Source organism: Mucilaginibacter sp. (assembly GCF_039207105.1).
GTDB lineage: Bacteria > Bacteroidota > Bacteroidia > Sphingobacteriales > Sphingobacteriaceae > Mucilaginibacter.
In genome coordinates this window covers 1-46,188 of sequence record NZ_JBCECK010000007.1, presented here as the reverse complement: position 1 = coordinate 46,188, position 46,188 = coordinate 1, and the positions used below count along the sequence as shown (strand labels likewise).

Annotated in this window: 34 protein-coding genes and 1 pseudogene; 16 read left to right on the top strand and 19 right to left on the bottom strand. The window is 41.1% G+C overall.

Translation table 11 applies throughout. The annotated features are described in order from the left end of the window. The 5 genes and pseudogenes from AAGC65_RS02715 to AAGC65_RS02695 form a co-directional block, all read left to right on the top strand. Window positions 1-620, top strand: a pseudogene (locus tag AAGC65_RS02715) (gfo/Idh/MocA family oxidoreductase); the annotation flags it as partial. 100 nt (window positions 621-720) lie between these two features. Then, window positions 721-1,758, top strand: coding sequence for a FecR domain-containing protein (locus tag AAGC65_RS02710; RefSeq protein ID WP_343110866.1), 1,038 nt, complete (start codon window positions 721-723; stop codon window positions 1,756-1,758). Window positions 1,759-2,156: 398 nt separating this feature from the next. Next, the gene (locus AAGC65_RS02705; protein WP_343110865.1) at window positions 2,157-5,510 is read left to right on the top strand and encodes a TonB-dependent receptor; all 3,354 of its coding nucleotides are present in this window, start codon (window positions 2,157-2,159) and stop codon (window positions 5,508-5,510) included. 17 nt (window positions 5,511-5,527) lie between these two features. After that, window positions 5,528-7,153 carry a RagB/SusD family nutrient uptake outer membrane protein gene (locus AAGC65_RS02700; protein ID WP_343110864.1) on the top strand — a complete coding sequence of 542 codons (1,626 nt, stop codon included), beginning with the start codon at window positions 5,528-5,530 and terminating at the stop codon, window positions 7,151-7,153. Window positions 7,154-7,221: 68 nt separating this feature from the next. Further along, complete coding sequence (locus AAGC65_RS02695) at window positions 7,222-8,181, top strand: glycerophosphodiester phosphodiesterase family protein (RefSeq protein WP_343110863.1); 960 nt, start codon at window positions 7,222-7,224, stop codon at window positions 8,179-8,181. Window positions 8,182-8,224: 43 nt separating this feature from the next. Here AAGC65_RS02695 and AAGC65_RS02690 read toward each other — a convergent pair whose 3' ends face one another. The 6 genes from AAGC65_RS02690 to AAGC65_RS02665 all read right to left on the bottom strand — a co-directional run bounded on the left by AAGC65_RS02690 (window position 8,225) and on the right by AAGC65_RS02665 (window position 20,267). After that, entirely contained in the window at window positions 8,225-10,237 is a 2,013-nt protein-coding gene (locus AAGC65_RS02690; RefSeq protein WP_343110862.1) for an HRDC domain-containing protein, read from the bottom strand. A gap of 97 nt (window positions 10,238-10,334) precedes the next feature. After that, complete coding sequence (locus AAGC65_RS02685) at window positions 10,335-11,234, bottom strand: patatin-like phospholipase family protein (protein ID WP_343110861.1); 900 nt, start codon at window positions 11,232-11,234, stop codon at window positions 10,335-10,337. A 180-nt stretch (window positions 11,235-11,414) separates the two neighbouring features. Further along, window positions 11,415-13,799 carry an ABC transporter permease gene (locus tag AAGC65_RS02680; protein ID WP_343110860.1) on the bottom strand — a complete coding sequence of 795 codons (2,385 nt, stop codon included), beginning with the start codon at window positions 13,797-13,799 and terminating at the stop codon, window positions 11,415-11,417. 219 nt (window positions 13,800-14,018) lie between these two features. Continuing rightward, entirely contained in the window at window positions 14,019-15,884 is a 1,866-nt protein-coding gene (locus AAGC65_RS02675) for a RagB/SusD family nutrient uptake outer membrane protein (RefSeq protein ID WP_343110859.1), read from the bottom strand. Window positions 15,885-15,896: 12 nt separating this feature from the next. Beyond that, complete coding sequence (locus tag AAGC65_RS02670; protein WP_343110858.1) at window positions 15,897-19,154, bottom strand: TonB-dependent receptor; 3,258 nt, start codon at window positions 19,152-19,154, stop codon at window positions 15,897-15,899. A gap of 621 nt (window positions 19,155-19,775) precedes the next feature. Beyond that, on the bottom strand, window positions 19,776-20,267 hold the full coding sequence (locus AAGC65_RS02665) for a hypothetical protein (RefSeq protein WP_343110857.1): 492 nt from the start codon (window positions 20,265-20,267) through the stop codon (window positions 19,776-19,778). Window positions 20,268-20,537: 270 nt separating this feature from the next. On the opposite strand from AAGC65_RS02665, the gene AAGC65_RS02660 reads away from it, so the two are divergent. From AAGC65_RS02660 to AAGC65_RS02640, 5 genes are all read left to right on the top strand, one after another. Continuing rightward, window positions 20,538-20,987, top strand: coding sequence for a sugar transporter (locus tag AAGC65_RS02660; RefSeq protein WP_343110856.1), 450 nt, complete (start codon window positions 20,538-20,540; stop codon window positions 20,985-20,987). Between the two features lie 148 nt (window positions 20,988-21,135). Beyond that, complete coding sequence (locus AAGC65_RS02655) at window positions 21,136-23,565, top strand: outer membrane beta-barrel family protein (RefSeq protein WP_343110855.1); 2,430 nt, start codon at window positions 21,136-21,138, stop codon at window positions 23,563-23,565. Window positions 23,566-23,595: 30 nt separating this feature from the next. Beyond that, window positions 23,596-24,129, top strand: coding sequence for a sigma-70 family RNA polymerase sigma factor (locus AAGC65_RS02650; protein ID WP_343110854.1), 534 nt, complete (start codon window positions 23,596-23,598; stop codon window positions 24,127-24,129). Window positions 24,130-24,195: 66 nt separating this feature from the next. After that, on the top strand, window positions 24,196-24,975 hold the full coding sequence (locus AAGC65_RS02645) for an SDR family NAD(P)-dependent oxidoreductase (RefSeq protein ID WP_343110853.1): 780 nt from the start codon (window positions 24,196-24,198) through the stop codon (window positions 24,973-24,975). A 59-nt stretch (window positions 24,976-25,034) separates the two neighbouring features. After that, complete coding sequence (locus AAGC65_RS02640; protein WP_343110852.1) at window positions 25,035-25,910, top strand: RNA polymerase sigma factor; 876 nt, start codon at window positions 25,035-25,037, stop codon at window positions 25,908-25,910. A gap of 50 nt (window positions 25,911-25,960) precedes the next feature. On the opposite strand, the gene AAGC65_RS02635 is transcribed toward AAGC65_RS02640, so the two are convergent. The 8 genes from AAGC65_RS02635 to AAGC65_RS02600 form a co-directional block, all read right to left on the bottom strand. Beyond that, window positions 25,961-26,653, bottom strand: a complete 693-nt coding sequence (locus AAGC65_RS02635; RefSeq protein ID WP_343110851.1) for a type 1 glutamine amidotransferase domain-containing protein — start codon at window positions 26,651-26,653, stop codon at window positions 25,961-25,963. Between the two features lie 52 nt (window positions 26,654-26,705). Beyond that, window positions 26,706-27,161: an organic hydroperoxide resistance protein gene (locus tag AAGC65_RS02630; protein WP_343110850.1), complete on the bottom strand. Its 456-nt coding sequence runs from the start codon at window positions 27,159-27,161 to the stop codon at window positions 26,706-26,708. Between the two features lie 65 nt (window positions 27,162-27,226). Further along, on the bottom strand, window positions 27,227-28,066 hold the full coding sequence (locus AAGC65_RS02625) for an SDR family NAD(P)-dependent oxidoreductase (RefSeq protein WP_343110849.1): 840 nt from the start codon (window positions 28,064-28,066) through the stop codon (window positions 27,227-27,229). Between the two features lie 24 nt (window positions 28,067-28,090). Further along, a complete protein-coding gene (locus AAGC65_RS02620; protein ID WP_343110848.1) occupies window positions 28,091-28,546 on the bottom strand; it encodes a nuclear transport factor 2 family protein in 456 nt (151 codons plus the stop codon). 1 nt (window position 28,547) lies between these two features. After that, window positions 28,548-29,282 (bottom strand): SDR family oxidoreductase, encoded by a 735-nt coding sequence (locus AAGC65_RS02615; RefSeq protein ID WP_343110847.1) that lies wholly within the window; start codon window positions 29,280-29,282, stop codon window positions 28,548-28,550. 4 nt (window positions 29,283-29,286) lie between these two features. Continuing rightward, a complete protein-coding gene (locus AAGC65_RS02610; RefSeq protein ID WP_343110846.1) occupies window positions 29,287-29,505 on the bottom strand; it encodes a 4-oxalocrotonate tautomerase family protein in 219 nt (72 codons plus the stop codon). Window positions 29,506-29,533: 28 nt separating this feature from the next. Continuing rightward, on the bottom strand, window positions 29,534-30,052 hold the full coding sequence (locus tag AAGC65_RS02605) for a YceI family protein (protein ID WP_343110845.1): 519 nt from the start codon (window positions 30,050-30,052) through the stop codon (window positions 29,534-29,536). A gap of 195 nt (window positions 30,053-30,247) precedes the next feature. Beyond that, the gene (locus AAGC65_RS02600) at window positions 30,248-31,525 is read right to left on the bottom strand and encodes an epoxide hydrolase family protein (RefSeq protein ID WP_343110844.1); all 1,278 of its coding nucleotides are present in this window, start codon (window positions 31,523-31,525) and stop codon (window positions 30,248-30,250) included. A 526-nt stretch (window positions 31,526-32,051) separates the two neighbouring features. Here AAGC65_RS02600 and AAGC65_RS02595 point away from each other — a divergent pair. Further along, the gene (locus AAGC65_RS02595) at window positions 32,052-33,068 is read left to right on the top strand and encodes a sigma-54 dependent transcriptional regulator (RefSeq protein WP_343110843.1); all 1,017 of its coding nucleotides are present in this window, start codon (window positions 32,052-32,054) and stop codon (window positions 33,066-33,068) included. A gap of 20 nt (window positions 33,069-33,088) precedes the next feature. On the opposite strand, the gene AAGC65_RS02590 is transcribed toward AAGC65_RS02595, so the two are convergent. From AAGC65_RS02590 to AAGC65_RS02570, 5 genes are all read right to left on the bottom strand, one after another. Then, window positions 33,089-33,526 (bottom strand): MarR family transcriptional regulator, encoded by a 438-nt coding sequence (locus AAGC65_RS02590; protein WP_343110842.1) that lies wholly within the window; start codon window positions 33,524-33,526, stop codon window positions 33,089-33,091. A gap of 9 nt (window positions 33,527-33,535) precedes the next feature. Further along, window positions 33,536-34,048: a GNAT family N-acetyltransferase gene (locus AAGC65_RS02585; protein ID WP_343110841.1), complete on the bottom strand. Its 513-nt coding sequence runs from the start codon at window positions 34,046-34,048 to the stop codon at window positions 33,536-33,538. A 405-nt stretch (window positions 34,049-34,453) separates the two neighbouring features. Beyond that, window positions 34,454-35,950 carry an FAD-dependent monooxygenase gene (locus tag AAGC65_RS02580; protein ID WP_343110840.1) on the bottom strand — a complete coding sequence of 499 codons (1,497 nt, stop codon included), beginning with the start codon at window positions 35,948-35,950 and terminating at the stop codon, window positions 34,454-34,456. A 66-nt stretch (window positions 35,951-36,016) separates the two neighbouring features. Further along, a complete protein-coding gene (locus AAGC65_RS02575; protein WP_343110839.1) occupies window positions 36,017-37,195 on the bottom strand; it encodes an FAD-dependent monooxygenase in 1,179 nt (392 codons plus the stop codon). A gap of 96 nt (window positions 37,196-37,291) precedes the next feature. After that, window positions 37,292-37,882 (bottom strand): winged helix DNA-binding protein, encoded by a 591-nt coding sequence (locus AAGC65_RS02570; RefSeq protein WP_343110838.1) that lies wholly within the window; start codon window positions 37,880-37,882, stop codon window positions 37,292-37,294. Window positions 37,883-37,952: 70 nt separating this feature from the next. On the opposite strand from AAGC65_RS02570, the gene AAGC65_RS02565 reads away from it, so the two are divergent. From AAGC65_RS02565 to AAGC65_RS02545, 5 genes are all read left to right on the top strand, one after another. Further along, window positions 37,953-38,294, top strand: a complete 342-nt coding sequence (locus AAGC65_RS02565; RefSeq protein WP_343110837.1) for a hypothetical protein — start codon at window positions 37,953-37,955, stop codon at window positions 38,292-38,294. Between the two features lie 277 nt (window positions 38,295-38,571). Next, window positions 38,572-40,104, top strand: a complete 1,533-nt coding sequence (locus tag AAGC65_RS02560) for a tetratricopeptide repeat protein (RefSeq protein WP_343110836.1) — start codon at window positions 38,572-38,574, stop codon at window positions 40,102-40,104. Between the two features lie 302 nt (window positions 40,105-40,406). Beyond that, complete coding sequence (locus AAGC65_RS02555; protein ID WP_343110835.1) at window positions 40,407-43,502, top strand: TonB-dependent receptor; 3,096 nt, start codon at window positions 40,407-40,409, stop codon at window positions 43,500-43,502. Between the two features lie 53 nt (window positions 43,503-43,555). After that, on the top strand, window positions 43,556-45,370 hold the full coding sequence (locus tag AAGC65_RS02550) for a cytochrome c peroxidase (RefSeq protein ID WP_343110834.1): 1,815 nt from the start codon (window positions 43,556-43,558) through the stop codon (window positions 45,368-45,370). Between the two features lie 27 nt (window positions 45,371-45,397). Next, on the top strand, window positions 45,398-46,188 hold a 791-nt coding region (locus AAGC65_RS02545), incomplete at its 3' end, for a metallophosphoesterase family protein (protein ID WP_343110833.1).

Below are 46,188 nucleotides of genomic sequence, written 5' to 3'. Positions count from 1 at the left end.
GTACCTGGTTAGGCCCCAACGAGTACCATTTTTATAATCATGAGTTAGATCCTGCTCCTGGTGAGAATATGTGGGCCAGGTGGCGCGATTTTAAAGGTTTTGGCGGCGGAGGTATGACCGATTGGGGTGCCCACATGTTTGATATTGCTCAATGGGCAATGGATATGGATGAAAGCGGTCCCTTAGAGGTTATTCCCCCTGATGGTAAAGAACATGCTTTCCTGACCTATATTTATGATAGTGGCGTAAAAATGTATCACGAAAATTTTGGTAAACAAAATGCCATGCGTTTTATTGGTACAGATGCCACTATTGATGTACAAAGGCATAAACTGGTAGTGCCGGAAAACTTGCAAAATAAGCAAATTGGTGAAAGTGAAAAGCATGTTTATTTGAGCACCAACCATTATAATGATTGGCTAACTGCTATAAAACAGCGCAGCAAGCCAATTTGCGATGTAGAGACCGGTCATCGTACGGCTACAGTTTGTAATATTGGTAACATAGCCTATGAAGTTAAAAAGCCATTGAAATGGGATCCCAAGAAAGAACAATTTAATGATGCCGGTGCTAACCAGTTGCTTAGCCGCAAAATGAAGGCCGGGTTTAATATTTTATAATTACAGATTAGTAGCCTTTTTAGCTATTTAAAATAAAAAGGAATTAAAATACTTATTTGTAAAAGTGTTTAGCCGTTTTACATAAAACTGCTGTAGAGATATGGGTGTTAAAAACAGAGTGTGGATTTTGATGGGTAAAAAGCTTTCGGGCTCGTTAACGCATGACGAAGAACAGGAGCTGGAGGAGCTTTTTCAAGCCTATCCGGATGTTTGGTACACCTATGAAATATTAAATAGCCTTGACGAAAAAGAGGATATTCCGCAGGGCTTTATTAATGAAATTGAAACACTGTTAAAATACGATGAGATCCATATAGCAGATAAGGTTGAACAGGTAGTTGTTCACAAACCTAAAATACTGCCTATGTGGTTAAGGGTGGGCGCAGCCGCGGCTGTATTGGTTTCTTTTTCATGGATAGCGATATTGGGTTATAAATACTTCAATAATACCTCAAAGTCAGTAAGCGATAACAACGAAATTGTTGTACAGAAAGGTACTAAGACCGATGTTACCCTACCAGACGGCAGCAGGATCATTTTAAACTCAGGCAGTAAGCTGACTTATGCTAAAAATTATGCCTCGGCCGATGTGAGGGAAGTTACCTTATCAGGTGAGGCTTACTTTAAAATTGTACATGATCAGCAACATCCCTTTATTATCCATACTGCTCATTTCGATATCAGGGATATCGGGACAACCTTTAATGTACATGCTTATCCCGGCGAAAAAAACTCAGAAACAGCACTAATTGAAGGCGCAATTGAAATAGCGCTGAAAAATAATGCCGCTCAAAAAATTCTGCTTAAACCTCATCAAAAAGCCACACTTAATAATAGTAACCATAATTATAAGATCATATCCCTGAATGCGGTTAACGGCAGCAAAAGTGAATTTGCCGAAACAGCCTGGATCAATGATGAGCTGATATTTAAAAATGAAGCGTTTGAAGATCTGGCCAAACAAATGGAAAGACGGTATAATGTTGAAATTACCTTCGTCGATGAAAAAATAAAAAAAGCATATCTCACCGGTACGTTTAAAAATGAGAGCATTGACCAGGTTTTAAAAGTACTGCAATTGCTTACCCCCTTTAAATACCAGATCAATCGCGATAAAATAACTATCCAGTCCATATAAATTCACACCCTCTTTCGTAATAATCAACCAGCCATTTGGCCGGTTTCTTTCCTATGCTCAAAACGCATTGCTTTTGAATAAGACTCTTTTTGCTGTAACTGTAATAAGTATGGATCAATAGCCTGTGTGCGGGGATTTACAAATAGTTATAAAATAAATATTTCTGCTTAGTAGAATTATGAAAGTTCACAGTCTTCTCACATATATAGGCAATAGTTGCAGAGTTTGTTCACCTTTTTTAAAAATTATGAAATAAAATTTACATCGCACCACACCAAAGTTTGCTAAACGAAAAAAGGGAAATGCGGCAACATTCCCCTTTAAAATTTTAAGCAAGAACTAAAAACGAGCGTACTTGAATTACCCCATTTATTATTGATTACTTAAAACACAAATGTATGAAAAAAAAAATGCTGCATGCGGTTAAATGCCATATGCGGAAGCTTCAACTAACTATGCGGTTTACCATATTATTCGTATTTCTGTTTTGCATGCAGCTATCTGCAAAAGTGTATTCTCAGAAAGAGGTTACTGTAAAAACAGAAAAAAAAGAAGTTAAATTGATCAAGGTATTTGAAATGATTGAAAGTCAGAGTAAATACCGTTTTTTTTATAACAACAATGAAGTGCCTGTTAATGAAACGGTACAGATAAAAACCAATGGCGAAGTAGCAGTGGAAGACCTGCTGCAGTCCACCTTGAAGAAATTCGATCTTATTTACAATATCCTTCAAAACAATCTGATCATTATTGGGCCAAAAAACAGTAAAATGGCCCCGATCAAAATAAAGGGCGTTGTTAAGGATAGTAAGGGAGCACCATTACCCGGTGTTTCTATCCGAATCAAAAATCTGAATAAAGGGACTATAAGCGATGTGCGCGGTCGTTTTGAGATAGACGCACCTGACGATGCTGTATTGGTATTTTCATACATCAGTTTCCAGACACAGGAAGTAACTGTAAACAGCAAGAAACCAGTGATGGAAGTAACCCTGCTTGATGACAGTAAAAACCTTGACGCTGTGGTAATAGTAGGTTACGGAACGCAAAAAAAATCGTCGGTTACGGCAGCTATTTCTACCTTAAAAGGTGCGGATATCGTGAATAACCCCGTAGCAAACATCAGCAATAGTTTAGCAGGTCGCATACCAGGCATATTGGCTTTTCAGGCCAGTGGTGAGCCGGGTGCCGATGATGCAAACATTAGCGTGCGCGGAGTTGGTACAACGCAAACATCAAATAACACCCCGCTTACTATTGTTGATGGTATCCCGAGACCGTTTTCGCAGATCAACCCTAATGAAATTGAGAGCGTAACTGTGTTAAAAGATGCTGCCGCGGTAGCTCCATACGGTTTAGCCGGTGCCAACGGTGTAATTTTGGTTACTACCAAACGTGGTAAAGCAGGTAAAATTTCTTTAGCTTACAATAGCTGGTATGGTATTCAGCGCCCTACAAATTATCCCGACTTTTTAAACGCTTATGACTATGGCGTGGCTTTAAATCAGGCTAATAAAAATGCCGGTTTACCTGCAGCATATACAGATGACCAGCTGCAAAAATATAAAGACCATTCAGACCCTAACCATTATCCTGATAATGATTGGCTGCGTGATGTATTGAATTTTAGCGCGCCTATGACATCGCATAACTTAACCTTTAGTGGTGGTTCAGATAAAGTTCGTTTCTTTAGTTCTTTAGGCTATTTATACCAGGAAGGTTCTGTGCATGTTATCAATTATTCTAAATACAATATTGCTACCAACGTTGATGTAAACGCTACCCCAACTACTACGGTATCATTGGATATAAAAGGCACTTACGCCAAAACTAAAAACCCCGCAGGCACGTCAGGAACGGGTATTTATACCTCTGTTACCAAAAACTCGCCCTTGTTAAAAACACCTTTGCAGTTTACCAATGGTATGCCGGGTAATACTTTATTGCCATCAATATATGATAGCGGTTATAATAATAGTGATAACAACACGCTGTTTACCCAGTTATCTATCGAGCAAAAGCTGCCTTTTGTACCGGGTTTGGCTATTAAAGGTGTAATTGCATACGATAAGAACTATTTATTCGGAAAGGCTTTTCAAACACCTTATACCTACTATAGTTTAAACGCCTCAAATGAATACGTACCGGTTAAAGCGGGCGTAGCGGCACCCAGCCTAACCGAAAAGTTTAATCAGGGTATAAATACCACGCTGCAAGGTTACATTACTTATCAGCGTTCGTTTGGTAAAAATAATGTGAACCTATTGGCCGTTGCCGAAAAAAGAGATGGTAACAATAACGCTTTTGGTGCTTCGCGCCAAAACTACCAGGTTTATCTGGATGAGCTTTCATTAGGTAGCTCCAATAAAAACGATTACGATAACAGTGGGTCGTCAAGCAGTTATAAACAAATGGGCTACGTATACCGCGCCGGTTATGACTATGATCAGAAATATTTTGCCGAGTTTTCGGGCAGGTATGATGGCGACTATTATTTTGCTCCCGGTAAACGATACGCCTTTTTTCCAGCTTTTTCGGTAGGATGGCGGTTATCGCAGGAGAGCTTTATCCGGGATAATTTTACCTGGATTGATAATCTGAAGCTGAAAGGCTCAATTGGTAAATCGGGTAACCTGGCTGGTACGCCGTTTCAATACCTAAGTTCGTACGGAGTTAAAAATAGTTATGTATTTGGTGGTACTTCATATACCCAGGTGCAAGGAGTTCAGGAAAGTGCCGAAGCTAACCCTAATATAACCTGGGAAACTTCAAACAAGGTAAATATTGGCTTAGAGGGCGATTTATTTAAAGGCCAGCTGAACTTTGAGGTTGATGTGTTTAAAGAACGCCGCTCAAACATGCTGGTAAGTCCTAATGCTGTAGTTCCTGTTGAATATGGTATTGGCATTGCCCAGGTAAATGAGGGTATCATGGATAACAAAGGACTTGATTTTTCCATATCTCACTCGCACAGATTTTCAAATGGCTTAACCTATAATTTAGGTTTTAACTTTAGCTATGCCCAAAATAAATTAATACAAACTTTTGAAAGTCAGGATACTTACAGTAATCCGAACAGGAGAAAAACAGGCAGGCCTTTAAATACCCAGTTTGGTTTGCAGGCTATAGGCTTTTTCCAGTCGCAGGCCGATATAGATGCTTCACCAACCCAGTTTGGTACATTAATTCCGGGCGATATCAAGTATAAGGATGTTAACGGCGACCATAAAATAGATCAGAACGATTATGTGCCGATAGGTAAGCCATCTTTCCCCGGAATTATTTTTGGTTTCACCGGCAACGTAGCCTGGAAAGGGATTGATCTAAGCATGCTTTGGCAGGGAGCCGGTAATGATAATTATATGCTTACCGACGAAGCGGCGACCGCGTTTTTTAACGGCGCCAAAATATTTAAAGAACAATTAAATACCTGGTCGCCAAGTAATCCTAATGCCAAGCTACCTATATTGCTGCCTTCGCCGGATACCAATACCTCGCAGCCATCCTCACTGTTTGTACAAAACGGAGCTTATTTGAGGCTTAAAACCGCGCAGTTGGGCTATACTTTCCCGCTGTTGTTTACCAACAAAATCGGACTGAAATCTTTAAGGGTTTTTGCTTCCGGACAAAACCTGTTAACATTTTCAGCTAATAAATTCATTGATCCTGAAATATCCAGCTCAGGAAGTACAAGGGCAAGGTATTACTTCCAGCAAAAGGTTTTTTCAATGGGGATAAATGTGAATTTCTAATTTCTTAGGATACAAAAATGAAAGCAATAAAATCAATTATTTTAGCAATAGTTTGTATATCGGCAGTATCGTGTAATGACAAATCGTTAGATGTTACCCCAACAGATCAGTTAACGGATGCTACCGTTTTTACATCGGCAGCCAACGCTACGCTGTTTTTAAATGATATATATAATAGTTTAAACCCGGGGCCGTGGTCGTCAGTATTTACTTTACAACCAACTGAGGTTAGTAATGACCCCCTTGATAATTATTCAGATAACTCTATAAGCGGGCCAATAGCGGGTATCCCGTCATACCAGGCGTTTACCAATGATTCATATGGCCCAACAGTTCCAATATTTGATAAGCAATGGGCAAATATGTACGCCAATATCAGGAAATGCAATTTGTTCATCACCAAAACTACAACCGCTACTTTTGATGATGCTTCAAAAAAATCCCTGATAGCGCAAGCACGGTTTTTAAGGGCTTATTATTTTAAATCATTGATGGATCTGTACGGCGGTGTGCCGCTGGTACTTAAAGTGCTTGATCAGGCTACCGATGGGGATGCAATTTTTTATCCGAGAAACACTTACGATGAGTGTGTAACCTTTATTGAAACAGAATGTGAAGCCATTCAGGCCGATCTGCCGCTTACCGTTACCGGAAACAACATTGGCAGGGCAACCAAAGGTGCAGCACTGGCCTTAGAAGGTGAGGAGCAGTTATACGCAGGAAAATGGGCAAATGCTGCCGCAACCAACCTGAAGATCATGAACCTGGGTGCAGGTTATGATCTGTTCAGTGATTACGCAGGTACATTTTATTCGGCCAATGACGATAATAAAGAGGTGATATTTGATATCCAATATGCACCCATCATTAAAGGACATGCCCGGGATACCTATTGGGGCCCGCCGGTGGTAACAGATGGTACAGGTTATGGCGCGGTAAACCCAACCCAGGACCTGGTTGATACCTATGAGTTTTTGGATGGCAAAACTGAGGCCGAAGGCTCTGCGTTGTTTGATCCTAATAATCCATATACCAACAGGGATAAACGTTTTGCAGCTTCTATTTTATACGATGGATGTACCTGGCGCAATGGTATTATATCTACCAAGTCGGGCGGTAGCGCCGGTGGACGTACCGGCTATTCGCTCCGTAAAATATTAGATCCAACTGTAGTGCCTGGCAGCGCCAACATCGGTCAGTTAACCGGTGGCTCCAATGCTATTATATGGCGTTATGCAGAGGTTTTGTTAAACTATGCTGAGGCTAAAAACGAAGCTTCGGGCCCGGATCAAAGCATATATGATGCGATTAATAAAATACGTGCCCGGGGCGGTTTACCGAATTTACCAACCGGATTATCACAGGATGGTATGCGCCAGCGCATAAGAAGAGAACGCCGCATTGAGCTGGCCTTCGAGGGTAAACGCCTATTTGACCTATGGCGCTGGAAAATAGCTGAGCAAGTTTTCAGTCAGCCATTAAGAGGTATGAAAATTACTCCGTCGGGCAACACACTAACGTATCAGAAGGTAGCCATCGCAAGTGCGAAAATTACATTTAATCCGGCTAAAAACTACCGGATGCCTATACCGCAAACGGTGATTGCTCAAAATTCAAAAATTACTCAAAACCCGGGTTATTAATGATATGGGGCTCGGTACTTACAAAGTACCGAGCCTTGTTTTATTGTTCACATATAAATCAAATCTTTATGAAAAACTCTATAAAGCATTTTGCGGGCATCCTGGCCTTATCGGCTATTGTTTTTATAACCGCAATTAGTTTTAAGCAGGAAAATAAACTCTTTACGTTTAAGCTTCATAATGCCAATGATGTAAAGGAATTTTTTAGATATACACCTGATGCCGTTCCGTTCATCAGCGCGCACCGGGGCGGTGCCCGAAAAGGGTATCCTGAAAACTGCATTGCTACGTTTGAAAACACACTCAGCCACGTGCATTCCCTTTTAGAGATGGATCCGCATTATACTAAAGACAGCGCCATAGTGGTAATGCACGACCCAACGTTAGATAGAACCAGCAATGGTACCGGTAAAATTGCCGACCATACCCTGCAGGAAATTAAAAGCTACCGCTTAAAGGATGTTGATGGAAACCTGACCAGCTACCAAATACCAACGTTAGATGAAGTTTTAGAATGGGCTAAAGGGAAAACCATGTTAGTAATGGATATGAAAGAATTATCAATAGAGGCCCGTGTAAAAAAAATACAGGAACATAAAGCCTATGCCAGCACCATCATCATGGCTTACACCATTGCCGATGCGCAAAAATGCTATAAGTTGGATAAAAACATAGTGATGGAAGTAATGCTGAATAGTGTTGAAAAGATAAAGGAGTTTGATAACTCTGGTGTGCCCTGGCAAAATGTGTTTGTTTTTGTAAGCCAAAAACCGGTAACAGACCCTACCGTATTTAATGAAATTCATAAAAGAGGTGCCATGTGTATGGAAGGTGTTGCCTTTAGCTACGATGCCGCCTACACCAAAGGCGAGATCAAAAGCGTAGATGAATTGAACAAAGATTATAAAAGCGTAATAGCTGCCGGTGCCGATATTATTGAAGCAAACCTGGCTATTGAGGTAGGGGCTGCCATCCATGATCTGCAACAGGCTAAACTTGCTTCATCATCAAAGGCTAAGTTTTTTTAATATAAAGGTGGTTGGATAGATCAGTTGAAAGCAAGTAGTTAACTTAAAACAGACTTACCTGTTCTGTTCCCGGTCCTTGTAATTCCTGCTGGTAGGAGCGTATCATATTGATAAGCTCCTGCCCGTATTGTAGGGCTTTTTGCTGACCTACGCCTTTTATTCCACTAAGTGCTTTGAGGGTAGCGGGGAGTTTTTCGGCAATAGCTGCCATCGTGTTTTCAGAAAGCACCATATTGGGCATTATCCCGCTTTTGTCAGCTTCGGCAATTCGCCAGCTCATGAATTGGTTGTAAAGTTCTTCATTGGGCTTGGCGTTTAAGGCTTTAACATATGATCTGGATTGGTCGGCTAAGGATTCAGCACGTGATTTTTGTTTAAGTTCAAGATAATTTGCAGTGGTAAAATTTTTTTTGGAAAAATATTCCATCAGGCTTATCCTCATCATGATCCATTGCAGCAGCTGGTCGGCTTTTACGGCTTTTTCTTTTGACTGGCCAATGGTAGTGGGTAATTGCCGGTGAAGGTTTTCGGCAGCTGTTTTTAATTTATCATAAAAATATGAGGCGGCCTTTTGAATGCGTTCAGTACTAAACGTATTGAGTTGTCTTGTAAATTTATCGGCAACATCCAGTACCTCTGTTGCGAGGTCAGGAACTAACTCTTTGAATGGGGTGTTTTTTTTCTTCAGACCGTTAAAGTTAAATAACTCTGTGAGCAAAAATTGCCGGTAAAGTTCCTGATCGCGAAACAATTGTTCCAGATCAGGCTTGCGCTTTTTTGTCGCTTCGTTAAAATGGGTAATGGCTGGGTCGCCAATGATATTATGTGCCGCTATAGGATTACGCAGCACCATACCCGATAAGCTACGGCAGCGGCTTAGGGCTACGTAGGCCTGGCCATGCGTAAAGGCTTCGCTCACATCAATAATGGCTTTGTCAAAACTCAGGCCCTGGCTTTTGTGTATGGTGATTGACCATGCCAGTTTCAAGGGTATCTGGGCAAAACTTCCGGCATTAGTTTCGTTGATCTCCTCCTCGGCCATCTGGTATTTAATGTTGGTCCACTCCATTGCTTCTACGGCAATTTCTTTACCCTCATCGCCCGACCGAACAAATACTGTATCGCCTTCCACGCAGGTGACCGTACCTATCTTTCCATTATAAAAAAGCTTTTCGGCAGAGCTGTCGTTTTTAACAAACATCACCTGTGCGCCAATTTTTAATTTGAGCTTAGTTTCGGTAGGGTAGGCATCTTTCGGAAAATCTCCGCGTATGGTTGCGTTAAATTCAAATTCCTCGCCTGGCAGCGCTTCAACAAATTCATTATTAATTTGCTGGGCAATGCTATTGTGGGTGGTGAGGGTAATATAAGGGTCATGAGCAGCAGGTCTGAAACCGGGTTGATAGCGGGCGTTCAACAACTCCAGGTTTTCGGGGCTGATAGTTTGATTGCGCACTTCGTTCAATATGTCAACAAAGGCCTGTTCTTTTTGCCTGAAAACATGGTCGAGCTCAATGCGTACATAAGGGCTCTTTTGCATCACCAAACTGCTGAAAAAGTAAGGGGTAGCATAGTAGCGGCTCAAGAGCATCCATTCTTCGTCTCTGATAATCGGGCTTAATTGCGATAGATCGCCGATGAGCAATACCTGCACACCGCCAAAGGGATAGCTGTTTTCCTTTACATTGCGCAGTATCAGGTCAATTTGGTCAAGCACATCAGGGCGCACCATGCTCACTTCATCAATGATCAATAATTCCAGATTGGCCAACAGATCCTTTTTTTCGGGACTGTAATGTAACTCAGGTTTTGAATCACCGGTCGGAATAAGCGGGCCAAAAGAGATCTGGAAGAACGAATGGATAGTCATTCCCCCGGCATTGATGGCAGCCACACCGGTAGGGGCAACTACAGCCATTTTCTTAGTTGAATTTTTCCGGATGCGCTGCAGTAAAGTGGTTTTACCGGTACCAGCTTTACCCGTCAGGAAAACTGCGGTATTGGTAGACTCAACATAATCTAATGCCAGCGACATTACCGGGTTTACTATCTCCATTTTAGCTGCAATAATAAACGCGAAAATAACACTAAAAATATTAGTATTTCATAGATTTCTGCCAAATACTTTCCACAAATTATTGCAGAATATAGTTTTAGCCGGGTAAGGGGCTTTTGCCTTTAGTTTTAAACGCATCAATGCTTTTGCCGGCCGCGTATCTGCCTAACTTTACCATTTCCTGGGCCTTGTAAAAATCGTAGGCGCTGCAACATTCGCGGGAGATATTGATCAGGATATCAGGTGAATATTTTTCAAGAGATAACTGGGTTGTACGATAGGTTATTAAGCCTATGGTTTTATTGATCACATCAAAATAGCCAAACCTTTCCTTATGGCTGGTGGGTTTTATTTTATATAGGTGCCTGTAAAAGTTTCTGATCTTTTGTTGGTAAACAGAACGTTTTGCAGCTTTCCGGTTATCTGGAACCGATGGCTTATCAACCGCGGTGAGCGCGTTAACATTCACTACTACCAATATATCATCGGGATTTCTTTTTACATGCTCAATAGGTAGGTTATTAATAATACCGCCGTCAACCAATAAGCCATCGCCAGATTTTACCGGCGAGAAAAAGGTTGGGATAGCGATTGACGCTCTTACGGCCTCATACATACTTCCGCTGGTAAAAACCACTTCCTTTTTATTAATGATATCCGCTGCTACCGCTGCATAGGGTATACGAAGATCTTCAATGTTGGCATCTGAGATAAAGGATTGTAAGGAATTAAATAGCTTATCGCCCTTGATCAATCCATGCGACCGGAAAGTGAAATCAATAAGGCTGAAAACCTTTAGCTTATCCAGTTTATAGAGCCAGTTTTTATAGGCCTGTAGTTGCCCTAAAGTATATACCCCACCAACAACGGCCCCCATAGAAGTACCTGCTATAGAAGTTATGTTAAAGCCCTGTTTTTCTAATTCTTCAATTACACCAATATGTGCTATACCCCTGGCTCCCCCTCCTGATAATACTAAGGCTATATTTTGCTTCATTAATTAAACTCCTGCTTATTAATTTAATAGCAAAAGGTACATAAAATTATAGTACTACTTGAGTCATTCTACCCTAAAATCGCAAAATTAGATCACTGAAGTATTCTAACCAGGTTTTAAAACAAGGATGATTTGGTTTACTTAAAGTAAAATAACGGACAAAATCTTACATGAGTTTGGTTATTCTGCTTTCAAACTTTTCACCGGATTCGCTAATGCCGCTCTTATTGCCTGAAAACTTATGGTAAGTATAGTAATAAGCAATATGGCAACGGCTGAAATAACAAAAACGCCAAAGTTTATATTGACATGATATTCATAGTGTTGAAGCCAATTTTGTAAAAAATATAAAGCAACAGGTGATGCGATCAAACAACTGATTATTACTAAAATAATAAAATCTGAAGATAACAAAAACCATACGCTGGCTACGCTTGCACCCAGTACTTTCCTGATACCAATCTCTTTGCTGCGCTGCTCGGCTATATATGCGGCAAGGCCAAATAACCCCAAGCACGATATAAAAATTGCCAGGCATGCAAAAATGCCGGCAAGCTTGCCAGCAAGCATTTCAAGCTTGAATTTATGGTTATATTCTTCATCGGCAAAGTGATAACTGTATGGATATGCCGGATTATAAGTATTGAAAATTTTTCCTGTTGTTTGTATAGCCTCGTGAGGTGTGACAGTAGCTGATAGCCGGTATATCAAAAAATTCCCTTCTTTGGCACGATTAAAAACAGTAGGTTCCGCCTGTGCAAAAGGTGAGCCCATTAAGGCATCCTGAACTACACCTATTATTCGGGCTGGCCCGTTAACGCCGTTAAATGAAATTGTCTGGTTTATAGGGTTTTTAAGTCCCATTCGTTTGACCGCCGCTTCGTTTATTATAATATTCAAAGAATCGTCTCGATAATTGTTAGAAAAATTACGTCCCATGATAAATTTCATCCCAACTGTTTGGAAGTAATTGTCGGATACAGAAATGCCTCCGGAATTTATGGCCTGATCTGGTGCGGTTTTTCCGGGCCATCTTTCAATGCTCTGATGATTTGATATAGCTGTTAATGAACTTGAAGTTGTTGCAAGGCTTTCAACCGCCCCCGATTGTAAAAGGTTGTTTTTTAATGCATCGTAATTTTTTACCAGATCGCTGCTCATTTCTGTAGTTACCAGCCTTTCCGAACTGTAGCCAACAGGCCTGTTTTTAACATGTTGTATTTGCTGATAAATAACAATAGTGCTTATAATTAAAACAATTGAGCATGAAAATTGAATTACTACCAATGCTTTTCGGGGAATGGCTGCGTATTTACCAACAGGAGTTCCACCTTTTAATACTTTAACCGGGTTAAAAGATGATAAATAAAATGCGGGTCTGCTACCAGCCAATAAGCCTGTAATTAATACATAAGCAATCATTACTGACCAAAATATACAGCTTTTGTAAGGTATATTAATTGAACTGCCTGTTAGGGCATTAAATGAAGGTAAGGCAAGTTGAACCAATAAAATGCTCAGCAACGAGGCTATAAAAGTAATAATAACTGATTCTGTTAAAAATTGGATTATCAGGTCAATTCGTCGCGATCCTATAGCTTTTCTTATGCCTACCTCCCTGGCCCGTTTTTCGGAACGGGCTGTTGCTAAATTCATGAAGTTTATACAGGCAATAAGTAGCACCAATATTCCGGTAACACTAAACATTCGTGTATATTCAATAAATCCACCCACAGCTTTGCCCTCTCTGAATTCTGAATACAAGTGCCAGTCACTTAATGGATGAAGAATAATTTCAGGCTTAATGTCCCGCATTTGTGGCGAATTATCATACAGGATGTTTTTTATTTTGGGTGCCAACTGTGCATAACTTGCGTTTGCTTGCAGTTCAACAAATATTTGTAGCGGGTTATTATTCCATTGTGTACTTGCATTTTTTATCCATTCTTCGGTTTGTAAACTGTAACTGAACGGAAGTATGTAGTTAAATTGAAGGGTTGAATTTAAAGGCACATTTTTCATGATGCCTGTTACCTTAACATAGTGCTTGTTATCTATTTTTATAGTTTTATTCATCGGATCGGTTTGGCCAAATAGTGCCTTCGCTGTCGATTCGGTTAACACTATTGAATACGGATCCTGCAGGACTGAATTGGCATCGCCTTTAATCAAAGGGTACCTGAACATTTTTAAAAAATCTGATTCTACGCTTGCACCCTTTATATACAGTTTTTTATCCCCCACTAAAAGCGCGTGCGGACCCATCCAATCAGATACAGCTACATGCTTAATTTCCGGGTAATTTTTTCTGAGAACTTCGGCTACAGGTATTGATATGGCATTCTGTGTGCCTTTACCACTTTTTTGAAGGGTATAATTTAGTTCAACCTGGTATAATTGTTTATATCCTGGTAAAAAACGGTCATACGAGTATTCGTTCACCACCCAAAGACCTATTAACAAAGCTACACCCATACCTATTGCCAGGCCAATTATATTCAGGGCACTATATGCTTTATGGTTTAACATATTGCGCCAAACAATTTTACAATAGTTCTTTATCATAATGGTAATGCTTTAATTAGGGGTTTTGGTATAACTGAAGCATTTATTTACTATGCAATAATTATTCTATTATTTTAAAGTGTTGATTTTTAGATTTTTGTAGTTGTTTGTTTTTGTGTTTATGTATCAAAACCGAACAATGAATGTTTAATACCGTTACAAAAAAATGCCGGATAGCAGATCTACCCGGCATTTTTTATTAAAGACATTTTGAAAAAATTAATAGCCTGGGTTTTGAATTAGTTTATTGTTTTTACTGGTTTCAACCTGGCTAAGTGGTAGAAAGTACATTTTATCCAGCCATTGGCGGTTTTCTATACCATTGTCAATGGTTGGGGTGTAGGTATAGGTATAAACGCTTTCGTCATGCTTGTAAGGCGATGGTGCGGTTTTACCCGGTTTCAAGGTACCGGTAACGGTCATGAATATCAATTTACGCCCTAAGGTGGTTGGGGCTATCATCCAGCGGCGCGCATCATGATAGCGTTGTTCTTCATAAACCATCTCTACACGGCGCTCGTTGCGATAACGTTGCCTCAAAGCATCGCCAGATTCGGTAATAGCGGGCATCCCGGCACGGAAACGGATCTTATTAAGCCAGGTACGAGCCTCGGCATCCTGACCTAATTCAATGCAGGCTTCGGCGTAATTTAGTACAGCTTCGGTATACCTGAAAAATGGCCAGGGGATAAATTGCTTGGTATTGTTATCTACCACGTTAGGATCAGGGTCGGTAAACTTACGCATGTAATAACCTGTCCAACTGCCGTTCCAGTTTTCGATGCTGCTTTGCCTGGTATCTAAACCCGCTAAAGTACCTGAACCAACCTGGTAGCTGCCGGTTTGAATTTGATTGGCAGGGTCAACGTTACCAGAAATTTTATCGCGTGGTTTCCATCCCGCGCCGTCAAACAAAATGCTGGCATACAGGCGTGGGTCGCGGTTGGTATAAGGGGCAGCCTTATCTGCCGGGTTATTCCAGTCAAACTTTCTGCCGTCAATGGTCTCATAGTCGCTCACCAGGTTTTCAACCGGGGTGTTACCAGCCCAGTTGTGGTAGCCGTTAGGGCCGTTATACAAACCTATGCTTTCGCCATTGGTTACCTGATTGGCTATAAAAAATCTTGCTAAGATAAGCTCGCTTGAAGCGGTTGCATCCACATCGGCACTTTTACTGCCACCGCCCATAGCCATAGAAATGTAGTTTTTCCTGCCCTCTTCAGGTGATACAGGCGCCGTTAAATTCAATTTATAACCTGTGCCGGCAGCATCTAACACAGCTTTGGCTGCATCCTTAGCTGCCTGCCAGCGGGCGGTTCTATCGCCACTGAGGTATCCCAAAAGTTCAGGATGTGCATAGCCGCTCATTACGCTTGATTTGGCTTTGGCTGTGGGGATGTCATGCAGGTCACTCGCAGCGTATAATAACACCCGCGATTTTAACGCCAGCGATGCTGCTACCGATGTACGGCCTTTATCAAGGGTCTGGCCTTTTAATAAAGTCGCGGCGCTGTCGCAATCATTGATAATAAATTTAACACAATCATCATAAGAGTTCCTGGCTACAGTATAGTCAGCTTCGCCCAGTTGGTATATTTTAGTTATTAAAGGCACACCTCCATAATAACGGAGCAACTGCTGATAGTAGTAAGCCCGTAAAAAGTGTGCTTCGCCTTGTAAACGACCTTTAAGTGATTGATCGATAGATGCAGCGGGAAGACTTTGCAAGGCAACATTGCATGACCTTATCTTGTTATACATGGCCCCCCAAACATAAGTACTGTCTGACCATCCTGTGTTGGTTGGTCCCAGGGTTCCTTCGTTAATGATATTGATGCTTCTGCCGGGGTGGGTAAACACGGTTTCATCAGATAATGAAGCCAGCATTTGCTCTTCAAAGCCACCGTTTCTTAAACCGGTATAAATATTATTTACAAAGGCTGTGGCAAGCGCCCCGTCTTTCCAGGTGTCTTCTGATGGCACCTCGGTTTGGGGCTTGGTATTCAGAAAATCCTTTTTACACGATGTAAACAATACACCCGTAACAGCTAATACGATTAAAATATGTTTAATTAAATTTTTCATGGTTTTTGACTATTAAAAGGTTACTCTAACACCTGTGTTCAAAATTCTCGATTGCGGATAATACTGTCCGTCGCCGGCCAGTGATTCCGGATCCCAGATGGATAGTTTATCCCAGGTGATAAGGTTTAACCCGCTTACATAAACCCGCAGGTTGCCGATACCTATTTTTTGAGCTATTGAAGGCGACAGGTTGTAACCTAACTCTACGTTTTTTAAACGGAGATAATTGGTGCTTCTGAAAAAGTAGGTGTTTGCGTTGTTACCGTTGGAGTACCAGGTATCGCCGCGATTGGCAATTCGTGGGTCAACGCTGCTTGGTTTGTCAACCGTCCACCGGTGGTCATAAGTGTATTGCAGATAGTTACCAATATCGCCAGATTCAGTGCTGATAGGCAGGTAACCACCGGTAGCGCCCTGGAACAGGATAGACAGATCAAAGTTTTTATATTGAAAGTTAAGCGCGAAACCGCCTGTAAAAGTTGGGGTTATGCCCTTATCTAACCTTGCCCGGTCGTCGCCGTTTATTTTTCCGTCGCCATTAATATCCTTAAACCTTAGATCGCCTGGTTTAAGCGCCGGGGTTACGCCGCTATAGTCCAGTTTGTTGGCATCAATTTCTGCCTGGTCTTTAAACACGCCATCGGCAGTATACAATAGCGGGGCACCAATGGGATGGCCTGTAGCAAACTGATAGGGTGGGGCACCGGGAGCTTCATCCTGAAAGATGATCTTATTTTTAGCATAGCCGCCATTTACACTTATATTGTATTTCAGTTCGCCTATTTTTCCTTTATAACCAATTTTAAATTCGTAGCCCTTATTATCAACTTTGCCAATGTTTTCTGGCGGTAATATGTTGCTTATACCTGTACTGGCCGGTGTTGAACCCTGCCTTGCCCAGAGTATATTGGTGCGTTTGTTGTAAAAATAATCAAACTCAAAGTTGATTCTGCCTTCCAGTAATTCGCCTTCCAGACCGATATCATAGTTGTTGGCCACCTCCCAGGTAAAGTTGGGGTTGGGTACACGAATTTCATACAGGGTTTTGTTAAGCTGGTCATTAAATACATAATTTCCAAAGCCGTAAGTTGAGCGATACTGATTTTCCTGTAATATATTATTGTAATAAGGTTCGGCACCCATTTGTCCGTATGAGCCTCTGATCTTCAGGTAATTGATAGCTTTGAAGTTGCTTTTCCAAAAATCTTCCTGCGATATGTTGTAGCCCAGCAATACACCCGGGAAAAAACCAAAACGGTGTGCCTCCGGAAAAATATAGGAGCCATCATAACGCCATAAAAATTCGGCCAGGTACTTTTGTTTGTAGTTATAAGCCGCGCGACCGAAATAACTTAAACGTGCCCGGTTGTACGCGCCGCCTGAGTTATCTTTTTCGGCATCACCACCTGCAAATAATTCATCGATGTTAGGCGAGATAAAATAACGGCGATAGGCGCTAAAGTTATCATCACTGATAGTCTCTCTTGAAACAGCAGCCATTAAGTTGATGGTATGGTCGCCAAAGCTGCGGTCGTAATTAATAAAGCCGCCAAGCAGAATGTTTACCTTGTTTTCATCACTCTGGTTCAAACGAGGGTCGGTAAAAGTTGAGCGAACACTGGGAGTAAGTACCGGGGTTTTACCATCAGCCTCAAAGCTTTTATGATCCCAGTAGTACAGTGTCCAGGGAGTTTGCCAAACCTTGTTACGCTGTATAAATTTATCCAGAGATGCCGTACCGGTTATTTTTAAACCCTCAACTCCCGGAACTTGTATCTCTAATTTTCCGTTTGTTTGAAAGTAATCGCGCCTGTCCCTATTGTAACCTGTTTTATTGGTTGTTATTACAATAGGGTTTTGGCCGTTTTCAATATCGGGGCCTGGTAAGCCGTTGGGCCAAACTTCCTGTTCTGTTGGTTTACCACGCATCAGCATCCTGAATATATCATGAGCGGCCTGGGTTGGGAAATCTCTGGCTTCTTCACGGGCGGTCATACCAATGCTGGCGTTAACATATTTGTTAACCTTGGCATCAAGGTTTATACGAAGATCGTACTGCTTGTATCCTGTTGCCGAGTTTTTATAATAACCATCTTGAGTGGTATAGCCCAATGAGGTCAGGAATTTTACATTTTCTGAGCCTCCGGTTAATTGGATATTATGGCGGCTTTGTGGTGCCCACGTTTTTAGTGTGGTGCCAAACCAGTCGGTATTGGGGTGGCCAAGCGGGTCGGAACCGTCACGGTATTTCTGAACATCAGCAGGCTGGAAAGCGGCTGTAATCACTTTGCCTCCTTGTTGTGTATAGCTACCTTTTGTAGTTAAAGCGTTCCAGGCGGCACCCCACTCAGAAACCGGAGTATCGCTATTATACAGGGTAAGTTCGTTGTTCATGGTAGCGTACTCAAAAGCATTGGCCATTTTAGGGATTACCGTTGCTTGTGCAAAGCCCTGATTAAAATCGTATGATAATACAGTTTTGCCCGATTTGCCATGCTTGGTAGTGATCAGGATAACACCGTTTGCAGCCCTTGAACCGTAAATTGCAGCTGAGGCATCTTTTAAAACAGATATACTTTCCACATCGGCAGAGTTTAAGCGCTCTAAACCTCCGGCCCTGTCAGGTACTCCATCAATTACCACAAGCGCATCGCTGTTGCCAAGGCTGTTTGTACCGCGGATGTGTATAGCCGAGCCATCATAACCCGGCTCTCCGCTTGATTGCACGGCTGTTACACCGGGTAAGCGACCTGCGAGGGTATTGGATAAGTTTACAGTAGGTGATTTTTCAAGGTCGGTTCCTTTAACTGAAGCTACCGAACCGGTTACGGTTACCTTTTTTTGCACGCCATAGCCCACAACAATCACTTCATTAAGTCCTTTTGATGATGATTGTAGTTTTATGCTGATACTGTTTTTACCGTTCACAGGTACTTCAAGCGTATTATATCCGATGTAGGTTATAATAAGTGTGCCATTTTCGGGAGCGGTAAGTGTAAAGTTTCCTTTTACATCGGTAACTGATCCTGTATTAGTGCCTTTTACCGTTACTGATACACCTATCAGCTTTTCGCCGGTGGTTTGATCGGTTACGGTGCCAGTGATCTTAATGGGAGCGTTGCTTGGTTTTTCTGCTTTTGGGGTAACTATTGTTTTATTTATTACACCGGCATAAGATAGATTTGTAAATATTATAGCTATTAATAACTGGTACAGTATGTTTTTAGAAATTTTTAGCAGGTTTAAATTCTTACATGATTTGTATTTCATATTAGATAAGTTTGGTTTAATTAATATTTAATGCGTACTGTAAAAAGATGAGTTTTAGGAAAATATGCATCCTGATAATTTTCCTGACGTTAATTTTGGGGTAGTTAGTTTGGTTTTTCTTTCATAGGGGGTGATTAGGTTGTTTTTACAATCGGTTAATTAGGTGTTGCGTTTTAAGAAAAAACACAGATAACAACATCCTGGATTAGTGCAAATAATATGGCAGGCTGATGCGTTATCACCTAATTTAGGTAAGCATCAACTTTGATATTATCCCCTGATTTTTCCTGAAAATAGCTAACAAATACAGGCAGGTAGCTAATTAATACCAGTTAAATATGACGTTATCAGTGAATTTGGTTAAATAATTAATGTAGTTGCTACATTTATAATTGGCATGGCTAATATAATAATATTAGTTGCATAAAAAACCAAATTTTTAAGTAAAAGGAAAAAAAATACAATGCTATTTGCAATAAGGAATAGATTGTGGCGATAGATTAGAAAGGAATAAGCTTTAGGTGTAAAAAAAGGAGAAAACTGGAAATTCAGTTGAACTTCCAACTTCTCCATATTACAGTTAATTATGATGCTTTACAACGGGTACACTAAGTGAATGAATTATGGCATAGTTATGTCCGTATTTATTGTGTCATTAAGTACTATAACTGCATCTGCTGGTTTTTCATTAGTAAATATTTTGCTGATCCTGGTTATTTTCCATTCCTGTTTTTTGTTCTTTTCAATTGTTAGAAAATTTTCCTGTGTATATGCTTGGTAATTTAAATCAACAACCGCGATAACTAATGAATTGCTCTTTGCCAGTATCTGATAACTTGAGCTACAATCGCGTTGTATTATAGCATTCGTTTTCATGAATTCAACGAGGTCGTTTTTATTTTCTTCTATCAGGCTGTTACCTCGTGGTATGATCTGCACGCAATTATTGTCAAGCACATTATTTAACTTTTTGTAATTGGATGTTATTTGGCTTTCAATATAATCCTGAATTACAGCGTCGTAATAACTTGGTGCAGCAGCGATGGAGAAACTGCAAAAAAATGTGATTGAAAGCAGGGCAATCAGGCCTTTTATTCTAAAATTTGTTTTCATAGGGGTACATATAAATATTATGTGACAAAAATAATATGCCGCGTTTATATGAAGTATACTCTAAAAAGATGGTTTTTGCACCCAATATTAGTGATAAAACAAAGTCACGATAAGTATGTAAACAGGGCCGGATTGTTGTAAAAATTACCGTACAAAATGTTCATGAACCGCTATTGTCTCCAAAATCAATTATAAGGCATCTATTTCACCGAATATGGGGATATGATGAAAAAAAACAATGGCTTTTATTTGCATCAACAAATACCCCGTATGATAACAAATAAAATTTCATTAACAGTAATAGCCGTTATGCTTTGCTTGAGTTTAAAGGCACAAAATATATGCCCTGTAAAATGGGATTACTCCGTAAAAAAAATAAATAACACAGAGGCAATAGTTTGCCTTCATGCCAAAATTGATCAAGGCTGGCGTATTTATTCACAAAATGTAGGAGATGACGGGCCAATCAAAACACAATTTCGCTTTAAATCATCTGATGATTACGAACTCAAAGGTGGCACTATTGAACCCCGGCCAATAATAAAGTACAGTGAAGCTTTTGGCAGGAATGTAAGTTACTTTGAAACCGAAGTTACTTTTTTGCAAAAGGTAAAGGTTAAAAGATATGGCACCAGGGTAAGTGGATACATTAAGTACATGGTTGAAAATGAAAATATGTCTGTCCCGCCTGATGATGTGAGATTTAGCATTGTCCTATAAGTCTTCCTGCAAAATTTCTATCAACTATCAATACAGCCTCCTGCTGTTTGCGGTTTAGTTGAAAGGATAATATTAACTCCTTATTACTTCAGTCTGTGAAAGGGCCTGATCTGCCTTTTATTTTTTTCGCTATTAAAACAAATCATCTATGTTAAAAACGTTTATTGTATTCTTTTTTTTATTTATAAGCTCATTGGGATTATATGCACAAGGCATTCATTCCGCCATTAATATATCAGGCTCATTAACTAACGATCAAAACAAACCTGTAGACTATGCCTCGGTTAGTCTGCTACGTGCCACAGATTCAACAATTGTTAAAGGCGCATTAAGCAGTGAAACAGGATCATATATTTTTGAAAATATAAAACCCGGCAACTATGTTATAAAAGTTACCAGCATTGGTTATATCAAAGGCCTCTCCAAAACGTTTAATGCCACCGGTGAGGTAGGCACCATAACACTACCAACCCTGATTATGCATGAAGCGAGCCATAGCCTACAAACGGTAACTATTACCGCATCAAAACCATTGGTGGAACACCAAACCGACCGCGTGGTTATGAATGTGGAGGGCAGTATTTTAGCTGCAGGCAATTCTGCTATGGACATACTGCAAAGAGCACCTGGTGTAAGTCTTGATAAGGATGATAATATCAGTTTAAAGGGTAAGCAGGGTGTAACCGTAATGATCAATGATAAACTAACCTATTTGTCTGCAGATCAGTTGGCCACATTGCTGCGCTCTACCGATGGTAATACTATTCAATCCATCGAGATCATCACCAGCCCATCGGCTAAATATGATGCCTCGGGCAATTCCGGTATTATCAACATTAAACTCAAGCATAATAAGCAATCAGGTACCAGCGGTAGTGTGTCTCTTGGTGCTGTTAAGGGCGCTAAGTTTGGAGATAACACCACTATCACACTGAACCATAAAGAGGGGAACCTGAACGTATTCGGCTCGTTTAGTCATAACGATATTATTCGCGTAGGTGATATAACTTTAAATCGTATCATCAACAATGATGATGGTGGTTCAACTTTTTTCGATCAGGATATCCACCGTCAAAGCAATTCACATAATAATATTTACAGGTTTGGGGCCGATTATGAAACCTCACAGAAAAATACGATTGGTTTTAGCTTAAGCGGATATAATAACAGTTCAAAATGGAGGGCTGCCAATACAACCCAAATTCAATCAGTAAAAGGTATCGCCGATTCTTTGGTAACCACAAACTCCGATAACCCTAATACCTATAAAAACCTGGCTATAAATTTAAACGATAAACTCAAGATAGATACCAGCGGACAGGAACTAAACATTGATCTGGATTATGTAAAATATAATAACAACTCCTTTACTCAATATAACAACAACTTCTTTTTTGCTAATGGCAGTACACAGCATCCCGAGCAGGTGTTAACTAACAGAAGCCCGTCAAACATTGATATACGTACCGCGAAAATTGATTATGCAAAGCCGTTAAATAAAACTACTAAACTCGAAGCCGGTGTAAAATACAGCAATGTAAAATCAGATAATAACCTGCAGGCCCAGATATTGAATAACGGCGGTTTTATAAACGATACCACACAAAGCAACCATTTTATTTATACCGAGAAAATAACTGCCGGCTATGTCAATTTGAATAAGCAACTGGCCAATACATCTGTACAGTTAGGTTTACGGTCAGAGTATACACAATCAAGCGGAAATCTTATCGGGCGTAACACAGTAAACAGACATTACATTGACTTTTTCCCTAATGTGTTTATTAACCAAACGCTCAATAGTAAAAATGAAATAAGTTTGTCATACAGCCGGCGTATTGACCGACCCGAATATGCCGATCTGAACCCATTTATATATTTTCTTGACCCATTTACCTTTAGGCAGGGTAATGCTTTTCTGAATCCTCAGTACACCGATAAATACGAGGCGAGTTATACCTACAATAAATCAATTAATGTAAGCCTTGGATACAACCATACCAGTAATGTTATTACAGGAGTTGTGCTAACCAGCGGTGATAAAACCTTTGCTACCGACAGGAATTTAAATTCTTATAATGTTTACAATGTTGATTTTAATGCTCCTTATACCATTACCCGGTGGTGGTCTGGCAATGTGGATTTTAATGGATTTTACCAGGAGTATAAAGCAGATACACTTGCCGGAAGCAAAGTAAATACCTCAAAAGTTGCTTTTGAGGCTAAAGCCACAGAAACTTTTTTGTTTGATGACTTCAAGGGAGAGCTTACCGGCTCCTATAATTCGGCATCTGTAAGTGGAGTAGATCATTTTAAAAAATACTACGGTATTGATGCGGGCATAAGCCGTTTGTTTGATCATAAAAAGCTGAACATCAAATTATCGGTAAGTGATATTTTTAATACCAGGAAATTTATTGTTTCGAGCCAGTTGCTAAGTAACTATACTTTTATGCAAAAATATGATACCCGAGTAGTCAGGCTAACAGCCACATATAATTTTGGAAATACCAAAGTGAAGGCACGACAGCACAGAAGTGGGGCAGACGATGAGGCTGAAAGAGCCAAGAGCAACTAATTATTAACAGCAGTTATTTATAAAGGGTTTATGAGCAAATTGGAGATTGAACAACTCATTAAAGAGTGCCTGGAGCCAAAGCGAAACGCTCAGAAAACCCTTTATCAGCTGTTTTACGGCCCGGCCATGAGTATTTGCCTGCGTTACTCGAATAACCGTAATGAGGCCGTCGAGATCATGAATAATGGATTTACTCATGTATTTACCAGCTTAAACGCATATGATCACCGGTATTCGTTTAAAAAGTGGGTAGGGCAATTTATGGTCAATGCTTCAATTGATTATTACCGCGATGATTTAAGAATGGTATTATCTGAAGATTTAAATGTAGCAGATTATCTGACACCTGAAGTTGACACCGGGTTGAAATTAAACAGCGATAACCTGCGGGCCGTTATTCGGCAACTGCATCCTGGTTTCCGCATTATTTTTAATCTGTTTGCTATTGATGGTTACTCGCATGATGAGATCGCGAAAATATTAAATATTGATCGAGAGGTGTCAGAATCTAACCTGTATAAAGCCAGGACACAATTGCATCAGATGATCCAGGAGTTGAATTGAGTTTACAGAGTTGTCACAGTTTTTTAAGGCTGCGTCTAAGTGATGTAAACATTAAAAAAAACAATTATGAAAACTACTTCATCTTTCGAATCAAAATCAGCAATCGTAATAGGCGGTACAAGCGGTATGGGCAAAGCTACAGCTCAGCAATTATTAGAGCAAGGCGCTAAAGTAACCGTGATTAGCAAAAGCCAGGCAAGTGTTGACGCTGCCGTAGCCGAGCTAAGCGCTTATGGTGACGTTTCTGGTGTTCGTCTCGACCTGACATCAGCTACAGATGTAAACAATTTTATCACCTCTTTGGAAAAAGACGATCAGGCGATAGATTACCTGGTTAACTCCTCCGGTATATTTGCTCCAAAACCATTTTTAGATAGTACGCCTGATGATTACGATTCTTTTCAGGATATTAACAAAGGCTTTTACTTTATTACGCAGGCCATTGCCAAAAAAATGAAAGCTAATGGCGGTGGCTCTATTGTAAACGTAGGTTCATACTGGGCAGATCATGCTGTGAAAGGCACGCCAACTGCTGCCTATTCTATGGCTAAAGCTGGATTACAGGCTTTTACTAAACATATTGCTATGGAACTATCTGATGATAAGATCAGGGTAAATGCCATTGCTCCAGGTATTGTTGAAACCGGGGTGTTAGATGAGCTGATAGGCTCGGCAGAAGGTGTTAAAGACGCGTATTATGGGTTAAATAGCATCCATCCATTGGGCCGTAACGGACAGCCTCATGAAATAGCCGATGCCATATTGTTTCTGTTGTCTGACAATGCCGCATGGATCACCGGAACAGTTTTGGATATTGACGGAGGTATGGCAGCAGGCAGAAGTTAATTTAAATTTTTAAATTAGACTATAATTAGCATTAGTTCAATTCATAACACTTTGATATCATGTATCCTTTTATAGAAAAATATGATGAAAGTTTGGATAAGGCCTTAGTTGGGCAGGCTTGTGAAGGGTCAAGGCAGGCTATGGAAAAATTGGTTAAGCTGCATCAGCGCTTTATTTATAACGTGGCCTTAAAACTGGTAAGAGATGCAGATGACGCGGCAGACCTGACGCAGGAGATCCTGATCAAAATGGTTACTAAATTGAACTTATATAACGGCTCAAGCAGTTTCCGTACCTGGCTTTACCGCATAGTGACTAATCATTTTATCAGCACCAGGCGCAGAAAAGCCGAAAAAGAGGTGCTTTCCTTTGAGAAGATGGGCATTGAGATAGATGAACTACATGACAGCGAAGACATGAGCCCTGATGAGCAGCTGCAATACAGCGATCACATTACGGACGTGCGTAATAATTGCATGTCGAGCATGCTGCTTTGTTTAGACAGACAGCAAAGAGTGATCTTTGTGCTTGGTGGGGTATTTAATATCAAATCAACTATAGCTTCGGCGCTGCTGGATATTACGCCCGAGAACTTTCGCAAGCAGCTGTCACGCGCCAAGGCTGATCTGTTTCAGTTTATGGATCATAAATGTGGACTGATAAACCCGGATAACCCATGCAGATGCTTTAAGAAAACCAAAGGGTTTATGAAAGAAGGGAAGATAGATGCTGCTACACATACGTTTAAACAGGATTATCAGCAATCTATCCTTTCGGTAGCTGTGGCTAAGAATGAAGAATTGGATGATTTAATGGAAGGCAAATACCTGCAGTTTTTTACAAGCCAGGTTTATGCCGATACCAATGTTGGGGATACGCTCATTGATTCCTTACTTTTTGACCCGCAGATAAAAAGATTATTTCATTTAAATTAAAATACTCAGCCGGACAAGCTTAAATTGCCTGGCTGAATATTTTATATCTGTTACAACCTGGTGGCATAGTCAAGCAGGGTATGGGCAGCCAAAATAGAGGAAGCCGGATTTTGCCCGGTGATCAGGTGTCCATCGCGGGTAACAAATGGTCTCCAGTCTTCACCTTTTTGAAACTTGGCATCCCTTTGTTTTAACATGTCTTCTACTAAAAACGGAACCACATTTGTTAGTTGTGCTGTTTCTTCCTCGGTGTTGGTGAAGGCGGTTACCCTTTTTCCTTCTATCAGCCACCTGCCATCAGGCCTTCTTACATATTTTAAAGCCGCGGGTGCATGGCAAACTAATGTACAAGGTTTGCCTGCGAAGTAAAATGACTCAATAAGTTTTGCGGAATCCCGGTCTTCAGCAAGATCCCACATGGGGCCGTGGCCACCGGGATAAAAAACGGCATCAAAGTCTTTTTCCGAAACGCTGGTTAATTTTACAGTATTACTCAACCTATCCTGTGTTTCTTTATCACCGTAATATCTTATTGTGGCTTCTGTTTTATTTTCGGGCAGGTCGCTCTTAGGGTCAATAGGGGCCTGGCCCCCTTTAGGCGATGCAATAACAATTTGCTTGCCCATGTCATGAAGTGTATAATAAGGGGCCGCGAATTCCTCAATCCACAAACCTGTTTTTTTACCGGTGTTGCCCAACTCATCATGAGATGTAACAACAAACAAAATTTTGTTGATTTCCATAATTTAGAGGTTGTTTGGTTTTTAACTTTTGTGTCAGGAGTGTACTGTTAGTTTAAATCAAGTTGGTTTCAACTTTGATGTTGCCATGTGTTGCTTTTGAATAGGGACAAAGCAGGTGCCCGGCATCGGCAATTTCCCTGGCCATATCACGGTCCATTCCGGGCAGGCTCACATTGAGACGAACCTCTATAGAGTAATTATATTCTGGTGCAAGGCGAAGGTCAACCTCTGCATCAACAGAAGCCTCTGCCGGAAACCTCACTTTTCTTTGCCCTGCCGCTAATTGCAATGCACTGAAATAACAGGACGACCAACCGGCGGCAAACAATTGCTCGGGGTTTGTACCGTTGCCGGGAGTGCCGGGAACATTAAGTTTAATGTCTAAACGACCATCAGAACTGATAGATGAGCCGCCATCTCGGCCGCCGGTGGTGTGCGATTTTGCAGTGTAAATCACTTTTCCAATTTGGGCATCCACTTGTGGAGTGCTGGTGTTGCTTTGTTCCATTGTTTTTAATTTTAAATTGTTTGTATTCGTTATTTGAATATGTTTTATTTAAATAATTAATCGTGTCATTCAAAATCGGCCGATATGGTGGTTGCTTTCCATTGTTCCAGTTCGGCAGTCATTGTTTTTAATTTTTCTGAGGCCCGGTTGTAGGCATCTTGCCCCAGGTAAAGATGTACCGGAGGTTGCTCGCTTTCGGCAAGTTCTATTAATATTTCCGAGGCTTTTTCCGGACTGCCAGGTTGTTTGCCATCAGCTGCCAAATAGCGTTCCTGCGTGTTTTTAACAGCCTCGTAACCTTCAATTTTACTTTCTGTAAGTGCCAGCGAATCTTTGGTTAAAAAGCCGGTTCTGAAGCCAGAGGGCTCAACAACAGTTACGTTAATGTTAAACTCCTTAACATCTAATGCCAGCACCTCAGAAAACGCGGCCACAGCCGCCTTAGTAGCCGAGTAAACAGCCCAGCCCGGCGCGCCAACAAAGCCTGCTACCGAACCTATATTGATAATGTAGCCCGATTTCTGGCTGCGCATTACGGGCAAAATTCGCTTTACAACCTCTATGGTTGCCAGTACATTAACTTTAAAAATGTTGGTGATGTCTTGTTCTGCTATTTCTTCTACCGTTCCGGCCATTCCGTAACCGGCATTATTAACTACCACATCTATCCTGCCGAAAGCTGCCAGTGTTTGCTGTACAGATTCATCAATGCAATCGGGATTATTCAAATCAACCGCCAGCGGTAAAAATCGATCTTTGTCTATCAACCCAACAGCCTCCCTAAGCGTGCGTGCATCACGGGAAGTTGCGGCAACACGGTAGCCATTATCAAGCAATGTTTTTACCAGAGTTAACCCTAATCCGCGGGATGCTCCGGTTACATACCATACTTTTGAAGTTTTCATAACATTAAGGTATTGGCTGATAATTTATTGATTGGCTACATCAGTAAGCATTTTATTCACGATCAACCACTGGCCATCAATTTTGTGGAATGACAGGAATTCATCGTAATTAAAATCGTACATTTTTACATGAAGCTTTGCAACGGCGATAGAGTTAACCACATCAATGGAGATGATAGTGCCTTTAAATGGTTTGCCGGAGTCTTTTACACTTTGCCTGTTTTTTACACCATCAAGGTATTGTTCCAGGCTTTTGGCATAGGGTGCTCCTTTAATGTCGCCGAGTACCAGAGTGCCTGGATGATAAATATTTTTCAGTATATCGATATCACCCTCGTAAATACCTTTAAAATAATGATCTTCCAGTACACGGGTAATAGCTATTGAATCTTGCTGAGTAGTTTCCATTTTAGTTGTATGTTGTGCTTTTAATACCAGCATTGCGCATGACAAAAAAGCGGTTAATAAAAGCGTTTTCATATTAATTCAGGTTATGACCGGCGGCCATACCGCCATCTACATTGATTATAGCACCGTTGATAAAATTGCTTTTAGCAACCGCGTACACCATTTCTGCCACATCTTCCACTTCGCCTACCCGGTTAAGCAGGTGCAGGCCAGCGCCGGCATCAGCGTTTTTGCCATGCATTGGCGTACGTATCACGCCTGGAGCTATAGTATTTACCCTGATGTTATCATTACCAAACTCGGCAGCCAACTGTAGGGTAAGGGAGTGTATAGCTCCTTTTGAGGCAAGCGGTGCGGTAGATGGGGCGCCACCAAGTGCGTGATTAACCAATGGGGTACCTATGTTGATGATCACGCCATCGTGCTGCTTGATCATTTGCGGAATGATGGCCTGAGTAGTGAAAAAAGTACCCTTTAAATTAGTATTCAGAAACTGGTCAAGATAAGCTTCGTCAACTTCCAGAAATGGCTTAGTTTCATAAATGCCCGCGTTGTTCACCAGCACATCTGCCGAACCAAATTTTTCAACGGCCATAGCTAAGAGTTTCTCACCGGTACTTTTATATTTTACGTTGCCGGCTACCATAGCCAGGTTTTCGCCGCCACCCAATTCCTTGTAAACCTTTTCCAGTTTTTCGGCACTTGATGAATTGATCACCACATTGTCCCCTTTTTCTAAAAAGTGACGGGCTATTTCTTTACCGATGCCAGATGAGGCACCGGTAACTATGATGGTTTGCTTTTTCATGGGTTTATTTTTTATCGGCGGTTATGCCTTTTTCGCGTAGCACAGATACCTGTTCTCCGGCAAAGCCCCAGTCGTCCAGTTCAATTTCCTGTATCACCACATGGGTTAATTGAGGATCTTTATTTAATACATTACTTATCAGGTCGGTTACCCCTTTAATAATGGTTTGTTTTTGTTCTCTAGTAACACCTTCACGGGTTACTTCTATTTTAATATAAGGCATGATCTTAGTTTTTAATCTAAAGTTGTTTTTAGGCAGCTTTAGCGGTTACATTGATATTTAATTCAAAATTGTTGTAGATAAGGGTATCGCCCAGATCTTTAAAGAAGTTGCCTGAACGAAATTTCATTTCGTACAGCGTACGGTCAACAACCAGTTTGCCGGTTGCGGTTAACATATCACCATTTACATTGATAGCTGCATCAAAGCCAACAGGATGTGTGATACCTTTAATGGTGAGGTCGCCTTCAATGTGGTTACCAGAAACTGTGGTGATTTGATAGGTAGCTTCAGGGAATTTATTAATCGAAAAGAAATCGTCAGAAGCAAGATGGCCTGCAAACTGAGCATTAGTTTCAGGATCGGTTACATCCAGTATTTTGATGGACGTTGTGTCAATAACGATTGTGCCACCGGTAAGCTGGTCGTTGTTCAAAACAATTTCACCTTCTTTAATAGCGATGGTGCCGTGATGCGCGCCAGTTACTTTTTTACCTACCCATTCAATAGTGCTTTGGGTGTTTAAAATTTCAAATTTTTGAGTTTTCATTTTCTTTTGCGTTTGAATTACATAATAAATTTAGGGGGCGTTTTTTGGTTAGCAGCGTGATGTACATCACATAAAAATGAAGGTGTAACTATTTAACAAAGATTGTTTTAGGAGTATGGTAAAGGATAGTTAGGCTGATGGAGCAGCCTGCATCATATTTTACTTTATATATGATGCAGGTTGATGTTAACCTTTTTATTTTCGCAGGGTTTTGAATGATGCCCGCATTTCATCTACAAATTCTTTAGGCTGTTCCCAGGCGGCAAAGTGTCCGCCTTTATCAAGCTTATTGTAATGAATGAGTTTAGGATAAGCTTTTTCGGCCCAAGTTTTTGGAGCCTGATAAAGCTCATCGGGGAAGGCGCTTATAGCTACCGGGATGGTGATTCCCTTCGGTGCAAAAAAGGCAAGCTTGCTTTCCCAATATAAACGTGCCGAAGAAACGGCCGTGCCTGTTAACCAGTAAAGGGTAACATTGTCCAGAATGTCATCCTTAGTTAAACCTTCTGACTGACCGTTAAAAACACGTGTAATAAGCGCCATGCTGGCCGCATCGTGGTCAAGCATCCAGGCAGCCAGGCCAACAGGCGAATCCTGAATGGCATATAGGGTTTGGGGCCGGTTTGCCATCTCATTAGCATAGCCCAGGCCGTGCTTATAAAAATAATCAAGTTGATCAAATGCATGTTTCTCATCGGCAGTGAGGTTTGCTGGCGGCGGATCATTAAACTGCAGCGCCTTGGCCACATCGGCAGGAACGGTGGCCGGCATATTGGTATGAATGCCAATTAATTCCGGCGGAGCTTGCAGCGCCATTTGCTCAGTAACAGCGTTACCCCAGTCGCCCCCCTGCGCTACAAACTGTTTATACCCGAGGCGCTTCATTAACACTATCCATGCCCGTGCTATACGTTGAGGATCCCAGCCGGTAGCGGTTGGCTTGCCCGAAAAACCATAACCAGGTAATGATGGTATAACAACATCAAAGGCATCTTCTGCTTTTCCTCCATAGGCTGTAGGGTCAGTAAGCGGGGCAATAATTTTTAGCTGTTCAATGATGGAGCCGGGCCAGCCGTGAGTAATGATCATCGGTAACGCGTTTTTTTGTTTGGAGCGAACATGGATGAAGTGAATATCAAGACCATCAATATTGGTAATGAATTGTGGCAGAGCTTTTAGTTTCGCCTCACATTTGCTCCAGTCGTAATCTTTTGCCCAATAAGTTGCCAGAGCCTGCATGGTAGCAAGCTGTACACCCTGCGATTGATCATTAACAGTTTCACGCTCGGGCCACTGGGTTGCTAAAATGCGACGCTTAAGATCATCAAGTTTTTCTTTTGGAATATTCACCTGAAAAGGGCGGATCGCTTCATTTGCCGTGGCCGATCCGGTTTGCGCATTACTTAAATTGCCTTGCATTACAATGGCACTTACAATAATGATACTTGCAAGTATTGTGTTGGTCTTTTTCATTTTTTAACGGTTTAGTTATTGCCCATTTTGCTTTTGCCAACCTATTTTTATGCCATTTGTAATCATTTGATTATTAGTGATTTATATTAACTTGAGATTGTCGGATTCTTCATATATCATAAATCCTGAAAATTGACCTTGAAATGTCGAGGGAGGGAACAAATAAATTGTGCTTTTTACATGAAAAAACGCTGAAGCTTAGTTAATTCTAAAAAAAAATGATAAATTTAAACATGGTTTGATACGCTGTTAAACCAGCACAGTTTATAGCTCAACAATAAACTGTTTCTTTGATATTATTTGTGATGATTTAAATGTTTATAATCATACTTTGAAGAACAGGGTAGGTTGGGATATTTGATTTACAGTATTTATAATATTATGAAAAGAAGCCCCACTTTTATAATGTTTATTTTAACGAAGCCATCTGTCATGGCGCCGGTAACATATGCTAAATTCTCAAAACCGATTATAAGTAAAAGCATTATTAATTTAGTCAAATACACTTTTTTAAGCAATTGTGAAGATGAAATTTATCTGCAGCAAGGAGGTATGTATGAATACTAAGGTGCTTACAGCAGAAGATGAATTTAAGGGCATTATAGGCGATGCTAAAAGTATTCGTGATGTATTGGATAACATCAGGATTGTAGGAACATCAGATATATCAGTGCTGCTATTAGGTGAAAGCGGAACAGGAAAGGAACTGGTAGCGCAAAGCCTTCATCGCATATCTTCACGAAAATCAAAACCTTTTATAGCCGTAAATTGTGCCGCATTGCCCGCCAACCTGATTGAATCGGAATTGTTTGGTCATGAAAAAGGTTCTTTTACAGGGGCTATAGATAAAAGAATAGGAAAGTTTGAACAAGGGAATGAAGGCACTGTTTTCCTGGATGAAATTGGTGACTTACCACTGGAGTTACAGGTTAAGTTACTCAGGGTTTTGCAGGAAAAGGAAGTAGAGCCCATAGGCGGGCTGAAAAGGAAGGTGAATGTCAGGATCATCGCAGCTACTAACCGCAATTTGGAAAAAGAGATTTCAATGGGCCACTTCAGGTTAGACCTTTATTACCGTTTAAATGTTTTCCCGATTACCTTACCGCCATTACGCGAACGTAAAGAAGATATCGCAACCTTAGCCAACCACTTTGTTAATATTTATGCCCGCAAAGAGAATAAAGCGGTAATAGGGGTAGCCGACCATGTGATACAATCGATGCTTAACTATAACTGGCCCGGTAATATAAGAGAACTTGAAAATCTGATGGCCAGGAGTGTTTTGCTTACCGATGGCCCTATCATAAATTCTTTAAAATTACCCGGGCAGTATCAAACTTCAGCTATAGTTCCGTTAGAACGCATCAAATCTATGATGGAAAACGAGCGGGATCATATTTTGTCGGCATTGGAAAGATGCAACTGGAAAATATACGGCCAGGATGGTGCTGCCGGCCTTTTGGAGCTTAACCCATCAACTCTTAACTCGCGAATGAAAAAGTTGGGGATCGAAAAAAAATATACCCGGAATAGTTACAAGTGATTAGTTGTTCATCACATAATTTAATCGCGTGATTTTTGTAAAAGGGTCATTATGGCGTTCATATGATTAATAAGATCATCCAGCTGAGTTATATTCATTTCTGTGATCAGAGCACCTATTTGCTTGTCAGAAGCATTATTGAGCTGATGAAAAACTTCTACCCCATCGCCAGTAAGAGAAATCAAAGTAACACGAGCATCGCCCTTGGATAACTTTTTAGTAATTAACTCCTGTTTTTCTAATTTTTTAAGGATACGGCTCAGGTAACCCTTATCAACCTTCAGTTTTTGTATAATATCTGATGCGCTTATCTCACGGCCTGTGAAAATTTCATAAAGTATACGTGCTTCGGCAAGTGAATACTCACTTTCTAACAAGTGAGTATCCAATAAGCCAAGCAGGTCTGTATAAAATCGGTTAAAAGCCCTTATTTCGTGTGTTCTTTTGCAGGTATACATAATAAGTGATTAGTTAGTTAAAACAAGCTCATATTTTCTTTCAATAAGTTCTTTATCAAAGGAATTTGAAGGCTTTTCTTCGGTAAGTTTAAATCCGTACCTCTCATACAACGTAATTGCCGAATATTGTTCGTTTGTAGTCCATAAGTAAGCGCACTGAGTACCTGTAGCCCGCATAAAGGCAATAAATTCGTTCATTAGTTTTTTTCCCAAACCAATACCCCTATATTCCGGCAAAAAAATAAAATAGCGCAATTGCATGGTATTATCCCGATGTTGCGCAACCAGAAAACCTACAATTTTATTGTCATGTTCACATATCCATACTTTATCTTTAAGTGCATCATATTCACGGGCAAAATCATTTAGCCCTTTAAGCACATAGGCTTCAAAATTTAATCCATATCCGCATTCTTTTGCGTACAAGTCGCCATGTACATAGGCAATATATCCCAAATCGCCGGGTAATAATGTGTTTCTTAGGGTAATGTCCAATAAGTTTGGTTTAACAATGCTATTCATGTTTTTTAATTTCTGTTATATATGTCAACTATTACTATTTAAAAGCTGCCAGGCCCATAGCAGGCTTCCTTTTTAGTATGGAGCAAAATAAGATAAAAAGGTTGACAAAGTCAACCTTTTTATCTTTGGTGAGGGGAAAAATGACGTGAATATGAATAGATTGAGTGAATGGTTGATTTGGTTGAATTTCTTTAATTAAAAAAATATCATTTGCTGAAATTCATGCTTATTAAGCAATAAAATCATGAAATGGAAAAAACAACAATTACTTTTTTGATCTGCTCAAGTCTGATCTATCCGGCAATTGTTAAAAAAACATTAAAGAAAATAAAAAACCAGTTGGTGAGTATTTAATCACACCAACTGAATTGTACTGGAAGACTGGTTCCGAATCGGTCTCCTTTTTTAAACAGCCGGATTTATAAATTTTTGCAAATAGATGTTGATAGCCGCCTCATCAGTTCGGGATACAATCAGGCCAATGTAACCATCAGGCCGGATGATGTAGGCATTGGCCGAGCTACCAAACAATTCCGATACCTGCTCATTAAGGTCAAATGCTTTTACCTGGTCACCAGGATGAGCAATTAGGCGTTCATTTAATCCATCGGCCGGGCCAAATCTTAGTATCGTAAAATGGGTACCTCGGTACAGGTCAAATAACCAACGCCCGTCAGCCAGTAACTCATCTGGGGCACGGTCGCCTGCCTGTAAACCATTAGGCTCCTGAATAAGGTTACTGCTCAATGAGCTGTAACGATAATTCAGATTCAGTTGGGTTGTATCTTTTGTACCTATGGTATGCAGGCCTCCATCGCTGTTTTTTAATGAGTCGGTCATCATTTTTTGGCGTTCAGAACTGATATTCAGTGTCCAGGCAGCGATGGGAAGGCGTTCTTCTTCGTAGGTGTCAAGCAGTTGCTCATCGGCCTGGTTAGTTAATACCGCGGCCAGTTTCCATCCCAGGTTGTAAGCATCCTGAATACCGGTGTTCATGCCCAGGCCACCTGCTATAGAGTGCGCATGTGCTGCATCGCCGGCAATAAAAACCCGCCCGGAACGGAAATGGTCGGCCATGCGAACATTAACCCTGTAAAGAGATGCCCAGGTGGCATTTTTTAGTGTTACACCTTCCATGCCGGTTCGTTCGGCAAAAAGACGCCTGAAAGTTTCCAGTCCGGGTTCGGCCAATGTGCCATCAGCATTGGGCAGGGCAATAGTTTGTACCTGCCAGCTATCGGTACATTTAAATGGGCATAAAGCGAAGCCAAAGCCAACTTCCGGGTGCAGCCATATGTGCCAGGCATCGGGCGTTAATCCATCTACCTGTACATCGCCAACAAAGGCGCGTTCATCTTCATGAGTTTCGCCGTCAAATTTAATACCCAGCGCCTTGCGTACGCCGCTTTTGCCACCGTCGCAACCTACCATGTAAGCGCAGTTAACTTCCTGTTGGCCCTGAATAGTTTTTAACACAGCGGTTACCTGTTCGCCGGTTTGTGAAAAATCAATTAATTCGGTTCCCAACTCCACTTTAATACCCAGGGTTTGCAGTTTAGCTCTTAAAACCTCTTCTACCTTCCATTGCGGCAGTATAGCCCCTTGAAGGTACCGGGTATCAGATCGCTGAAAAACCTCGCGTTTAACATCACCCAATAACTGGTTGCCATTATATCTCCTGAAAATCAAATCAGTAGTTCCGGCTTCAAGCAGGTCGTTGGCAATACCCAGGTCATCCATAACCTCCAGGCTGCGTGGTTGCAGGCCTTTGGCTCTTGAACCTTTGGGGTATTCTACAGATCTTTCAATAATTCGTACGGAGATGTTTCTGCGGGCCAGCTCACAGGCCAGAGTAAGACCGGTAGGCCCGGCACCAATAATGAGTACAGGTAGATTTTCCATAGCTTTCATAGATGTTTAAGACGCACAAGTATTTATTTTTGTTACGTGTTGTTGCACATAATAAAATTATGCATAAACTTTTGGGCTGATTGTATTAGCCGCTTTTGTCGGCATTTCTATCATCATGTTTTTCCAGGGAGTGTGAGGTAATATCTTCCATATCTGCCGGCTCATCCAGAGTTTAAATTTGGTTTGTGGTACAAACCACTCGGCGCCTTCGGCCAGTTTCTGGCAAGCGGTTACCAGGGGCCGCATCTGCGTTTCGTAGTTACTAAATGCCGCAGCGTGATTGTCAGCGGCAGTTTTCAATTCGCCGGCTAAAATATAAGCGCCAATAACCGCCATACTGGTACCCATGCCCGACATGGGCGAGGCGCAATATCCGGCATCGCCTAATAATACAACCCGCCCTTTAAACCAGCGGTCCATACGTATCTGGCTAACCGAGTCAAAGTAAAAATCCGTGGCCTGGTTCATCAGATCCAACAGCTGCGGCACCTGCCATCCTTCATTTTTAAAACGCTCGCGGATCATCTCCTTTTGCTCATCAATATCGCGATAATTATATTTGAGCTCCGGCGATGCGAAGTAAAAACTGGCCCTTGCCTCGGTATCTTGCTTGGCACTAAATAGCCCTACACGTTTACCCAGTGTGCCATAATACAAACCAGCCATATCCTGCAGCTGCATAAAATTGGGTGTACTAAATATGGCGAAGTAAATACCCAGATGGTGCATGAACTGAGATTCGGGGCCAAAGGCCAGTGCACGTACATTGGAGTGCAAGCCATCTGCACCCACTACCAGATCAAACTGCCTTACCAGGCCACTGTTAAAGCTGACGGTTATGCCTGCTGAATCTTCCTGTAAGGCTGTTATACTATCATTAAAAAGGTATTCCGTATCATTTTTGGTGGCCTCGTAAAAAACGTTTGCCAAATCGCCCCGTAATATTTCGAGTTCGCCGCTGGTAAATCCATCGGGCATACTGGCCAGTTTTTGATTGTTTTTATCTACAATAGTGATCTTACCAGCGCGGGTTTCAAACTTCTTGATGGCTTCTATCATATCCATCTGTTCTAAAACCTGCATGGCGGGCCCGCGGAAATCAATGGCATAACCACCTTCACGAATGCCCGGCGCGCGCTCTACAATGGTTACCTCAAATCCGTAACGGTTAAGCCAAAAGGCCAGCGCAGGCCCGGCAACGCTGGCACCCGAAATCAATATTTTTTTAGTTTTCATGCCGCCAAAACTATGAGAGTGCTATCAGCCCGACAATCACAAATGGGTTAAACAGCATGGTAAATCGGTAAACACCAGATTTTTGGCGGTAAAGCCTCAGCGTTTTTTTCTAACTATTTCCGGCAAACGTGTGGCGTGTGTTGCTTCTACATCTTTCAGTACTTTGATCAGGGATGTTTTGTCTTTCTCATCAAGGTGTCCGTATAACATGGTATTGGTTTCGCCAACAAGTTTTTGCAGTTGGTTTAATAATGATTCACCCTGATCTGTAACGGTTAACAGGCGTGCCCTTTTATCGGCGGGATCAATCCTTTCGTTTAATAAACCGGCCTTTATCATCCGGTTAAGAATATCGATGCAGGTGGTAGGCTCTAAGAGCAGGTTAAAACTAATCACATCTGTTTTCCTGATCTCGCCTGCGTTTTTTACTGTATGCAATAAAAAATACCATTCTAATTCAATTCCCGGGAGTTGTTTAAAAGCAATTTTTGAATAGGTTTTTTGAATTGATCCCAGCCGGCCAATAACTTTTGCAAGTTCATGATCAAGGCTGGGCGAGGGTGCAGGAGGACTAATGTTTGTTCTTTTATTCAAATAAAATTCACAAAACTCATCCACAGTGTATGCATTGGTCTTTTGCGCTGTAAACTCATCCCAGGCATCAATTAGTTGTACTATAGGCTTCATGATTTATTATGATTTCGTTGTAAATATAATATTTTCATTATAATTTTGTTTGGATTTAGTTATTTTAACAATGAAAGACTTTTTAATAATTTTAAGAGAGCCCGATGGCAGGCTGAATGTCCATGATGAATTTGAGGTAAAAGCCCACAGGCAGCGCATGGGCGAGTGGTTTCAGAAACATATTCAAACCGGTAATATAACCGGCGGAAGTGCCTTAAGCTTAAAAGGCAAGCAGATTAAAGGTAAGGATGCTTTGATAGTAAATGAAATACACCGTGTAGGAACCGAAATTGTGGGAGGTTATATTTTACTCAAGGCTATTAATTTGAATAATGCTGTGGCTATAATGCGATCGTTCCCGGTGTATGAATTTGATGGTTATGCCGAAATACGGGAGCTGATGACTACCTAAATAAAACCTAATGGAATAAAATGCCGCTCCGGCATAAGTGGCGGGCTTTAAAAAAACCATTTGTTAACAAATGGTTTTTTGTATGATAATACTATGTAAATGTGTTTTTGTTAATCTTTAAAATTCAATTCTGCTATTAGTTTTTGGTTTATCGCATTAATCAATTCACATGTTGTTCTCTTTCAAAATATCAAAGATCTGCATCTTTTGCCTGCCCTTTATTTCCCTGTTTTTATTGTTAACCTGCCGGGCCAACGCAAATACTGAAATCAATACAATGCCCTCTTTAGCATATACAGAAAGGCTTTTATTAACCAATCCTGATTCGGCTTTTGTACTGATACAGGAACTCCGGATAAAATTTTCAGGCAAAGAGCATGAGCATTCGCTGGCTATTTGCTACCAGCAGCTTGGCCGCATACTGCATAATCAAAGTGCCTACGCGCAGGCGCTGGCTTTTTTTATAAAGGCAAACAGAATATTCGCAAAAGAAGAAGACCAACGGCCGTTGGCGCAAAACCTAAATTACATAGGTCGCACGTATAGCTCGGCCCGCTTAAAAGAAAAAGCTACGGGCATGTATGAGGAAGCGCTGAAGATTTTTCAAAAATATGCCGATAATAAGGGGATTGCCCAAACTTACAGCTTACTTGGTGAGCAGTATGTTAATCGCCGTTCAAGTGATATCAGTTATCATTATCAAACGATGGCCCTGCAGGCGTACTTAACCATTAAAGACAGTAGCGGGATTGCCCGGGTTTACGAAAACATTGGCGAGATATACGAGATCCGTAAACAGTATGCAACTGCGCTTGATTATTTTAAACGTGCGCTCAGCATTGAGCAGACTTTAAACAACCGGGCGGCGCAAATAGGTATCATCAATAATATAGGCGATATATATCGTAAAACGGGAAGTTTAGCAGTAGCCGTTCAAACCACTATGGAGGCTAAAAACCTGGCCGAGCATTTAAAATTTAAACGCCTTGTTTTAAGTGCCTATGATGATCTGGCTAAAACCTATAAGCTCATGGGAAACCTGGATAGCGCTTATTATTACAGTGAGTGCAGCAGTAAGACCTATCATGAAACCTTTAAGGAGGAAAGCAGCAAGCAGATCAATCTGTTGCAAACCCTGTTTGAAGTGGAGAAAAAAGACCATGAAGTAGCGCAGTTAAAAGAGGAAAAAAAGGTGAACATCATATTGGCCAGTTTAACCGTGTTGGTTTTATTACTGTTTTGCCTGTTGGGTTTAAGTTATTATAGTAAACAGCAGTTAAAAAACCGCGACGAAAAAATAATTCTTGAAACCCAAAAAGGCTACATGCAGATAGAACTGGAGAATAAAAGATTGCAGGAAAAAAGTTTGAATGAAGAATTGGAGATAAAAAGTAAAGAGCTTACCACGCATACCCTGCATATTATTCAAAAAAATCAGCAGTTGGATAATTTAAAATCACAGTTGAATGCTATAGTGAAGAACGGGAAGAGAGATCAGCGGACTGCTATTAAGGAAGTCATTGATTCGATTGATATGAGTAACAACCAGGATAAAAGCTGGAATGATTTCAGGATCATTTTTGAAAAGGTACACCAGAATTTTTTTGATAACCTGAAAAAGCATGCTTGTAACCTTACAGCCGCGGATATGCGTTTGGTAGCCTTGTTGAAAATGAACCTGGGCTCGGCAGATATCGCCACGATGATCGGTATTTCGCAGGATAGTTTAAGAACTACCAAATACAGGTTACGCCAAAAACTCCAAATCCCGGAAGGCGGAACTTTGACGAATTTCATCCAGCAGCTATAATATTATTAAAATCCACTATCGCAGATAAATAACAGAAGGTTAACATAAATATAATGGCCTGTGTTGTTTATTTAATTTATTGATTTTTAATTAGTTAATTATTGTTTATTCCTGTTGTATACGATCTGTATACACCCCTAAAGGCCTTGTTGCCGTTTTGTAACGGCCCTTATTTGTGCAGTTTCATTTTCATCCTAACCTTTGCGCCGTTTTCCGGAAAGCAGGTCAAAAAGCGCGATGACCACGAATACAAAAAATAAGCTGTCACAAAAAATTAAACCTCTACAAAACAAAGAACCAACATGAAAAGGCTCTACTTATGTATTTTAATAACATTATTGATGCTTCCTGCTGCATTGATGGCACAAAACCTGGTTTCCGGCCGGGTAGTGGATGAGGGAGGCTTATCATTGCCGGGTGCCACGGTAAAAATAGGCACATTGAAAAAAGCCGCGGTTACAGACGAAAGCGGTAGCTTTAAACTGGTGAGCGTTCCGCAGGGCACATTTGAATTAACGGTATCGTACATCGGTTACGAAACGCAAACTAAAAGCATTACTATGGAGAAAAAAGCGGTTACTATCGACTTTAAGTTGAAACTGGCCTCCAATGGTAAAATTTCTGAAGTGGTTGTCTCAGGGCAAATGAGTTCGACCCTAAAAGCGCTTAATCAGCAAAAAAACTCCGACAGGATTGTAAACGTGATATCAGCCGATCAGATAGGGCGCTTCCCGGATCCCAACATCGGCGACGCGTTGAAACGCATTCCCGGTATTTATGTACAGTTGGATGAGGGCGAGGCATCATTGGTGAGTATACGGGGTACCGATCCATCTAAAAGCACCATCAACATTAACGGTACCAGCATCCCTGGAACGGGCAACGACCGCTCTGTGAGCGTTAGCGCCATACCTGCAGATATGGTACAAACTGTTGAAGTAACTAAGGCCATCACCCCGGATATGGATGGTGACGCGATAGGGGGAGTGGTAAATTTAATTACACGAAAAGCTCCTTATTCCAGGTTACTGTCATTCACTTTAGGTTCGGGTTACAGTGTAATTGTACAAAAGCCTACCTATAATGGCAACTTTGTTTACGGCGACCGCTTTCTCAAGGATAAAAAATTGGGTGTTATGGCATCTGCCTCGTATTACCGCCAGTTTTTGGGTTCTTCGTCACATGGCAGCGAGTGGTCTGATGTAAAATGGGTAAATAACCAAACGTATTTTATGCCCCAGTATCTGAATATGATACAAAACAAGCTGGAAAGGATCCGTCAAAGTTACACCGTTGGTCTTGATCTGAAACTGAACCCTAAAAACACGTTTGTATTTACCGGTATATACAATAACTATAAAGACTGGCGGCAGATATCTACCCTAAAGGTTGATGATATTGGTGGCGGCTATCCTAAAAACTGGCAGAGGGCCGCAGGTTGGGAAGGCGTGAAGAAGAAAATTACCGATAAGAATAACGATTATATTGATGATGCAACGGGCCAGGGTTACCTGAATATGAATAACGACCCGATGCACCCGATATTTCAGCCGGAGCTAGAACGCCACATTGAGGGCGGTCTGAACGACCGAAATGCGGCTTATGTTGAGCAAAAGATCATGAACTTTGGCTTAGAGGGCGAGCATATTATTGGCAAGGTAAAAATTAACTGGAAAGGTACTTTTTTGCAGAATGTTCAAAATACACCCAACCGCCGCGAGCTTGAACTGGAAAGTGAAAACGAAAAATCGGTACAGATGGATTACACCGATCCGCGGTATGTAAAGGCTAACAACGGATTTGAGATAGATAACATCCTGAGCAACCTGGCCAAAAAGTCATCTATCCATGCTGATTCTATTGATACCTGGTATATGGACAATTTTACCGGTACTGATGCCCGCGCTAAAACAACCCAATATATGGGCCAGCTGGATTTTACTCTGCCGGTTAGCGGCGGTAAGTTTGCCAACACGTTAAAGTTTGGTGGTAAATATCGCGGCATGAGCAAATCAAACACAACCCTGGCCGAAGTAGCGTGGCTGCCAAATATTGATCCATCGGTAAAGGCGGAGTACGATGCTAAAGTAGCCTCCGGCAAACCTTTTAACCCACTTGATTATTTAGGATGGCATGATTTCTGGCAGGGCTTTGGCTCTAACCTGCACAACATTAGTAATGATCTGCATTTGGGCAATGCCGAATACAATGTGGGTAACGCAGCCAGCTCAGAATGGGTATCGCACCTAAACACCAGTTATTTCGGTAATACCAAGGATTTTGTGGTACGGGAGGTAATGCAGGACGTATTGGCCAACAATTACAACGGCGATGAGGGTATTGCGGCCGGCTACCTCATGAGTACGCAAAACTTTGGCGATAAGCTATCCCTTATTGCCGGTGGCAGATTTGAAAGAAGTATGGTGAGCTATTCTGGTTATAGTTTTAACGAAGATCTGGAGCTTACACCCGTGCCTGTTCATATTGAAAAACATTTCCTGAATTTTATGCCCGCTTTCCTGATGAAATATACGCCATCAAAAGATAAGGTTTTCAGGTTTGCGTATACACGCACCATATCACGGCCAAACTATAAGGATATATCACCTTATAAGAGTATCAATATTGAAGATCAGGAAATAAGCGAGGGTAACCCTGATGTTAAGCCCACGCTGTCAAACAACCTCGATTTGATGGGCGAGTTTTACACGGGCAACGCCGGGTTAATTTCGGCAGGCCTATATTTCAAAAACATATCCCGCTACCGGGTTGACTTGCGCGATAAAGTGCCGTTTAATGACGTGAAACAGTTTGTACAATCGCCACAATCATTAATTGACGCAGGTGCTGACCCTGAATCATTAGTAGATTATAAGGATAACTATGATAAGCTTTCGGAAGAGAATGGCTTGCTTGAACGCGTGAGGCCGGGCAACGCCGGGGTAGCTAATTTGCTGGGTGTAGAGCTTGCCTTTCAACGAAACCTTACCTTTTTACCAAAACCGTTAAGCAATTTCAGTATTTATAGTAATTACACGCATAACTTTATCTTTAATAAAAAAGATCAGCCTAAGCTGCCCGGAACGGCAAAAGATATATTGAACTTATCATTAGCTTATGAAGTTAAGCGTTTCAACGCCCGTGTTTCCTACAATCATACCTCATCGTTTATAACTGTAATTGGTAATTTCAATAAGGAAGATATTTATTACGACCAGGTGAACTATCTGGATGCCAATATTAACTTTTTCCTTACACCAAAATTGGTTATTTATGCATCGGGTAATAACTTACTTAACCAGGCACAAAGAAAGTACCAGTATCAATCACAATACACTTATTCATCATTATATACCGGCGCTACAGCAACGCTTGGTGTAAAAATTAATGTTTACTAAACTCAAAAGTAACAGGCCGGGCATAGCTTGGCCTGTTATAAATATCCGAACCATTGAAGAAAAGACTCGCCATATTTTTATTCAGCGTTATTGCCGGAGTCATCATGTTTTCGTCATTTATGCCTGAGAGTGATATTGGAGCAACAAATGCCGTGAACATTTTTAATCAGCATACAATATTGTTCAGTGCTTCGGTTAAGGATCTGTATGGGTCTGTAAAATTAATCGGTAAGGATACATCGAGTGTTATTCGTGCCCGGGAGTGTTTAAAACAATGCCGCTTGCAGTATAAACGACTCGCTTTTTTTACCTCCTACTTTTTCCCGAGCGAAACAGCCATTTACAACGCCCCACCGAAATATGAGGTGGAAGAACCGGAGCTTGAACTGGTTGAACCTATGGGTTTGCAGCAGATAGAGGCCCTGTTATATGATGATAACGTACCGGCGCATAAAAACGAACTGCTGGCCCAGGCAGATGCAGTTTATACATCGGCCAATGATTTGAAATCTTTACTATACAATTTCAAAGCTACCGACAGCCAGGTGTTGGAAAGTCTTCGTATTGAAATGATCAGGATCAATGCCCTTTACATAAGCGGCTATGATGCACCTTTACTAAAAACAGGTATGTTGGAAGCGGCAGAGGCCAATAAAGCTATGCTACAGGTATTGCAACCCTATTTTAAGCAAAACGCAGTTGATGGTAAGGGGCTTGAGCAAACGTTGACATCGGCTATTGATTACCTTTCAGTTCATAACCAGTTTGATGCGTTTAACCGGATGGAATACCTGAAAAAGTACGGCTTGCCGATGCAACATCAGCTGAGCGTTTTTATTAAAAAGGAAAAACTTGAATTAAATACTACTGCTTATCTGGATTATAATGCGCCAAATATGTTTAGCCGGGGCTTTCTGAAAAATATGGATACTTCAGTCCGTAAAAATCAAACTGAGATCATGGCCCTGGGTAAAAGGATATTTTTTGATACGGGGCTTTCGGGAAACGGTAAGGTAAGTTGCGCAACATGCCATCGTCCAGAACAATTTTTTAATGATGGTAAAGTTAAAAGCGCGTCGTTGGTGGCAGATAGCGTATTGAAAAGGAATACACCAACTTTATTATACTCCGGAAAACAGCATTTTCAGTTTTGGGACGGGCGGGCTGCCAATCTTTCAGAGCAAGTAAAAACAGTGATATTTAATCCGCTTGAAATGGGCGGTAAACCGGAGCTGCTGGTGAAAAATATTGTAGGCGCTGCGCGCTACAGTGCTACATTCAAAAATCTATTTCCTGATAGTAAAACCACGAAGCAGTATATTAATGATATAGCATTGTCCGTTGCTGTATATGTCAACAGCTTGAACCCTTTAAATTCCCCTCTTGACCGGTACATGAATGGCGATGAACGTGCTATGACTGCCGACCAGATAAAAGGCTTTAACTTATTTATGGGAAAGGCTCAGTGTGGTACTTGTCATTTTGTGCCTTATTTTAATTCATTAACTCCGCCGTTCTATAATGTATCGGAGCTGGAAATTATAGGCACCACCCGTACTGATAATTTAACCAAACCTATTGCCGACAATGACCTGGGCCGTTATGATCTGTACAGGATCAAATATTACAGACAGGCATTTAAAACGCCAACCGTACGTAACGCGCAAAAAACCGGCCCTTACATGCACAATGGCGCTTTCAAGACCCTGGAAAGTGTTATGGACTTTTATAATAAGGGTGGAGGAGCAGGATTAGGCATCAACATACCGGAGCAAACGCTACCCTCAAAGCCGCTAAATCTTACAAAACAGGAGAGCGAGCAGGTAATTCAATTCATTAACTCATTAACAGACACGCCTGCGGCGTGATCATTTAGCATATTAATTATCAATCATATGAAAACAACTAAACTATTATTACTCTTCTTATGCGCTTTGCCAGCCTTGGTATTTGCGCAGCAAAGCAAAACAGTGCCTGCATCAGAACTGGGTTTACTTCGTGGACCTTACCTACAGGTAGCTACGCCCACCAGTATGACCATCAGGTGGAGAACCAGCGTGTATGACAGAAGCCGTGTACATTACGGCTTGAATAAACAAAATTTAGATATGCAGGTAAGCGATTCTACCCTGGTATCTGAGCACATTGTTAAAATTTCTGGCTTAAAGCCCTATACCAAATATTACTACAGCATAGGTAACCTGACCAATACTATTGAGGGCGATGAAAATAATTATTTCTACACCCTGCCTGAGGTTGGCAGCCAACCATTGATCAGGGTAGCTGGTTTTGGCGATTGCGGAAATAACTCTATTAACCAGCGTAACGTACGGGATCAGATTGTTAAATACCTTGGCGATAATTATTTAAATGCCTGGATATTAATGGGCGATAATGCCTACACCAATGGATCAGATGCCGAATTTCAGGCTAAATTCTTTAATAATTATGAGGACTACCTGCTGAAAAAATACCCGCTGTTCCCGGTTCCCGGAAACCATGATTATAATGACGCTAAATGGTCTGCCACAACCGACAGACTTAGAATTGCCTATTACCAGAATTTTTCGATGCCTACAGAAGGCGAAGCCGGTGGCGTTCCGTCACATACCAAATCATATTATTCTTATGATATTGGTAATATACATTTCCTGGCGCTTGACTCATATGGCCCGGATACTAAAGG

Coding starts and splice junctions, on each gene's coding strand:
- AAGC65_RS02655 (WP_343110855.1), top strand. CDS start 21,136: ATGTTAAAAACGTTTATTGTATTCTTTTTTTTATTTATAAGCTCATTG.
- AAGC65_RS02665 (WP_343110857.1), bottom strand. CDS start 20,267: ATGAAAACAAATTTTAGAATAAAAGGCCTGATTGCCCTGCTTTCAATC.
- AAGC65_RS02690 (WP_343110862.1), bottom strand. CDS start 10,237: ATGGAGATAGTAAACCCGGTAATGTCGCTGGCATTAGATTATGTTGAG.
- AAGC65_RS02645 (WP_343110853.1), top strand. CDS start 24,196: ATGAAAACTACTTCATCTTTCGAATCAAAATCAGCAATCGTAATAGGC.
- AAGC65_RS02580 (WP_343110840.1), bottom strand. CDS start 35,950: ATGGAAAATCTACCTGTACTCATTATTGGTGCCGGGCCTACCGGTCTT.
- AAGC65_RS02710 (WP_343110866.1), top strand. CDS start 721: ATGGGTGTTAAAAACAGAGTGTGGATTTTGATGGGTAAAAAGCTTTCG.
- AAGC65_RS02560 (WP_343110836.1), top strand. CDS start 38,572: ATGCCCTCTTTAGCATATACAGAAAGGCTTTTATTAACCAATCCTGAT.
- AAGC65_RS02675 (WP_343110859.1), bottom strand. CDS start 15,884: ATGAAAAATTTAATTAAACATATTTTAATCGTATTAGCTGTTACGGGT.
- AAGC65_RS02600 (WP_343110844.1), bottom strand. CDS start 31,525: ATGAAAAAGACCAACACAATACTTGCAAGTATCATTATTGTAAGTGCC.
- AAGC65_RS02660 (WP_343110856.1), top strand. CDS start 20,538: ATGATAACAAATAAAATTTCATTAACAGTAATAGCCGTTATGCTTTGC.
- AAGC65_RS02585 (WP_343110841.1), bottom strand. CDS start 34,048: ATGAATAGCATTGTTAAACCAAACTTATTGGACATTACCCTAAGAAAC.
- AAGC65_RS02640 (WP_343110852.1), top strand. CDS start 25,035: ATGTATCCTTTTATAGAAAAATATGATGAAAGTTTGGATAAGGCCTTA.
- AAGC65_RS02570 (WP_343110838.1), bottom strand. CDS start 37,882: ATGAAGCCTATAGTACAACTAATTGATGCCTGGGATGAGTTTACAGCG.
- AAGC65_RS02700 (WP_343110864.1), top strand. CDS start 5,528: ATGAAAGCAATAAAATCAATTATTTTAGCAATAGTTTGTATATCGGCA.
- AAGC65_RS02650 (WP_343110854.1), top strand. CDS start 23,596: ATGAGCAAATTGGAGATTGAACAACTCATTAAAGAGTGCCTGGAGCCA.
- AAGC65_RS02590 (WP_343110842.1), bottom strand. CDS start 33,526: ATGTATACCTGCAAAAGAACACACGAAATAAGGGCTTTTAACCGATTT.
- AAGC65_RS02555 (WP_343110835.1), top strand. CDS start 40,407: ATGAAAAGGCTCTACTTATGTATTTTAATAACATTATTGATGCTTCCT.
- AAGC65_RS02695 (WP_343110863.1), top strand. CDS start 7,222: ATGAAAAACTCTATAAAGCATTTTGCGGGCATCCTGGCCTTATCGGCT.
- AAGC65_RS02575 (WP_343110839.1), bottom strand. CDS start 37,195: ATGAAAACTAAAAAAATATTGATTTCGGGTGCCAGCGTTGCCGGGCCT.
- AAGC65_RS02705 (WP_343110865.1), top strand. CDS start 2,157: ATGAAAAAAAAAATGCTGCATGCGGTTAAATGCCATATGCGGAAGCTT.
- AAGC65_RS02565 (WP_343110837.1), top strand. CDS start 37,953: ATGAAAGACTTTTTAATAATTTTAAGAGAGCCCGATGGCAGGCTGAAT.
- AAGC65_RS02670 (WP_343110858.1), bottom strand. CDS start 19,154: ATGAAATACAAATCATGTAAGAATTTAAACCTGCTAAAAATTTCTAAA.
- AAGC65_RS02595 (WP_343110843.1), top strand. CDS start 32,052: ATGAAATTTATCTGCAGCAAGGAGGTATGTATGAATACTAAGGTGCTT.
- AAGC65_RS02685 (WP_343110861.1), bottom strand. CDS start 11,234: ATGAAGCAAAATATAGCCTTAGTATTATCAGGAGGGGGAGCCAGGGGT.
- AAGC65_RS02680 (WP_343110860.1), bottom strand. CDS start 13,799: ATGATAAAGAACTATTGTAAAATTGTTTGGCGCAATATGTTAAACCAT.
- AAGC65_RS02630 (WP_343110850.1), bottom strand. CDS start 27,161: ATGGAACAAAGCAACACCAGCACTCCACAAGTGGATGCCCAAATTGGA.
- AAGC65_RS02635 (WP_343110851.1), bottom strand. CDS start 26,653: ATGGAAATCAACAAAATTTTGTTTGTTGTTACATCTCATGATGAGTTG.
- AAGC65_RS02615 (WP_343110847.1), bottom strand. CDS start 29,282: ATGAAAAAGCAAACCATCATAGTTACCGGTGCCTCATCTGGCATCGGT.
- AAGC65_RS02605 (WP_343110845.1), bottom strand. CDS start 30,052: ATGAAAACTCAAAAATTTGAAATTTTAAACACCCAAAGCACTATTGAA.
- AAGC65_RS02625 (WP_343110849.1), bottom strand. CDS start 28,066: ATGAAAACTTCAAAAGTATGGTATGTAACCGGAGCATCCCGCGGATTA.
- AAGC65_RS02620 (WP_343110848.1), bottom strand. CDS start 28,546: ATGAAAACGCTTTTATTAACCGCTTTTTTGTCATGCGCAATGCTGGTA.
- AAGC65_RS02610 (WP_343110846.1), bottom strand. CDS start 29,505: ATGCCTTATATTAAAATAGAAGTAACCCGTGAAGGTGTTACTAGAGAA.